We start from the raw sequence: 57,671 nt of genomic DNA on the forward strand, positions 1-57,671 counted from the left end.
GAACTTAGTAAGTTCAGCGCCTTTTTTAATGTCACTTTCTCACATCGTCAAAACTATCGAGACATGTATAAACAGTCAGGCTTGAAATAGTGTTATCTCAAAGGACCAAGCCCTACTTCATTTCACCATAGCGTTCTAGATACAGAACCGTGGCAGCGGTACGGGAAGGCACTTGCAGCTTTTTCAGTAGACTCTTCATATGTACCTTAACTGTCGATTCAGAAATGAACAGGTGATCAGCGATCTGCTTATTGCGGTAACCTTTCGCGACTTCTTGAAGGATCTGCATTTCGCGTTCAGTCAGTTGTTCGAAGATATCATTGCGGCTTCCAGCATCATTTAGGTAACGAGCAACCACACTGCTGTAAGCCTTGTCACCGCTGTGTGCTTGCTTAAGCAGTTCAATTAACTCATCGGGTTCAGTGTCTTTCAACAAGTAGCCATCAGCGCCTGCTTTTACAATCGCTTCAATGTCTGCAGGGCTATCAGAAACCGTTAGAATAACAATGTTTGCGCTAGAACCGTCAGTGCGAAGTGCTTTCAAGGTATCTAAACCAGACATGCCCTTCATATTGAGATCCAAAAGGATCAAATCAGGTTCTTCTTCATGAGCAAGAGCAACCGCTTCAGTGCCGTTACTTGCTTCTGCAATCACTTCGAATTCGTCTTCAAAGCTCAGTAATTGGCTTATACCTCTGCGCATCAATGGATGATCATCAACCAGCATTACTTTACAAATCGTCAACTTTAACTTCCTTCAAACTTTTATATTTCAATATGACTGTACAGCCTTCACCTTGCGCCGCTTCAATCGTCAAGTCGCCATTCAGTCTTGCCGCACGCTCCTGCATAATGCTCATCCCGTAGTGGTTCACCTTGGAACTACTTGAGTCAAAGCCATCTCCATTATCTTTTATCACGACTAATACTTCACCGTCCTCATCGATACAGCATACATCTATCAAGTCGGCATTGGCGTGTTTTATTGCATTTATTGTTGCTTCACGAATCAATTGAAGCAAGTGAACCTGACTATGCGCATCAAGCTCGATCGATGAGAGATTATTAGTGAGGTTAATCTTCGCATCGGTTCTCTCGCTGAGCGCCTCAAGCATGGTACTTAAGGCGTCTCCAAAGTTGCCCTCTTTAATGGTCAACCTAAATGTGGTGAGTAGCTCTCTTAACTGGGTATAAGCGTCGGCTAAGCCGTTTCCGATCTCAGACGCGATTTGTTCAGATTGCTCTCGGTGCTGTTGCTCTGGCAGTTTGCCAATCACACGCTTTAATAGTGTAACTTGAATTTTCAAGTACGACAGTGATTGAGCCAATGAATCGTGGAGTTCACGTGCAATCGTGGCACGCTCTTCCATGATAATAAGCTGTTCAGCTTTCTTTTGAGCACGATTGTAGTAGATCGCTCTCGATAGCAGTTGAATGAAGCTTTCGATCAGAGCTTTAGTTGAGTGCCCGTGGTGATATGAACAGTATAAATAGCCGAGAATAAGTTCGTTATCGTCGAGTTTCATCTCAAACTTTTCGTAGTCTAAATTCGAATCGTAACCTTCATCCATAATCAATGAACGGCCTGAGTTATCGACAATCTCGAGCCTCAGTGATCCAATCCCTTCCAAGCTCACGAGATGCTGCAAGATAGCTCGGAAGTTTTCAGGAGCAATACGCGTCACCGTGAGCTCTTGTGACGAGTTATAAAGTGCCTGCAGCGACTGGTTCGCATTTTGCAGCTCAATCGTCTTTGCATCCACCACATCTTCAAGGTTTCGATAAAGCACGCCTAAATCTTTGGCCATCGAGTTGAAGGTTTTGGTCAAAATGCCCATTTCGTTGTTACTGGTCACCTTGAGTTCTACCTCGAAGTCGCTGTTTTTGATTCTTTGGCTCGCACCGACAAGAGCATGTAGCGGTTTAACAACCTGTTTACGTACAAAGTGAACAACAAAAAGAGATATGACCAGAATCCCACCAAGGCCGATACCACCAGCCCACGCTAACTTTATTAACTTGTCTTCAGAGAACTCTTGCAGCTTATAAACGAAGCCATCGATTTCAGCCACGAAGTTTTCAACCAACACGAGATAGTGATCGCGCTCTTCGCTATTCAAGACCTGTTTTAGCTCATGCCAACGGCCGATAATTAAATAGTAATCTTCTGTGATGTCTGTCGGAACATTCCAACTGACCAAATTAGTCATGGATGGCGAGTAAAGAGAACTTTCGAATTCACGAATATGAGATTCATAATCGACAGATTCTATTTGAATATCATGGGCTAAACGGTAGCTTTGCATTCGCATTGAACCGGCCACGTTAACCGCTTCCGCATCATTCAAACTTGAAGCCAAAGTAAAGATGGCAAAGCCAGTCGTAGCAACCGACAACAGCAGTATAGAGAGCAAAGATTTTGCTATCGTACTTGTTACAGATGAAACCGGTTTTATAAGCAAAAGTGCCTTCCTATTGATAAATGACTTGCCAGCGATATCGTATTGTCACACATCAAAAATCATAGCTCCATTCAATATGTGATCACTCGCTCCGTAATTTATTGATCTAAGACAATATATGCCCCCAATTAGCCCTTAGGGGGTATTTATACAATTGTTTCTAAAACTACACTACTTGTGAGGACTCATTACAAGATATTAATAGAATAATGACCTACAATTACAACATCTTAGTAACATCTATAGGTATCTAGTGGTAGATCTATCAAAACGCCGTCTTTTTTCAAGACGAAAAGTTGACTCAAGCCAGATTCGTTTGCCTTGGATTGACAGCCTAGAAAGCTTTACAGATGACTGTACTCGCTGCGGTAAATGCATCGAGAGTTGTGAGACTAAGATAATCATTGTAGGCGATGGTGGTTTTCCCACTGTAGATTTCTCTATTGATGAGTGTACGTTCTGCTATCAATGTGCAGATGTTTGTCCCGAACCCATTTTTAAGCCAAAGCAAGGAGAGCCTTGGCAAGCAAAAGCACAAATCTCTGATAAGTGTTTAGCGCAACAAAATGTTGAATGCCGAAGCTGTGGTGACATGTGTGAACCTATGGCCATTCAATTTCAACTTAGAGCAGGCAGTGTTGCTCTACCAAAAATCAAGTTAGATGAGTGTAGCGGTTGTGGCGCCTGCGTAGCAATTTGCCCTACTTCGGCTATTCTTGTGAGTAATGCATAAAACAAAAATAACGAGAGCAATTTATGGCACTAAATGAAGTGCATATATCAAGTTTAGTCGTGCATGTGAGCCCTGAGCATCTAAATGAGATCAAAGCGGAGATCGAGCAATTCGATAACGCTGAAATCTACGGAGATAGCCCTGAAGGCAAAATCATCGTGGTCCTAGAAACTGAAAACCAAGGTTTTGTAACGGACACCATCGAAGCAATAAACAACATTAAGAACGTTTTGGGGACAGCTTTGGTTTATCACCAAATCGAAACTGGACTCGACGAAACGGATTTAGAAACTGGAAGCAACAATTCTCAACTTGAGGGTGAAGTATGAAAATGACAAGACGTGCGTTTGTGAAAGCAAACGCAGCTGCATCAGCGGCAGCCGTTGCAGGTGTAACACTACCGGCAACAGCAACCAACCTGATCGCTAGCTCTGATCAAACAAAAATCACGTGGGATAAAGCGCCTTGTCGTTTTTGTGGTACGGGCTGTTCGGTACTAGTAGGTACTCAAAACGGCAAAGTGGTTGCGACTCAAGGCGACCCAGAAGCACCAGTAAACAAAGGCCTTAACTGTATCAAAGGCTACTTCCTTTCAAAAATCATGTACGGCAAAGACCGTCTAGAACAGCCTCTTCTTCGTATGAAAGATGGCGAGTTCCATAAAGATGGTGATTTCGCACCAGTATCTTGGGACAAAGCGTTCGACGTGATGGCTGAGAAATGGAAAGCATCTCTTAAGAAGAACGGTCCAACAGGTGTTGGTATGTTCGGTTCAGGCCAATGGACAGTAATGGAAGGCTACGCAGCCGTTAAGATGATGAAAGCGGGTTTCCGTTCAAACAACATAGATCCAAACGCTCGTCACTGTATGGCTTCTGCTGTAGTAGGCTTCATGCGCACTTTCGGTATTGATGAGCCAATGGGTTGTTACGATGACTTTGAACACGCAGACGCATTCGTACTGTGGGGTTCAAACATGGCAGAAATGCACCCAGTACTATGGACTCGTATTACAGACCGTCGTCTAAGCCACCCACACGTTAAAGTAAACGTACTGTCTACTTACTACCACCGTTCTTTCGAGCTTGCAGACACGGGTTACATCTTCAACCCTCAGTCTGACCTTGCGATCGCAAACTTCATCGCAAACTACATCATCCAAAACGATGCGGTTAACTGGGACTTCGTGAACAAGCACACGAACTTCAAGCAAGCAACGACAGACATCGGTTACGGTCTGCGTGACGATGATCCACTACAGAAAGCAGCCGCAAACCCTAACTCAGGCGAAATGACTGCTATCTCTTTCGAAGACTACAAAGCGTCTGTTGCTGAATACACAGTTGAGAAAGCGTCTGAAATGTCAGGTGTACCTCAAGAAGACCTTATCAAGCTGGCTAAGCAATATGCCGATCCAAACATCAAAGTAATGTCACTTTGGACTATGGGTATGAACCAACATACTCGTGGCGTATGGATGAACAGCCTTGTGTACAACATCCACCTTCTTACAGGTAAGATTTCTACTCCAGGTAACAGCCCATTCTCACTAACTGGCCAACCGTCAGCGTGTGGTACAGCGCGTGAAGTTGGTACATTCGCTCACCGTTTACCTGCCGATATGGTGGTTGCTAACCCTAAACACCGTAAAATTGCAGAAGATATCTGGAAACTTCCAGAAGGCACCATTCCACCGGTACCCGGCGCTCACGCTGTTCTTCAAGACCGTATGTTGAAAGACGGTAAAATCAACGCTTACTGGGTAATGTGTAACAACAACATGCAAGCGGGTCCAAACATCAACACTGAACGTCTGCCAGGTTACCGTAACCCAGATAACTTCATTGTATGTTCTGACCCGTACCCAACGGCAACAGCTCAAGCGGCTGACCTCATCCTTCCAACAGCAATGTGGATTGAGAAAGAAGGCGCTTACGGTAACGCAGAGCGTCGTACACAAGCATGGTACCAACAAGTGAAAACTGTAGGTGAAGCTAAGTCTGACCTATGGCAAATCATGGAATTCTCTAAGCGCTTCACTATTGAAGAAGTTTGGGGTGAAGAACTGGTTGCGAAAATGCCTGAGTACCGTGGCAAAACCATGTACGACGTGCTTTACAAAAACGGCAACGTTGATGCATTCCCACTGTCTGAAGCTCAAGAGCTTAACGACGATGCACAAGCTCAAGGTTTCTACGTTCAAAAAGGTCTATTCGAAGAATACGCAGCCTTTGGTCGCGGCCACGGTCACGATTTAGCACCATACGATCGCTACCACCAAGTTCGTGGTCTACGTTGGCCTGTTGTTGACGGTAAAGAGACACTATGGCGCTTTAAAGAAGGTTCAGATCCATATGCTAAGAAAGGTTCTGATTGGGACTTCTACGGCAAACCAGATGGTAAAGCACTGATCATCAATGCACCATACGAAGCGCCACCTGAAGTACCAAACGATGAATACGATATGTGGCTATGTACAGGTCGTGTTCTTGAGCACTGGCACACAGGTACTATGACTCGTCGTGTACCAGAACTTTACAAAGCAGTACCGGATGCACTTTGTTACATCCACCCTGCTGATGCTAAAGCTCGTGGTCTTCGCCGTGGTGATGAAGTTCTTATCGAAAACAAACGTGGTGAAGTACGCGTTCGTGTTGAAACTCGTGGTCGTAACCGTCCACCACAAGGCTTGGTATTCGTACCATTCTTTGATGCAAGAATTCTGATCAACAAGTTGATCTTGGATGCAACGGATCCTCTATCTAAACAGACGGATTACAAGAAGTGTCCAGTTAAGATCACTAAGGTCGCTTAAGGACAATATGTTCTTACCACTTAGCTCGTAGATCTGACGTTTTTAATATTGCGACTGCTTTTTTCGTTACTTTTTGAAAGAAGTAGTCCACTCAAAGAATTAGCCTTTAGGCGGAGAAATTAACCATGAAAAAACTGATTACTGCCCTACTATCAGCTGGTCTTTTGCTAGCTGGTGCAGTTCAAGCTGAAGCTGAACTGGATAACCCAGGCGGCATTGGTGGCGTAGAATCTCTACGTGGTGCAAGTGAACTTGAAGCAACTCGCGCAGCAGATGACTTCAAAAAGTTCCCTCGTGACCAAGTACTTGAGAGTGACTACGTATACCAACCACCTCTAGTGCCTCATACTATTCGTAGCTATGAAGTTTCTCTTAACGCTAACAAGTGTCTTTCTTGCCACAGCTGGAAAAACGCAAAAGAAATGGGTGCTACTAAAGTGAGTGTAACTCACTACATGAACCGTGAAGATGCGGTACTTGCAGACGTATCACCTCGTCGTTACTTCTGTCTACAGTGTCACGTACCTCAAGCTAATGCTAAGCCACTAGTTGAGAACGAGTTCAAACCTGTAGATTCACTGCGTTAATCGTAGCCGGACTGTAAGAGAGGCTATATATGATAAAATTACTTAAAGCGTTTTGGAAAAGACTTGCGACACCAAGCAAAGCAGCCGTAGGCGTTGTTTTGTTCTTGGGTTTCTCGGGTGGTCTTTTGTTCTGGGGTGCATTCAACACGGGTATGGAGGCAACCAACACGGAAGAATTCTGTTCTGGCTGTCACGCACCTATCGTTGCTGAAATCCAAGAGACAATTCACTACTCTAACCGTTCTGGTGTTCGTGCTATCTGTTCAGACTGTCACGTTCCTCATGAATGGACAGATAAAATTGTTCGTAAGGTTCAAGCATCTAAAGAGCTATACGCACACTTTATTGCGAAAACCATCAATACTGAAGAAAAGTTCAAAGCACGTCGTGCTCACCTAGCGGAACGCGAATGGGCTCGATTGAAGAAGAACGATTCACTTGAGTGTCGTAACTGTCACCAGTTCGATTACATGGACTTCTCAGAGCAGAGCCCCCGTAGTGCGAAACAACACTCGACTGCGCTAGCTTCTGGTGAAAAAACGTGTGTAGACTGTCACAAAGGTATTGCACACAAACTACCAGACATGCACGGCGTTGAAGGCTGGCAATAAGGAGCGATTGAATGAGTACTTTAGAAAGCGTAATTTGGCACATCCTAGGTTACAGCGCTATGCCAGTTATCATTCTTGGTGGCTTTGCAGGTGTTGCAGCCGTATCTCTTTGGATTTTATCTATGGGTAAAGACAAAGAAATCGATTAACAATCGAGATTCCATCAACTTCTACCAGATAATTCTGATATGAGTTGATACGAAAAAGCCACTGATTTCAGTGGCTTTTTTTATTGTCTGGTGCTTCGTATTTCGACTGTTAAGGTATTCCTACTGTTAAGTAAGAGGCAAAACGTTAAGCTTGGTTTTCCGAAGCTTCTGGATCGACGTTCTCTTTATCGACATCTTCCTTATCAAGAATCGGCAGCACCTGCTTACGGAATCCCGACAACAATACTCTCATACCATAAAAACTGTAGACCCATTGTTTAAACGGAATAGCCAGATACTGCTTATATCGGATTAAATATAATGAGGTGCCAATAAAGAAGCCCACTCTGCGATAAAGTAAGATTTCAAAAATTTTACTTATGAACGGTAACCCTAAAGAATATTAATACGTCCAACACTTAAAATGGGGCGATTTTTACTTCGTAAATATTTCATTTGTATTTACATCAAGATAAATTTTGTTTTCAAGGGACAACCCACCACAATAAATAAAATAGACATCTCGATTGCTGTACTTAACAGATTTCACCCATCCGCCTAATTCTTCAAAATCACTTGGGGCACACTCCCCCTCAGAGATCAGTTTAGCCACCGAATTACGGAATTTTTCTTGATGGATCTTGAGGTCATCAGACTTAACCAAATAGGAATCCAATATCTCTTTGCTTTCTTTTTCCGAAATAATGACTTCATCATTCGATAAGCCTGACATAGAGACCCATTCCGCCGTCTGTGGGCCGCCTTCTTTAAGGACTATATAGTCTGAGATACGTGCCCATTCGCCTTGTTTCTCGAGTACCACCACCTTTTCCCCTTTATAGAGGTAATCTGTTATCAAGCCATCAATTTCAGGTTGCTCGACCACTTCAAGCTTTCTCTCCAAAACGTAAAATTCCGTCTGCTCGGGTTCAGGCTGAAGATCCATGATGGGTACAAGCTCAGATTCAGATTGCTCGGTAGCTTCTAACGCCGGCTCTTCCGTTTTCTCTTGTGGGATTGGGTCTTTATTCATGACCAAGAAGTAGTATGCCGCTCCTCCCCCTCCGCCCAATATCAACAACACAAGTAAAGCGATCAGCGCTTTTTTCATCAAATCCACCAGCTCTTCCGTTATAGGTATGTCTCAAGTGTACATCAACTCATGCTGCTGCTCATCTATACTCTCAATAGAGCGCACGGTAAGTAGAGGAAAGTCATGAGTTTTTGGGGGAAGATTATCATTGTAAGCGCAACTTTTAGTGCCAATGTCGCTCTAGCGAATCATTGTGACCGTGAAAACTGGCAAACACTGTTGGATCGTCAGCTCTCTTTTGAAGGTCGCTATAATCAGTACACCAAAGAGTTCAACCAAGTTCTTTCAACCTATGAGTCACAGACATTGTTATCTAAACACTTTAATGAAAAGCAGATCATTGAGCTTTGGGCAAAGTATGAAGAAAGGTTTAATGTGCAGCTCAATAGTCATATGAATACCGCGTATGACGTCTCCGAGGTTTTGCTACAACAGGCGTATGTTGTGTCTAGTGAACTTGAAGGCGCTGACTCTCTAGCGTATTCATGGCAAGCCGTCGCCAAACACTGCACCAAAGCAAGACTCCCGCGCCAGGCAGAAAGCGCAAAGGTGCACGTACAAAGCTCACAATCACTCTCCCGAGATCTCCATACACTCAGTGAAAAATTCCGTCAGCTGTCTTCAAAATACCGCAGAGAAGCGACGATGATTGATGAAGCGCGCCACATAAACCAACCAGCAAACGATGCATCAAACTGAAATCACCATTAGATTCTCTCACTCGTTCGACCGGACTTTTCCGATAAATATGCTCAATCCCATTCATAATATTCTAAGAACTCGTTAATCAAAGCTTTATCAATAGGTTGTAAAAGTAATGTGCTATCTATCAACAATGAAGTTCAATTTCCGACCAATGCAAGCGAGTATGTGAGATATTCATCACAAAATAGATTTACAAACGCCAGAAAATTGTTATCATGAATCTTCATATAACTTAATAACAAGAAACATTTTGGCTAGGTAATATGCAAAAGACTATGGCTTTCAACTGCTTGAGTAACACGGAATGGACTGCAGAGATAAGAGGTAAACTTTTATCTGTAGCTAAACACATGGAAGAGTTCGGTTCAGTAAGTGAGCTAGAGCTATGTAAGATATTTGGAGAGACAATTTGGAATGACGGCGTGGATTATCATTCACATGCTTTTTCATTCAGAATTAATGCACAAACTGGGGATTGTTCAATCTCTAACTTTAAGTATCACTAAGTTTTGCACCTATCATATACGGAGTACCTTTCACGAGGTGCTCCGTTTTTTATTGCCTGAAGCCTGACACTTAATGGATGATTTTTGATATTGACCGCGCTTCTACTTCAGGAGTAAACCATTTCGTTTTCAGCTCATTCTGCCTTCGTGTTACTGCTCAGAGTTTGGCTTAATCGGTATAAATTGGCAGTGGTGCATTGCCTTTTACTTGTCTTATCGCAAGGTGGGTATGAATATCTTTCACGTTAGAGAGCCTTTGAAGTTTTCTTGTAAATGCCTCGTAGGCCATCAAGTTCGGGCTAACCACTTCTAGCAAATAGTCATAAGCCCCAGATACAACGTGGCAACTGATCACCTCTTCCATCTCTACAACAGCCGCCTCAAACTTATCTATCGACACTTCTTGGTGGTTGTTTAGGCTCACCTCAACAAACACACTCATTGCGATGCCGACTTGTTCTCGTGACAAGCTCACACGATAACCGTCAATAATGCCCTTTTCTTCTAGCCTTTTGACTCGTCTTGCACAAGGCGAAGGTGATAAACCCACTTCATCAGCAAGTTCAGCCGTGGTTAACCTGCCATCTTTTTGTAGCAGTTCGAGAAGATGCCTATCAATTCTATCCATAGTAAATGCCAAACATTAGTTAAATCCGTTAATTATTTGGTGAATATTAGCAGAAATCATCAACGATAGTTCAAGTTTAGCCAAAACTTGCCAACCTGTGGCACACCAACTGTTCCATAATGAGTCATCACCCACTCTCCTTCTATATTATGAATCTTGGCTACTTATCTATTACTGTCACCCTACTCATTTGGGCGAGCTTTTTTCTTTCTCTTAAAGGCGGCGCAAATTCAGATTTAACACCTGCCGATATCGCTCTCACAAGATTTCTCATACCGGCTTTGGTGTTATTGCCTTTGATGTGGAAAGCACGCAGCGCAATTGCCGTCGTCCCTAAACGGTATCTAACGGGTATGTTCGTAGGTAGCGGATTACCTTATCTGCTTGTTGCCGGAACGGCCATGCAGTTTGTTCCGGTATCTCATGGCAGTGCTCTTGTTCCGGGCACGCTTCCTCTGTTCGTTACAGGAATTGCGGTACTCTTTTTTAAGCAGCCACTCAGCCGACATCGTGTTGTTGGTTTAGGTTTGGTTTTGCTCGGCATACTGTTGTTTTTAGGGAGTAGCTTAAGCAGCTTCAACTTCGAATACACCAAAGGTCATTTGTTGTTTTTATGCGGAAGCTTAATGTGGGCGATGTTCACCATCTCAGCCCGTGTCGCTAATCTTAATGCGTTAGTCAGTGCCGGTTTTATTTCTCTCTGTTCTACTTTGCTTTTACTCGTCCTAATCCTGACTGGAACCCTCCCAAGCCACCTAATGGACACACCAATCGCTAATTGGCCCTTCACGGAGCTTGCCGTTCATTCAACAGTGCAAGGCGTTGGGGCGGGTTTAATCGCTGCGTTCACTTACCTTTATGCGGTTAATACCTTAGGGGCTGAACGCTCTGCCGCTTTTGGCAGTGCAACACCCGCAGTGGCGACCTTGTTGGCGATCCCACTATTCAACGAGATTCCTGATGCGATGACTTGGCTCGCCCTTGGTTCTATTTGCATCGGCAGTTTGGTCGCGAGCAACATATTCATGAGAAACGACCAGTCGATGCAGTACCAACCGCCAAGCCATAGCAAAGCCTGATACTGCGTTCAAACCTAAATACAGTTCCCCTAAGCATCGATTTTAGGGCTTGTAGTACACAGATAAGCCTGCCAACGCAGGCTTATCTAAAATCTGCTTTTTCTAAACTCGCTTCTCCATTAAACTGTCCGACCTTTTTGCAGATCCAAGAGAACACCATGCAACGCGACTACACCTTAAATTGCTTAATCACCATGCCTCGCCATGAACTAGAAGAATTTAGTTTAAGAATGATTCATCGCCTTGTACCTGAAGATGCAATGACGGAATTGTTTACGTTCGAGCAAGAAGAAGTCACCAGCGAAGAACGCATGCAATCAGCGAAATTTGACGCAATGCTTCGAATGACAGCTATCGCGCTTGGTGAAGTAAACCTAGCCTTCTCAGAGTCGGATAACTCGCAACAGAACATCGAGCGAATGACTCGCCTACTGCTTTGGCACTTCTACTCAATTTCTTTCAACCTTGAAGAAGCAATCGCAATCGAAGTGCACTGTGAGAAAGTAGAAAAGATCTTAAACAACGCACCTAAAGATGCGTTTGGCTGGGTTAAAGAATTAACTGAGCTACTTCACTTCTACGCGAAAGTGAACGAAGGCAACGAAGGCAACGAAGACAGAAAAGACGCTTAACGTTAGTTCTACGTAAGTATACATCGAGCTAAACGAAGGCAGACAGAGCTATACCGAAGGCAAATAAAAGCTTTGCTGAAAGGAGTTCTCTGCCTTTGTTGTTTCTAGCACGCTGTGATGTAACATCAGTATCGACTGCGCGATCTTGGTTCCTATTCCCAAAGAACCATTCGGCGCTTCCAGTTCAACCTCATTATGAATCACCACCTTCACCCGTTTGGAATCCGCTTCAAAACCAACATCTAACGACACCACAGTGCCACTTGGGCTATGCCTCAATGCATTATCTAACAGATTCAAAATCAACCTCTCAAGCAGATCACTGTCACCCACAGCCTTGATTCCAATAGGCATATTAATGTTCAACTCAACATTTTTATGGCGATATTTGCTTTGTATCGTTTCTAAGCATTCGCTCATCAGCCCATTGAAATCGATTGAAGCGTATTGATATGTGGGTACCGGGTTATCTTTCTTGGCGCTATCTAACAGCGAATGGAGCTGTTCAGATAACTTGTTGCCATTGCGATATGCCACATCTATGAGTGGATCCGAATGTGGGTTTTGAATCCTCCACGTTTCTAGATACCCCAATACACTCGACAATGGCGTTTTCAAATCATGACTGAGCTGTAATAAGCTTTGTCTGCGGTGTGACGACTGATATTCAAGTTGCAAAAATTGCTGTTGAATGTGCTTCGCCATCAACTGATACGAGCGTGCAATCGGCACCAATTCTGGTACTTGATGAATGAAGTTCGGGTCCAATCGAAAATCTTGCTCTGCTTGTTGTTGCAGCTTGTTTGTAACTTCTTCGATAGGGTTTAAGAGGCTGCGCTTCACGAGCAGGTAAGCCCCAATCGCAAAACCTAAGATAGAGATCAGCATAAGTCCTGCTAGCGCCATATAAGGTGTGTCGACTTGCGAATTAGCAATCACGGTATGGCGATTACTGCCAATCAACACATACAGATACCCAACTGTTGAACCCAACTCTTCAATCGCAGCAACGGAAAACACCTTACGAGAATCAGGATTGATAGGGTCTTCGCCAAGAATCGGATAAGGCTCGTCATTTAAAAATTGTCTAATGGGTGCTAAGTCTATCTGGTTGGCTAACACAGTGCCTTCCGGCGCAGCATGAGTCGTAATTTTGCCCTGACTGTCGAGGAAGTAGATATCGAAATCTGGCCCTATTAACATCAAGGTGTGAAATATGGATTTGAGCGCTTTAGGGTTGTAGTCGGTACCAATCATCAGAGGATTATCATCGCGCATGTGAACCGCGAGCTCTTTATGTAAGCTTTGTTTAGTTCTTTGTTCTATGGTCTCTTTTTGCCAATTATAGGTGTAAGCAATCACCACACTCACGAGCAGAAACCACAAACTGGTGAACAACACTAAACGCGATTTGAAACTCATGTTCTCTCCTCGATGGCTCTTAGGTGTTACTGGTCTTTTAGTAAACTTCGGACGCGACACATAGGCCTAAGCTTTCGACTCAAACTTATAACCAACACCCCAAACGGTTTTAATGAAATCATCATCACTATTCGGCATCGCAAGCTTGGTTCTTAGACGGTTGACTGTGCTACACACGGTATGGTGATAGCCAGAGTGATGAGTATTCCAAACATGATCGAGCAGCTCGTCTTTGCTATACACACGCCCCGGGCGGGTTGCTAAGAAATGAAGTAAGGTAAACTCGGTAGCTGTCAGCGGTACGTCTTGGTTATTGAGTGACACCTGATGGCGTTCAGGTTGAATAGTGAGCACACCAAAATTCATAATCGATTCTGCTGTCACAACCTCTTGAGTCGCTGATTCGACATGGCTTAAACGGCGAAGCACGTTCCTCACTCTTGCTTGAAACTCGAGAACGCTGAAAGGTTTCGTTATGTAGTCATCAACACCGGCTTCTAAGCCTGACACCTTATCTAACTCAGCGTCTCTTGCGGTTAGCATGAGTACTGGCGTCCAATCCTCTTGCTGACGCAACATTCGACAGAAATCGAGTCCGTCACCGTCTGGTAAGCCACGATCCAGTACGATCAAATCGAAATGACCCTCTTTATAGAGCGCCTGAGCCTTTTCAATCACATTAGCTCTGATTACGTTATGCCCTTGGAACTTAAGATGCATCTGCACCAGTTCAGCCAAGTCATCATCGTCTTCAACCAACAATATGTTTGCCATCAAATTTACCGCAGCACTATTCATGATCCCTGCTCTATTCTGAGTCCGCCCACCTTTCAATTGACCGGAACAGAGCAGGAATTCTTTCATCGTGCTTTCAACCTGTTACTGAGTTCGAGTAATGGTGATTCTTGCACCGGGGTTAAGGAAACGATGATTTGCACTTAAAGTAGAGGTCGTAAGGCCATCATCTTGGCTGATTACGCCAGAGTGAAAACTCACTATATCGGTGTCGTCTCGTGTGGTATTAAAACCTTCACCACCGCCTGCTGGTCCCGGAATGGTTGCAGCAAGCTCATCGTTCAGCTCAGTTCCCGAATCCCAAACATTCATGTTCATGGTAAAGGTATCACCCACCGCTAATGACTTGAGCGATAATCCGGATTCGCCGACAAACGCATCATTGGTGTTCACCAACATGGAAGCAACTGAGATATATCCTTCTTGATTTGGGTCGACACGAATCGACACCGTGTCTTGCTCACCTGAAAGAATCAGTCCATTGCCTGAGGTGCCTTGATAAACATTGGCGTCACTGTCACTGAGCGCAAGCAATTGTGCATTACTACCCCCTTCCGCCAAGTATTCCAGATCGACAGAGGCACTTTGCCCAACTTCAAACAGATCAAAATTCGTATTGTGAGTCAACACCGCGAGTGGTGACATTGGTTGATTGGGGGTGAGGTTAGTAACACTCACATCATAGCGATAGTAATCGTCGTCATCGTCCGGACAACCCGCTAACACAGCTACTGATGCAGCGATAAATAGAATTCTAGCTTTCATACATCCCCCTTACTTCACAACAATGGTGATAGTTGCAACAGGGTTTAACCATCGATGGCTACTGCTATCGAGGTCACTGATGCCGCCCGCCGCATCACCATCACCAATGTTACCTGGATGAATATGAACCTTAGCGTTTGATACTGCCGTTTCTACACCTGTGCCACCAGCGCCAAAGGTAATGAATGGAGGGTTCGGCATACTGCCCGCCAGCTCATCATTGGCTTCTGTGCCTGCGTCATAACCATTTAGAGTCGCTTTGTAGGTGCCCGCTTGAGTTGGGATCTTCCAGCTATCTAGACCAACAAAGCCGTCGTTTGTCGGCAGCAACATTGCACCCAATGATAGGTACTCTAAATCACCAGTACTGATATCAAACGTAGTTGCGACGCCTGGATTGAGGATGCCGGCCGCTGGGTTCTCAACCACCACGCCTCCCGCGTTGGCAATGACACCAGATAAACCTGAAATATCGCCACCTTCGGCCATGGACTCTAGTTCCGAAGAAGCCGTTTCACCCGTTCTAAACATGAACAAGCTTGAGTCATGAGCCGCCGCTAAGATAGGCGTAAAGTAGATCCCTTTCGTTGCATTAGTGACAGTGACTTCAAGCTCAGCAGCCTGAACTTGAGCCGCTCCGAAGGCCAACATAGCCGAGCTGATCACTAAGCTGATTTGAGTACGTTTATTCATTTTGATTCCATCCTTTATCGAGTCCTATCGTTGCCAACAAAACGAATAACAGCGATATACCGTTACCTTTGCCAGAACGAACTGTGGTGTTGTTGACTCTAAGAATAACGATCAAATCTATCAGCAACTTCATTGAATTCTCATAAAACTCTCACAAGTTTATCCAAACTTATTACTGCAAATAAAAATAGCGATAAAGTACTAATATTTAATCGAAAAATATCAATTTATCATTTACGTCAGAAGGGATAGAAAAGAAGATAAAGAATAGAAATGGAACGAATAAAACGCAAAAAGGCCGAATCGATTTAACGATTCGGCCTTTATTCTAGCGTACTGTTGTTACTCTTTCCTAAGCCGTATTTGGCCTTTCAATCGAGCTAACAACACAACATCAAATTAGAACGCGTAGTTTGCGTCAATCAGTTCGCTAACTTCCACTTTGCTTACTTCAGCACGAGCTTCAAGCCATTGAGCAACTTGCAGTTGTTCTGCTTCTGTTACTGAACGGTAGCGCTCAATTGAGCATAAGAAACCTTCAAACAGCTCAAGGCCGCCGCCACCAAAGCACAGACCGATGCTGTCGATGAAATCGATAAATTCATCGATGAACACATCGTATTGGTCAAAATCAGCAATCGAAGTCGTGCAGCTTACTTCAAAACCTAGAATAGCGAATTCACCTAGGTATAGCTTTTTGCGTAGGCGACGATTTTTGTTTTCGATTTTATCTAATTTCATAACTGCCTCTCTTTTCGTTTGATAAAGAATTTATACACAGTTCCACATCAATCCCCAAGAGTTTTGTATTACACAAGGGTGTTAATGGCAAAAATCGTGCTACAGAAACAAAACCTTAATCAAATCTATAAAAATCTGTCACTTAACTGCTTCACGATTAGTCACACATTGACCCAACTTATTAACCAATTAGTTAGTAGGTGGGTAAGTCATGAATAACGAATAATAAAATCAGCCAATAGGAAGCAGTAAAGATGAGCAAGGAAACATTTGATAGCACTCGTTTTAATAAGAGCAAAAACAAACCCTTCGAAGAAGTTTTAGATGCGAACCTTTCAAGAAGAAATGTTCTCAAAGGCGGTTTAGGCATCAGTGCAATGACGGCGTTTGGTGCTTTTGGTTTAGCAGGCCACAGCACAGCGCACGCGGCGACAGCATCATCTAGCGCACCGCAAAAAAGCACTGCTACACTTGCATTCGAATCGGTTAAAGGCTCACTGACAGACAGTGTCGTTGTGCCAAAAGGCTATACAGCACAAGTATTGGTTCCTTGGGGTACTCCACTTAACAAGCAAGGCAATGCTTGGTTAAAAGATGGAACCAACAACGCACAAGATCAAGCAAACTCACTGGGCATGCACCACGACGGCATGCACTTCTTCCCGCTTAATGGCAACAGCAACGACGGTTTGTTGGTGATTAATCACGAATACATCGACCAAAAAGCACTGCACGCTAATGGTCCTACATACGATGAAGGCAACCGCCCTAGCCTTGATGAAGTACGTAAAGAGATCAACGCACACGGCGTGAGTGTGGTTCGTGTAAAACTTGAAGGCAACCAATGGGTGATGGTCGATAACGATCCACTTAACCGCCGCTACACAGGCGCGACCGTAATGGATCTGTCTGGTCCTGTTGCTCACAGTGAATTTACCAAAACCAAGTTCTCACAAGACGGCAGCCAAGCTCGTGGCACGTTGAACAACTGTGGTAATGGCTACACACCATGGGGCACTTACCTAACGTGTGAAGAAAACTGGCCGGGTTATTTCGTTAACAAAGGCGAGACAACACCAGCGCAAGAACGTATTGGTATCGCTACTGACAAAACACGTTACGGTTGGGACACGCTTTCAGGTAACAAACAAGAACGCCTAGACGAATTTGCTCGCTTTGACGTAACACCAACAGGTGAGTCAGCAATGGACGATTACCGTAACGAAGCACACGGTCACGGCTACATTGTTGAAATAGACCCATACACAGCAAACTCTCGCGCTAAGAAACGTTCTGCACTGGGTTGTTTCCGTCACGAAGGCTGTACGTTTGGTAAGTTGACCGAAGGCGAGCCAATCGTATTCTACTCTGGTCACGATTCTCGCTTTGAATACCTATACAAATTTGTTTCTGAAGAGAAATGGGACCCGCGTGACGCAGAACCGAGTAATCGCCTAAGTGCGGGTGACAAGTACATGGATAAAGGCACGCTGTATGTGGCTAAGTTCAACGATGATGGTTCAGGTACTTGGCTACCACTAACGTTGGGCAGCAAGACTACAAACGGCGGTAAGCTAGGTGATTCATTTGACTCTCAAGCAGCGCTTATCATCAATACAGCAGGCGCTGCCGACCTTGTTGGTGCAACGCCAATGGATCGCCCTGAATGGTGCTCTGTTGACCCAATGACGGGTACGGCTTACCTAACGCTGACTAATAACAACAAGCGTAAAGAAGCGAACTCTGCGAACCCTCGCGTAGACAACAAGTTCGGTCATGTTATCCGTTGGGATGAAGGCAAAACGGCAGGCGAGTTCGATTGGGATATCTTCGTATTTGGTTCACCAGCAGTGGAAGACAAGTCTATTAACCGCTCTGGTCTAACAGACATGAACCAATTCGCGAGCCCTGACGGCTTAGCGTTTGATGCTCGTGGCATCTTGTGGATTCAGACAGATAACGGCGCAGACGAAGTAACTGGCTACACCAATGACCAAATGCTGGCAGTGGTTCCATCTCAGTTAACGGATGACAACGGCAACAGTGCGGTGATTGATGCAAACAACCAAGCACAGCTTAAACGCTTCTTTGTGGGTCCAAACGGTTGTGAAGTGACTGGCTTTACCATCAGCCCAGATTTCAAATCACTGTTTGTGAACATTCAACACCCTGCAAACTGGCCATCGTCTGAAGATGCAACAGCACAAACTCAAGGCAATGTTCGTCCAAGAGCATCTACGGTTGTGATTCGTCGTGAAGACGGCGGTGAAATCGCGGTTTAATACGCAAATCTAGCTAAGATCAGAAACATTTCTGTTATCTAGTTTCTGTTCGCTAGCTCAGTAAAATCAAAAAGAGCGATAAGGCCAAATGCCCTATTGCTCTTTTTATATTCTATGCATTCTTCGGTTTAAGTAAGGAACCAAGCCTTAAAAACTTATCATCATCCAAAGAGCTCGTCATACCAAGCTCTAGTCATCCTCGAGAAGGAGGGACGACTGAGTCGGAGATCTCTAACCGTTATCGCTTTTCAGAATTAACTCACGAACAGCCACACACCAACACCCATCATCAACGTACCAGCAATACGGTTCATCAACTTAACGTTATCCGCCTTGCCGAGCATATGTTTTAAGCTCTTACCGCCGGTCGCGTATAAAGTCATGCAAACAAACTCAGAAACCAGAATGATCGACACGAGAATGAGTAACTGCGGTGCTAAGTCTTTATTGCTGTTAATAAAAGGAGGCAGCAAAGAAATCATAAACGCCCAGCCTTTTGGGTTCGCAATTGCAGTGACAAAACCTTGAACCACCAAGTCCCAATCATTGCTGACTTTTGTTGTTTGGTTGTCAGTACTGATCGCCAGTTTGCCTCTCGAACGCCACATCTGAACGCCTAAATAAAACAGGTAACCCGCACCAACAAATTTAAAGCCCGTAAATAGCCATGGGTAATTCAACATGATCGAAGCGATACCCAATACCGCGGCAATAGAAACCACAGCGACACCAGCCAGTTCACCGATCATCATCCATAATGTACGCTTGTATCCAACACTCATTCCAAGTGTCAACGCCAAAGTCATACACATACCGGGCGTGATTGACACGAAGAAAAACGTGGGAATAAAAGCCCAAAGTAGTGCGCTATCCATATTATTACCTTATCGACTTGTTTTTATTTATTAGTTCTTGTTTCTTGATCGGGCTTGAAATGAAGCGAGGTTGAAACGAAGCAGTAATGACAATAAACAATATTGCGATCAATACAAACAAAAAGAGCCACATAACAGTGGCTCTTTTCAATCACCAACCGTAATTACTTACGACGGTTTTTAATTCGCTTCATCATAGTCAAACGACGTTCAGCGCTTGCTTGATCTTGTGGCTCTTCGTTCGCGTTGTTCTTACGACCCTGACGGTTTTTGTAAGCCGATTTAGTGTTCAGCTTCTCGATGTAAGCATCACGTTTCTTCGGTTCATAACCCGGTTGTTCAACACGACGAATGCGCTGTTGAATCAGTTTTTCAACTTGAACGACAGTCAGCTCTTCTTCGCGGTTAACGAAAGAGACAGCGTGACCTTGCTTACCTGCACGACCTGTACGGCCAATACGGTGAACATAGTCTTCTGCTAGGAAAGGCATGTCGTAGTTAATTACGTGTGGTAAGCCTTCGATATCAAGACCACGAGCCGCAACGTCGGTTGCTACCATTACACGCGCTTTACCTTCTTTAAAATCGTCTAGAGCACGACGACGAGCACTTTGCGCTTTATCACCGTGACACAGTACTGCTTTAATGCCGTCTAGCTTAAGCTCTTTAACTACATCGTTCGCTGTTTCTTTGTAGTTAACAAAAACAAGCACTTGGCGCCAGTTTTTACGACCAATCAGCTCAGAAAGCAGTTCTGTTTTACGCTCTTGATCCACTGGGTAAACCACGTGGCCGACAGTAGCAGCCGTTGAGTTTTCGCGCTCAACACTAATACGTTTTGGTTTACGCAGAATATCAACAGACAGTTGGTTTAACTGAGTAGAAGTCGTTGCAGAGAACATCATGATTTGCGGTGATGTTTCTACATCCAACATGATCTTACGAACGGCATTGATAAAGCCCATATCAAGGATACGGTCAGCTTCATCAAATACTAGAAATTCTAGGTTAGCAATAGACACGTTACCCGCTTCTAAGTGCTCTTCTAAACGGCCAGGTGTTGCAACCAAAATATCCACACCCAGTTCTAGTTGACGAACTTGTGAAGACATCTTGTTACCACCGTAAACCGCAGAAACACTTAGATCTGTGTATTTAACGTAGTCTTTAATGTTTTGAGCGATCTGCGCAGCAAGCTCACGAGTTGGAGCAAGAATAAGGCCGCGAGCCGTTCCTCTAGACGCCTTTTTACCGCTGTTCAAAAGGTGCTGAATAACAGGCAATGAAAATGCCGCTGTTTTACCCGTACCGGTTTGAGCAGTAGCAAAAATATCATGGCCTTTACGAGCCATTGGAATCGCTTTTTGTTGAATTGGAGTGAGTTTTTCATAACCACACTCAGTCAACGCTTTGACTAATTCAGGAGCAAAACCTTGAGAGGAAAATGACATTGTTACGGGTTCCTTAAGCAGACAGCCTACATTCTTATTTCAGCCGAGCACTATAAAGTAATTAGAGTGATTTATCTCACATTTATCGTGATATAACGCAAACTTTCTCATTTAATCTGGTGTTTATCCCGCCTTCAACGAGGTAAACACCAAGATCCTTGGTTCAAACAGCAAAAACAGGGCTATTTGATGCCACACAGCTTGAGTAGAATCTGCTCGAGATCGCCCCATGGCATGAGCTGCGAGTCGATCACTTCAAGACGAGACTCAAAGCCATCAAGGGAAATTTCATTCACTGACACCACTTGATTCGCCACGTTAAACGCATAGCAACCTTGGTCAGTATTCACCACGGCTTTTACACGCTCAGCCGTTAGCTCCGACAACATTGAGAATAGCGCATCGAAGTCGAACTTATGCTCTGCGCCAAACAACCAACCACAACTAAAATAACCCTGCCCTTTATTCTCTTTACGGATAAACGCTTCACCGGGAGGCAGTTGGAATTGAGGCTCTTGTTCAGCGTGGTCATGATGATGCGCTTCAAGATGAGAGGAAGCACTGCCGTATACTCTTTCAATGTCCAACACTTCCAGTGTCACTTCACCATCGTGAATTAGCTTATGGAAGACTTTTGCTGGCGTTTGATCCGTCACCCAATCATTGAACACATCGATGTCTTCAGAATGAACAAGGTCAACCTTAGTACCAAGAATCACATCTGCACTATTTAGTTGATCATTAAAATTCTGATTCGAGGTGTACTTTTCATTAGACAGATTTCGTGGGTCAACCAAACCAAGCGTCGCTTTTAAATCGACATATGGTGTGTACTGATCGGAAGTCAGTGTCGCTATAACCTGTTTAGGGTGACCAAGCCCTGTCGGCTCAATCAATAAACGGTCTGGCTTTTGGCGAAGTAAGGCATTAATACCCACTGACATAGGCACGCCCGCAGTACAGCACATGCATCCACCCGGCACTTCTTTAATCAAAGCGCCTTGATCTGTCATCAATGCACCGTCAATGCCGATTTCCCCGAATTCATTAACCAGAACAGCCCAGTTTTCATTCTCAGGTTTATTTTTTAGCAGGTTCAAGATGGCTGTCGTTTTACCAACACCCAAGAAACCCGTAATGATGTTTGTAGGAACTTTTTTAGTCATATCAGTTCTCCTTTTTAAGGGAGTATATACTCAATCACCAAAAAGTTGACCCCAATCGATTGTTTACACTGAGATTCGTTAATAGAGGTTGGCGCGAAAATAATCAGAAGAGATAAAGCAGTAGAAGCGGAATGAGGAAATGGGATGCTCCAGACGAACTAAAGGCGTACTTACTCAGTACGCCTCACCCTCGTTACTCAATCGTGAGTTCGCGAATCAGGAAGCCTTAAATATCGACCTGAACATTTAACGAGGAACTAAAACTTTGTTTCTGAATCCATCCAAATTGTGTGTAAAACCTCACTTCTCCTTGCGGTTCGTTATGTTGCTTTACAATTTAACTATGGTTCATTTTTGGGGATATTCAAGCCACCACCAGAGAATCGATCAAAATTGTGACGGCGATTCCACAATTGCCCATAGATTCCATTTATGTAACACGTACATTCCATAAATGAAATTCAACTTTTCATCTTTGCTGCTATAGGATATGCAGAGGACGCGTATAATTTATGACAACCCCGCCTTAACCCATTCAGGAGCCTTATCTCAATGACCAGAAGAGAGAAAATTAAGCAATCCTTATTAGCCAAAATGCCAAGGGATGCTATTAATCAATTTCTCTCAAGAGATAAGACACCCGCTTCCGTTCTCTTTCTTTCTTGTATTGTAGGTGTACTTGCTGGCGTAGTGGGTACCTATTTCGAAGTCGCGGTTCATTTCATCACAGAAACTCGTACCGATTGGCTTAAAGATGAAATCGGTAGCTATTTACCCCTTTGGTTGGCCGCTTTCCTTATTAGTGCTGCATTTGCCTTTATTGGTTACTTCCTCGTTCACCGCTTTGCTCCAGAGGCTGCAGGCTCAGGCATCCCCGAAATTGAAGGTGCGATGGACGGTATGCGCCCTGTTCGATGGTGGAGAGTATTGCCAGTAAAATTCTTTGGCGGCATGGGCGCGTTAGGCTCTGGTATGGTTTTAGGCCGTGAAGGGCCAACCGTTCAAATGGGCGGCAGTATCGGTCGTATGGTCACTGATATCTTTCGAGTCAAAGACGATGACACTCGCCACTCACTGTTGGCTTCAGGTGCCGCTGGTGGCTTAGCCGCCGCATTTAACGCACCACTGGCAGGAATCATGTTTGTGGTTGAGGAGATGAGACCACAGTTTCGCTACTCACTCATATCAATCAAAGCTGTCATCATCTCAGCAGTTTCAGCCAACATTGTATTTCGTTCTATCAATGGCCAATCTGCCGTTATCACAATGCCTCAGTACCAGCCGCCTGAACTCGACGCACTTTGGTTATTCTTATTATTAGGTGTGTTGTTCGGCCTGTTTGGTGTGATTTTCAATAAACTGATTACGCTTTCCCAAGACCTGTTTGTGGCGATCCACAAGAATGACCGTAAACGCTACTTGATGACAGGCACCCTACTTGGCGGTTGCTTTGGCTTGTTGCTCCTTTATATACCTGAATTAACTGGTGGTGGTATTGGTATCATCCCGAACATCACGAATGGCAGCTACAGCGCCAATGTGTTGTTGTTGATTTTCTTAGGCCGAGTCCTCACTACCCTGCTTTGTTTCGGCTCTGGTGCGCCAGGCGGTATCTTTGCACCAATGCTTGCGCTAGGAACACTCTTTGGTTATGCGTTCGGGCTTATCGCAGCGGCATTCTTTCCCGAACTGAATATTGAACCGGGTATGTTTGCAATTGCTGGCATGGGAGCATTATTTGCCGCCACCGTGCGAGCGCCTATCACTGGCATACTGTTGGTTATCGAAATGACCAATAACTACTACCTGATCCTGCCGTTGATCATCACCTGCTTAGGTGCGGTAATCATTGCTCAAATGTTAGGTGGGCAGCCAATTTACAGTCAACTGCTTAACCGTACGCTGAAAAACGAAAAACTAAGACAACAAGATCTCCCTCAACAAGAGGAAGTACGTTAATTACAAATGACTCATGAAACAAAAGCACAAATTCAACGTGCTTAATCTCCCGATTCCGTATCAAAATCAAAAAAGCAAACGTTAAACTTGGTATCATCCACTCAAAATTAGTTGAGTGCCCTCAAAATCTATTGATGGAAGACCTACACACTCTAACTAAGGCAAATAATCCAATATTCTGTAATTAACTAAGTCGGAGCAAGTCGTTGAACTGGAGAAGATTAACCCAAGTAAAAAATGTGCCGCCATCTCAGGCGTCTTTAGCACTTGGCGTTATTGGGTTAGGACAAGCTTGGGCGTTATATATCCCGGGCATTGGTGAGATAATTCGTCCCTACCTCGCTGCATTCGGCGCGCTATTATTGCTGCCTGTTTTACTGCGCTATTTAACGAGCTTTAATACCTTCCTTAATGACATTCGCCACCCGTTAAGCGGAAGCTTGATGGCACCAATGAGCATGGCTTTACTGATTCTGTGCGACTATTTAGCCGAGATATCGCCAGCTATCGCCTACCCAGTTTGGTTCTGCGCGCTATTGCTTCACTTTACCATGATGGTGTTGTTCTTCAGTTTTCAGATCATCAACTTCAAAATGTCGAACATTGTACCGAGTTGGTTTCTGTATCCGGTCGGTTTGATCAGCAGTTCCTTAGCTGGCACACAGTTCGGGCACACCGTATTTTCAGAAACACTTGCGGTCACTTGTATTGGTATCTATTTCCTTATGTTGCCAGTGGTGTTATACCGCTTGGTGTTCGAAGGCAATCTTCCTCGCCGAGCAAGACCAACACTCGCTATCATGGCAGCTCCGGTTAACTTGTCTTTAGCCGCTTACTTGGTTAACTTCGACAACCCAGACCCGATTCTAACAGGTGCATTGGCGGGCATTGCCATCACCATGACTTTGTTGATTTACTTGTGTTACATCCGCCTAATGCGTTTGAAGTTCCAACCTTCGATTGCTGCCGTCACCTTCCCATCTGTGATCAGCGCTATTGCCATGCATCGTCTAACTACATTTTTCGGCGCGGAATACCCACAATGGTATTGGCTACACAAGTTTGGTTTCTTTGAGCTAACCATCGCCACCATTCTAGTGATTTGGGTTGCCGGTGGTTACGTAAAAATGTACTGGCCTGAGTTTTTCGATTCCGACTACATGTCCAAGAAGATGAAACGTTCTTAGATAGAAGCGAAAAGATCTTAGCTGAACCATCGTGTTCTGCAGTAGTCGATGATGTCAGACAAAACCAACCAAACCCAAAAAGGCCTCACACTGTGAGGCCTTTGAATAGGCAAGGTATTAATAGTTCAGGCGAGTGTTACTAGAAATGCCGAGACCTATTAGAAGTTAGCGTGAGGGCCGAATACTTCGTAGTGAACGCGTGAACGGTCAACTTTCATTGCATCTAGCTGCTCTACGATGTTCTTCATGAAACCAACAGGACCACAGATGTAGAAATCGCTCTCTTCAAAGCCTTTAGTATCAGAGATAGACGCTAGATCCATTTGACCTTGATGCGTGTTTTCACATGCAGATTCATCTTTGTTCATGTACCACGTTTTCGCTTCCCAACCTTTGTCGGCAACAATATCTTTAACACGAGTCGTGAAAGAGTGTTGGCCTACGTTCTCACAAGCGTGAAGGTAAAGTACTGGCTCGTTTTTATCTTCCGTGTTTAGGAACTCAAGCATAGACTGCATTGGCGTTACACCAACACCTGCAGAGATAAGTGTTACTGGCTTGCTGCGCTCTTGATACATGAAGTCACCCGCTGGTGCGTATAGGCTAACCTCATCACCAACAGCAACCGTATCGTGTAGGTGGTTAGATACAACGCCTTGTGTCTCTTGGCCTTGTCCTTCACGTTTAACAGAAATACGGTATTGCTTGCCGTTTGGCTTATCAGACAGTGAGTATTGACGAATCTCGCTGTATTGAGAGCCTTCTGGTTTCACTTCGATACCGATGTATTGACCTGGTGTGTAATCCAGAACTTCACCGCCGTCTTTTGGCTGAAGGATAAAGCTTGTTACTAGCGCTGACTCTTCGATTTTGTCTGCAATCACAAACGCACGCGCTGCTTCCCAACCACCAACAGCTTGCTTACGCTGTAGGTAAAGTTCAGCTTCACGATCGATGAATACTTGCGCCAAGAATAGGTAAGCGGCTGTCCATGCTTCTTCCACTTCTGGAGTAAAGGTGTCAGCAGCTAGTTCACGTAATGTCTCAATCAGGTGCAAACCAACAATTTGGTAGTGCTCTGGTTGAATGTTAAAGCTTGTGTGTTTCTGAGCAATACGTTCAACGGCAGTTGTTAACGCTGCTAGATTTTCAATGTTCTTTGCATATGCCGCGATAGCTTCAAACAGTGCTACGCCTTGGCGACCTGTTCTTTGGTGAGTCATATTGAAGATATCTTTCAACTCAGGGTTATGCGTGAACATACGTTGATAAAAATGCTGAGTTAAAGCTGGGCCTGCGCTCTCAAGTAGAGGAATAGTAGATTTGATGATTTCGATATGTGCATTGTTAAGCATGAATTTACTCCGAACACTGAGCCTTATGACCTATATGTCATTTTGACTACTAAAAATTAAGAATGACTTATCGATTTTCTGAAACCTTAGTTATTTTTAGAAACTGAGTTATTTTGACTCGTTTTCATTTCAAAAAATCGCGAAACCTGATTAATGCAACCTGATTGATTGAGATCAAGAATAGTCTGTTTAATCAGCGCTATAATTGGGCTTCTCTGTATCTTCTGCACAATCAGTGCCAACTTTATCAATCCCCGTCATTACTGGTTTTCTTCTCAAAACTCATCTTATAAAAATGTCAAAAAGACCTTTTTTTTAAGTCAATAAGACTCTATTATGTAGATAAACACACACAGTTAGAGTTTTTTATGCAAGATATCTCCGCATCTACCCTCATGGAAATGACCATTGGCCTCGCAAGTGGTGTCAACGATCAAGATCGTTTCAATCGCCTGATCGATGCCATTCGCAAAACCATAACGTGTGATTGTGTCGCGCTTTTAAGCCTTCAAGGCGACACGCTAGTACCTATCGCAATGCAAGGGCTCAGCCGAGATACATTCGGTCGTCGCTTTATCATTTCAGAACACCCACGATTTGAAGAGATCTGCGCGTCTCGCTCTCCTGTTCGTTTCGATGCTGACAGCTCCCTACCTGATCCTTTCGATGGTTTGCTTATTGACCATGATGGCGATTTACCAATGCATGCTTGTATGGGCTTGCCTTTGCTATTTGGCGACAAGTTATTGGGCATTCTGACTCTAGATAGCTTGAAACCTGATGTCTTCGCGAATATTCCGGCGCGGAACCTTGAAGTACTGGCAGCTATTGCAGCCTCAACCATGCAGATGGCACTGACCTTCTCGCAACTTGAGCATCAAGCAAAACAGTCAAAGCAATTACTCGAAGAATTGAACGTAGAAGCGTGGGAACGTGACGGCGGTGAGTTGATTGGTAACAGTGACACCATGGTCGCGCTTAAGAACGACATCGCTGTTGTAGCTCCATCTGAGTTTAATATCTTGATTCATGGTGACACCGGGGTTGGTAAAGAGCTTGTGGCTCGCACCCTGCACCACCAATCTCAACGTAAACGTAACCCACTCGTCTACGTAAACTGTGCTGCAATTTCTGAAAACTTAGTAGAGAGTGAACTGTTTGGTCACGTTCGTGGCGCGTTCACTGGCGCAGACAAAAACCGCTTAGGTAAATTTGCTTTAGCCGATGGTGGCACACTGTTCCTTGATGAGATTGGTGAATTGCCTTTGGCCGCTCAAAGTAAGCTCCTACGTGCGCTGCAAAACAACGAAATCCAACCGGTTGGCCAAGACAACATTCAAACCATTGATGTGCGAGTATTGGCAGCGACAAACCGAGATCTAAAACAAGAAGTTGAAGACGGTCGATTCAGAGCCGATTTGTACCACCGATTGAGTGTGTATCCTATCGCGGTGCCAGCACTGAAAGATCGTGGTGACGACATCAGCCTATTAGCGGGTTTCTTCTTAGAACAAGCGCGTCGTAAGCTTGGTATCAACCAAGTTAAGTTCCGCTCCGACGTTCTTTCTTTCCTAAACCGTTATGGTTGGCCGGGTAACGTGCGTGAACTTGAGCATGTGATCAGTCGTTCCGCATTGAAAGCGTTAGCGCGCAGCACCAATAAAAACCTGGTGACAATCACCAAGGAAGATTGTGGTCCTCTAGACCAAGATCAGCCAATTGCGACGACTCAGGTGAAAAACACACCATTATCGACACCAACGATCGACCTTTCTGCAGGGCTACGTGGTGCAACGGACGATTTTCAACGCAGTATCATTACTGAGGTGTTGGAAGATGCCAACTTTAACTGGGCACAAGCAGGGCGAGTTCTGAAAACAGACCGAGCAAATCTGACTCGACTGTCTAAGCGTTTAGGGCTAAATGTGGCTAAGTCTCATACGATCGAACGGACAAAATAGATATTAGCGGTTTGTTGCGAGCATCTGACAAAACTTGTGTATATAATGCTGCAAATTGTAACGCTAATTTTAAATATGTAGAGAGAGTTATGAAGTTTATCCGTTGGTTCTTAGGTCGTGTCATCTTGTTATTGAATTTTGTTTTCAGCCCACGTGGTGTGAAGCGTTCTCAAGAAGAACAAAGCAAAGTAAATGAGCAAGCAAAAACGCACACGTTATACCAATTCGAAGCGTGCCCATTTTGTGTGAAAGTGCGCCGCGCGATGAAACGTCAGTCGGTTCAATTTGAACTTCGTGATGCAAAAAACAACGAGCAACACCGTGCTGAGCTTGAAGCTGGCGGCGGTCGTGTGAAAGTGCCTTGTCTACGTATCGAAAAAGACGGCAAAACTGAGTGGATGTACGAATCTTCAGATATCGTGACTTACTTAGAAAAGCAGTTTGCATAAGCAATAAAGCAACAAAAGTCAGATACAAAAAATCCCTCGAATGTGAGGGATTTTTTATGTCTGTTATTTGGCGTTAATCGCTTCAAATTGGGCGCGAAAGTTCAAACGACTACTTCGTGACAATCAGCATCAATTCAACACGGCGGTTACACGCCTTGCCTTGCGCAGAAGCGTTCGTACAAGCTGGAACATACTCACCGAAGCCACGAGTATAGATGGAACGACTTGATACGTAGTTACTCTCTAATCGAGCCTTCACTTCTTTTGCTCGCTGCTCTGAAAGCGGATCATTGATTCGATCTGTGCCCGTGTTATCGGTGTGCCCTTCAATCACCACATCAATATCTTGGCGTTGAGCAAGGTAGCTGCCTAGCGTATCTAGCCATTGATTATACGCTGGCTCAGGGAATGCTGAACCTGTTTTAAAGTTCACGTGCTGCTCAAGCTTTACCATCACATGGTTACCCGGCAACACTTCAAAATCGATGCGGTTTTGTCTTAAAAAGACTTCCAGTGGGTCGTTAGTCGAAACGCCACGTCCGTAGTTGGTCGTGATGGTTCTGTGTTGATGAGTGCTACTCTGGATAGAGTACCCACGATTGCTTGCTACATGAGTCGTTTGAACCACACCCCATTCAGGATGCATCAAGTCGTAATCGGTTTGTGGTGCAGTCTCTAGCATGTCACCGCCAAGTAAGTCAGTTGGTGACGTGGCTTCACACCCAGCCAAAGCTATGCTTAACATTATCGCTAAATATCTCATTACTTCACCAACCACTCATGCAGATAAACCATTCACTAATGTCTATATCGGCACCGAGGGAAAAACTTTAGACGAAAAGAAAGCAGAACCCAAAAAAGTGCTGTTGATCACAGTTAACCGTCTACTAGCTTGTCTTCAGCCGCTAGTTCGAACTGTTTGCATTTATTTACCTTATAATTGTTTTCCAATTCGTACTAAATAGTTAGAATCTCACGACTTCTCAACGCTAGAGCAAACATTATGTTTAAACCATTTACTAAATTCATCACAGCACTCGCTGCCGTACTCATTATCGCGGGTTGTAGTGAAACAGACGAGCCACAAAAAGGCGTTCAATACGAAGCGCTTCCTACTGCTCTAACAGAATTTAACTTGTCTCCGATCACTGAAATCTTCTCTCTTAACTGTGGTCACTGCCGTCAAATGGAAAGTGCCATTCCAGAGATTGAATCTCTAACAGACCAAACTATTGGCAAGATGCACGTGACGTTCAACGAAAGCGCTCAAATCAGCGCAATGATCTACTACACAGCAGTGATGCAGCTTGATGCGACGCCTGACCACGCATTCATGGACGACCTATTTGGTGCCGTTCAAATGGGTGCAGATGCAACACCTGAGCAGCGTCAACAAGCACTAGAGACAGCGTTTACTTCTCGTGGTTTGGTTAGCCCATACCAGCTGAATAAAGAACAGCAAGTCGCTCTTTTCGACTACGTTAAGCAAGCAGAAGAGATCTCAGTAAAAGGTCAGATCAACTCAGTACCAACCTTTATCATCAACGGTAAATACCAAGTACTAACAGCAGGTCACCAAGACGTTGCTGGCATTGCAAAAACGATCAACTACCTTTTGACTCAACCATAATCACGGCTTTAGTCAACTGATTAACACATTTTGTATTAACTACGAAATTCAGCACTCAATATAAATAGGTTTTACTATGTCTAAATTTGTCATCCCGGTCATTGTCTTTCTTTTGGCGGGTTTCATGATTTACCGTACTTGGACGAATCATAAGTCTGGCGGAGAAAACTTCGAACAAGGCCAACAATTTCTAATTGAAAACGGCACTAAAGAAGGCGTGATTACGACTGAAAGCGGTCTTCAATACCTTGTTCTTGAAGAAGGTACAGGCACAGAGCACCCAACTAAGAACAGCAAAGTAACGGTTCACTACCACGGTACGCTAATCGACGGCACTGTTTTCGACAGCTCTGTTGAGCGCGGCGAGCCAATCTCATTTGCTCTTAAGCAAGTAATTAAAGGCTGGCAAGAAGGTTTGACTTACATGGTTGAAGGCCAAAAAGTTCGTCTATTTATTCCAAGCACTCTAGCTTACGGTAAAGGCGGTTCAGGCCCTATCCCACCATCATCGACTCTGATTTTTGATGTAGAACTCATCTCTATCAAATAATCGAAGTGATTGATTTAAGCCCCAACATACGCGCTATGTCGGGGCTTTTTTATATCTGAACATTTGAAGCCTCTTTAGATATTGAGCTATTTAGCTATTTAGCTATTTAGCTACTGTAACAACGACCAAATATACCCTCGAAAACCGACCACTAGACGACTGGTCTAATTTAACTTATAGTACCGCCCATGAACGAAAAAACGAATGACACACGCCTGCATGTTTTAGATGTTGGCTACCAATTAATAGTGAACAACGGCTTTAACGGCGTTGGCTTATCGCAATTGCTTAAAGAAGCGGACGTGCCGAAAGGGTCGTTTTACCACTACTTTAAATCGAAAGAGCAATTTGGCGAAGCTCTGATCCAGCACTATTTTGAGACCTACATCAGCAGAGTTGAAACTATTTTGGTTCATGGTGAAGGCAACCATTACCAGAGAATTGTCAGTTATTTCACTCGATGGTCACAGATTGAAAACGGCACCTGCAATGCTCATAAATGCTTGGTCGTTAAACTCAGCGCGGAAGTTTCTGATCTTTCTGATCCTATGCGCCAAGCGCTATTAAAGGGTGCAGAAAAAGTGACGAATACCATCGAACAGTGCATTGTCGGCGGTATTGAAGATGGCTCCATAAAGGTTGAAGAGAGCCAAGAAGCAGCTCAGAACCTATACTCAATGTGGTTAGGCGCCAGCTTATTGAGCAAGCTGAGCCAAAGCTCACATAGCTTACAGTCAGCTTTGAGCCTTACCGAACGAATTTTAAAAGGTGAAAGCTAATAACGCGCAGCGCGCTTTATTGGCTTTAACTTAAAAAAATCACCCGCCCTCTTATCAATTTGATGACGGCGGGATTTTTAGACAACAAGACTAGACGACTGGTCTAATTCTAAATGTATAAAATACACAATTAAGGACATCCAATGACTCAACAAGACAATCGCCGAATCGTATTGGCTTCTCGCCCAGTTGGCGCACCGACTCAAGACAACTTCCGTTTAGAGACAATAGCTGCGCCAAGCATCAAAGACGGCGAGATGTTACTTCGCTCAGTTTACCTTTCTCTAGACCCATACATGCGTGGTCGTATGAGCGATGCTAAATCCTACGCAGATCCCGTTGCGATTGATGAAGTGATGGTAGGCGCAACCGTATGTCAGGTTGAAGAATCAAACCACGCTGATTACGAAATTGGCGAGTGGGTACTGGCTTACACAGGTTGGCAAGATCTTGGTGTGTCTAACGGTGAAGGCCTTATCAAACTAGGTAAAGAACCAACGCACCCTTCTTACGCGCTTGGCATCATGGGTATGCCTGGTTTTACTGCTTACATGGGCTTGCTTGATATCGGCCAACCTAAAGAAGGCGACACGCTAGTCGTTGCAGCAGCAACAGGTGCTGTAGGCGCAACCGTTGGACAAATCGGCAAACTAAAAGGCTGTCGTGTTATCGGCGTTGCAGGCGGTCAAGAGAAGTGTCAGTACGCGAAAGAGATTCTTGGCTTTGATGAATGCATCGACCACAAAGCTGACGACTTCGCGGAGCAATTGGCTAAAGCGTGTGACAACGGCATCGACGTTTACTTTGAAAACGTTGGCGGCAAGGTATTCGATGCAGTAATGCCTCTGCTTAACACAGGTGCTCGTATTCCTGTGTGTGGCCTTATCTCTCAATACAATGCGACTTCACTGCCTGAAGGACCAGATCGTATGTCTAGCCTGATGGGTATGCTGCTTGTTAAAAGAATTAAGATGCAAGGTTTCATCATCTTTGATGACTACGCACACCGTTACAACGAATTTGCTGTTCAAATGACAGAATGGTTGTCTCAAGGCAAGATGCACTATCGTGAGCACCTGGTTGAAGGTCTAGAAAATGCGCCACAAGCATTCATGGGCCTATTGGAAGGTCAGAACTTCGGTAAGCTTGTTATCAAAACGAACGAAGCTAAATAAATTCAATAAACTGAACCCGTTAACTAGGTAGAATCATGATTACTTTGCATCACCTGAATAAGTCGCGCTCAAAGCGCATCATCTGGCTATTGGAAGAGCTTGGGGTAGATTACCAAATCAAACCCTACCAACGAGACAGTGTCACTTTTCTTGCACCACCAGAACTCAAATCCATTCACCCATTGGGTAAATCTCCTGTCATTGAAGACGATGGCGTCGTGATCACTGAATCTGGTGCTATCACGGAATACCTAATCGACAAATACGGTCAGGGTAAGTTCGCACCTACACGCGGCACCGCAAACTACGTTGAGTATTCGCAATGGCTTCACTTCGCTGAGAGTTCAGGTATTTTGCCAATGCTGCTTAAGATCTTTGTAATGAAGGACGGCTGTGAAACTAACTTCCTAGGCGGTTATGCAGACGATGAAAACCAAAAGATCCTCACTTACGTGAATAATGCACTTGAAGGTAAAACCTACTTGGTTGCAGACACACTAACAGGTGCAGATTTTATGATGTCGTTCATCGTAGAAATCGTGGGTAACTTTGGTGCAACTGCGCTTTACCCTAACATCGCTAAATACGGTGAACTTTTAAAGAGCCACCCTGCTTACCAAAAAGCTGAGCAAGTAGAGCTAGAACACTCGAACTGATCGAGTTTCACTCAAACACGTGCTTGCTAGAGTAAACACAAGAAACTAAATGAAGCCAAAGCCGATTTATCTTCTGCTTTGGCTTCTCATTTGTCTTCATTTCGACAACAATACCGAACTCTAACTGAACAGCCATAGAGTTTGATCTTAATGCCAACAAACCTCGCTCAATACACACCTCTGCACCTAGCAAACACGAATGTCGATTTAGCGCTACCGACTCGTTTTACGTTTCCGTATTACTATACCCCGCACCCTGTGTGTGAATTCGCTATGCTGCAGCTTCAGCAATCACTTGTCGACTGTGGTGTGAATGAAACCTCGCAAGGTAATCTCTACGCTGTGCTTCTTGTTCAGAATCCAACCACACAAGGGTTAGGTTACCTTTCTGCGTTTTCAGGCTTGCAGTTAGATCCGGCTTTGGTCTCTCAGTTAAACAACATTCACTTTGTTCCACCAGCCTTCGATTCAAAACAGTTTCAATCTCAAAACAGTGCGAACCTTGCTCGACAATTGCAGCTCTCGGACGACATTGAAAAGCTGCAACAGTCGCACAATCTAGACACATTATTGGCCGAGCTTGAAGGGTTAAAAATCGAATCAGCAAAAGCTATCGAAGCCTTTCAGTTAGCAATGGCCGCAAACAAAGCTCAGCGTAACGAACTCAGAGAACAAGCCAATCAAGAAAAAGCATTAGGGAATCTAGAGTCAGCGGCGAATTTGCTCAAACAACTGGGCAATCAAAGTAGCCAAGAGAAACGTGACCTAAAAGCACTTCGTATTGAGTGGAAACAGAAGATCGCAGAGCGCCAATCACAAATTGATTTGATTGAAAGCGAACTGAAAAACCGTAAGCAAGATCACCAAGCAGTTTCACAACAGTTGGAAACTCAACGCCTCTCTCACTATCGCTTTATCAATCAAGCCAAGCAATCTAAGAATTTACTCGAGTTGCTCGATGGTAAAGACGCGCTTGAAGGCTCTGGTGACTGCTGCCTACCAAAGCTGCTTAACTTCGCCTTTGAACACGGGTTCAAGCCGTTAGCTTTGTCTGAGTTTTGGTGGGGATTACCGCCTACAGACATCATTCGACAACACGCAAACCTCTACCCTGTTTGTCAGAGTAAAAGCTTTGAGATCCTCGAACACCAGTTAAGTGGCATAGAGCTAGAAGATAACCCGCTTATCGTGAACCCTGCGGTTGGTAAGTCTTTTAATATTGTTTATGAAGACGATGAAATCGTAGTCGTCAATAAGCCTGAAGAGTTCTTGTCGGTTCCCGGTAAGTTCATCGAAGATTCAGTTTATACCCGCATAAAAGCGCGTTACCCGGATGCGACTGGTCCTTTGATTATCCATAGGTTGGATATGTCGACGTCAGGTTTGTTGATCTTGGCGCTCACGGCGGAATCAAACAAGCATATTCAGAAGCAGTTCATTAATAGAACCGTAGAGAAACGCTACACCGCTTTGTTAGATGGCGAGATAACGGGCGAATCTGGCAATATCAGCCTTCCTTTGCGCGGCGACATCACGGACAGACCAAGACAACTGGTTTGTCACCAACACGGCCGAAATGCAGAGACCCATTGGCAAGTGGTTAGCACTCACAATGGCAAAACCAAGGTTCACTTGTACCCTAAAACAGGGCGAACCCACCAGCTGCGAGTGCACTGTGCTCATCCATTAGGGCTTGCTGTACCTATTCGTGGTGACGACTTATACGGATACAAACGCGAGCGCTTACACCTGCACGCTGGCTACTTAAAGTTGATTCACCCGACAACCGGTGAATGGATGGAGTTTGAAGTGCCTTCCGAGTTCTAAACTCTAACTTATCGAGCTAAGACTCTTATCTCACTCAATATTTGATCTCATAAAACGCATCAAGGTTCTACAACTGCTTAAGGTATAGAACCCTGATATTTAATTTTAATGTGATTATCACAGTTCATTAGCGTACTTTAGTTACTGAGTTCAATACTGCAGACGCCTAGCCCATCACATCTTTGCGCTGGTCAACACATTCGAAAGAGCCCATTTCGAACTCGCGACAGATCCATGGTCGGTTTTCGTAGATAGTACACATCAGTGTTTCTCTATCTACCGCAGAACACCAGCCGTCGTCTAAGCGCTTCATGGTTTCACCGCCCCATTCATCATAAGCGATGTGCTCTTCAGGTACGCCCGTATCTGTGATGATCATAACCTCTAAACGACAACAGCATGCCTGACAATTTGCACAGGTTACTTCGGGTTCGGTTACGTTCTTTATATCTATCGTCATAAGTGACTACACTGCTAAATTTTGCGTATAGTAATCGAAACCGCCCGCTACGGCTAATAAAGATAGTGCGGCGCGGCGTTTTCATTGATGTAGAAATAACAAAGGGCGCTGTGATTCACTCACAACACCCATAATATTTCGACTTTTCAGCGCGGCTTATCGCCACAGGCTCTATTTAGAACAGGCTCGCGAAGAACAGCTTAACGTAGTCTATTAAACGTTTGAACAAACCGCCCTGTTCAACCGCTTCAAGCGCGATCAAAGGCTGAGTTTGAACATCTTCGCCATCAACGGTGTAATGAACCACACCTAGAGTTTGACCTTCTGCAATTGGCGCTTTCAGTTCAGAGTTAAGCTCGATAGATGCAGTCAGCTTTTTACTGTCTGACTTAGGCAACGTAATGAACGTGTCTTCTGCCACACCTAATTTCAATGTGTCTTGCTCACCAAACCATACCTTCTCTTCAGCCACTTGATCGCCGCCTTTATGCGGGTTTAGTGTATCGAAGAAACGGAAACCGTAGCTCAACAGCTGTTTGCTGTCTGATTCACGGCTCTTAACGCTTGATGCGCCCATCACAACCGCGATAAGTCTCATCTCACCTTGTGTCGCTGAACTCGCCAAACTGTAGCCAGCACCAGAGGTGTAGCCCGTTTTCATGCCATCAACGGTTAAGCTTCTATCACGCAACAAGCCATTACGGTTATGTTGAGTGATGCCGTTGTAACTGAAAGAGCGTTCGCTGTATAAGCCATACACATCCGGTAAATCACGAATAATGGCACGACCGAGTAACGCGATATCGTAAGGAGTCGAATAGAGGTCGTCTGCATCCAAACCATGTGCATTGGCAAAATGGGTGTTTTCTAGCTTCAGAGAGGTAGCCCAAGAGTTCATCAGGTCAACGAATGCATCTTGTGAGCCTGCAACATGCTCTGCAATCGCAACGCTAGCATCATTACCGGATTGAATAATCAAGCCACGATAAAGATCCATCATTGCTACATCGGTGTTTACTTCGATGAACATTTTTGAAGAGTCTGGGAAGTTCTTCGCCCACGCGTTCTCACTGATTCGTACCTGATCATCAGCAGAGATGTTGCCTCGCTTCATCTCTTGACCTGCCACATAACTGGTCATCAGTTTGGTCAAGCTTGCTGGGTTTAACTTCGTATGTGCGTTTTTTTCTACCAGCACATCACCAGAATTAAAATCAATTAACACATACCCTTTTGCGCCTAGGCTAGGTGGGCTTGGTACTATAGAAGGTGCTGCGATAGCTGCATTACTTACCATCGCGGCGTTACTTACAATGAATATACTTAATAGAGGGAGAGAGTATTTGGAAAACAGTTTCATTGAATCAAACCTAAGTTAACGTTTTGAGCAGTATAGACAAATGCTAGCAAAAGAAGCGCGAACTTTACGTTGCTTTACGTATTTGTACCATTCGTTACAAATAAAAAAGTATAATCTGCGATCTGACCATATTTTCCACAACTAATATTTACTCCACGAATGCATTCAACGCCTAATGCTATCGCTCAGGCATGCGTCTAAATAACATTTCAACAAAGCCAGTAATACGCTGTTTGCTCTCGCTTGGCTCTAAATCAGGTTGGATGCCAGACTGTGCTAATGCTTGCCATTGTACGACCTCTGAGTTAGGTACGAAAAACGCAATGTACAACGACCCTTTCTCCGCGACTTTACCTTCACCATCGTAAAATGGCACACCAGTAAATAGCTTAATCGCATCGAAGATAGACTCATCGTTCAGTTCCGATTCTTCCGCTAATCCAAAGCCTACAACAACATCACCGACACCATCCTGCTTTAACTGATAACCTTTACTTGAGAGCTGTTCTTGAATCGAATCACGCACTAAATCGGTTACCACGGTTTCATCGTATTTTTGAGAAAGGTAAACCTTTTCTGACTCAGGGTGCCAGGAGTACGTCATCACGCCGTGTTTCATGAAACCAAAGTCACCGCTAGTGACCACACCATAATTGTGTGTGGGTGGTATTTCTTGCGTAGAGCATGCGGTCAGCCCAATAGCCATCAAAGCCAATAGTGCTGCTTTTTTTATGCTTTTTGTTGCACAAATGGATCGTTTTATCATTCGAGGCTTCCTTACCTATATAAGAATAACTATCAATTCAACCTCCAACATAAATAGTAATTATGTTAATAGAAAGGTCATTAAACGTTTGCGTAATCGCTAACCTTCACCTCTGTCTGTTTTGGGGGTTTAATCACAAAAACAGAGTTGGTATAGTTCTCCCCGTTAAACAAAACCAGACCATTCGAGGCACGGAGCTTCCTCAATCATCTCATGAAGAGAAGAATTGGTACCGACAAAGTATCGGCAAATTTAAGAGGGTCAAACAATGGAATTCAATATGGTTGAAATTTTAGGTTACGCTGCGTCTATTATGGTCGCAATTTCATTAACAATGAAAGATATCGTTCGTCTGCGTGTCCTTAACTTTATTGGCTGTGCACTCTTCACAGCATACGGCATCATGATTGACGCATGGCCAGTTGCAGCCACCAACGGCTTTATCGCTTGTGTAAACATCTACTTCCTTGCAAAAATGCAAAAGGAAAAAAAAACGGAAGCGATGAAAGCAGCGAAAGCTTAAATTAACGATTAGCCTTTCAAATAATTCTGAAAAAGCCCAAATAGAGCGATCTATTTGGGCTTTTTTGTGTTTGTCGTTCTCAAGAGCTCGATTTGTGTGAACAAAACTTTTCAATTCAATGAGGCTTTCAACCGATCACATGTAAGCAACGTGATATTCGTTCTCTCGATACGCTTGAGTGTTGTTACGTCCACTCTCTTTTGCTTGATAAAGCGCTTTGTCGGCTTTATCGATAGCGGTTTCAATGTCAGTCAGTGCTTGAGCATGGCAACAACCAGCGCTGATTGTTACTGGCGACACTAAGCCTTGAAGTTGCTCAACACATAACCGTAACGCCTCTGATAATTCGAATAACTCATGTTCATCACAATCAAACGTCACCAAAATAAACTCTTCACCGCCATAGCGTGCAATCAAACGACGACGGTTAACAAATCTCTTCAGTGATTTTGCGACCTCACAGATAACCCTATCGCCTTGAGCATGACCATATTGATCGTTCACCCGCTTGAAATGGTCAATATCCAGCAAAATGACACCGACATTTGTTAGCGGATAAGGCGACCTTTGAGTAATTTTCAGTTTTAGCTGCTCGATAAAACTCCGTCGGCTAGGAAGGCCTGTGAGGTAATCGAGGCTCGCAACATCCAATATTTTGAGATGACGATGCCGCAGGTAAAGCACCAGAACAACAATGATACTCAGTAGACTAACAACCAACGTCATCAAACTTGCCAACAATAAGCTGTGGTTCTTGTTGAGCTCTTGTTCTAAGACACCAGCAGAAATAACCCAATTAAGATACGGATAAAACTTGTAGAAGATGTTTTTACTCGTCGTGCCATCTGCCGTAGAGATAGAGTAACTAAAGTGACCTTCAGGTTCATCGACGACTTTATCGATAAGCAACTCTGAAGAGTCATCAATCAAGGTTTTTAAGTGCTCGTGTTCAAAGTTAGGTTGAAGGACTAACGTGCCTTGTAAATCAACGATATATACATAGCCACTATCGCCATACGAGTACTTTCTCAATTTGTCTTTAAGTGCTTCGAGATCAACCAGGTACATCAGTTCATCTTTATAGGTGGTCGCCACCAATGTATTGCCACTCGGTAGCCTCACTGAATATGCGACCTTCGCACGCTTGCCAACTTCATGTGGATTGGCGTGCGAGTATTGGGTCATTCCAGACTGTAAGCTCAGTTGTTGTTGAATATGGGTTAAATGCGCGCGATTTTTCCCTTGTAAAAACGGGTGATATAGATGAATACCTTGTGGTGACATCAGGTAGATATAACCAGACTCTCCAATCACCAATTCGTTGGCAATTCGAATGACTTCTTCAACTTCTTGTTCTGGAGAGACACGCAGTGCGTGAGAGGCGACGGTATCAGTCACACCTTTTAGATAGGTTTTGATCGCTTCGTTGACTGTGGTGTCTACGATGTCGTAACTCGCGTTCACAATAGTACGAAAGAAGAATTGGTTGGAATCTAATAATGATTCTTTCGTCCGGTTGAATTGAACAGCAGAGAGGATCAGAGAAACTACGGCCAGCACAATTGAGAAACTAAGAATGTATTTACGTCTGACTTTCAAGATTACCCCGTAGATTTATAATTTCAGGTAACGCTGTGACTTCTCTTATATACAGACTGTTTTATATCATGTTTTTATTTTTTACTGAACGAGTGTCGATATTTTTAAGGGTTTCTATACGTAATCTGTGACTTATAACAAAAACGCCGAACTGGATTCAGTTCGGCTTTTTGATTTTACGTCTAGATTGATTACTTAATTGATACTAATTCCTGATAAATAGACTTAAAAGCATTTGTGTTTATTACCTATTACTACACTCTATTGTCTATAAATAGTTTGCTTAGCATTAAATTAAGAACAAACTTGAGTCCAGCTACCATCGCTACCCGGTTCAGAACTTGTCCACCAGTTTGCTTGGTAAACACTACCGTTGTGAACCACTTGGTCTCCTGTGTTTGCATGGCTTGGGTTACCTGCCCAATCTTTCTGAGGTAAGTCTGGGTAAACCGCTAAACCTGCCGTATCACATGTACCTGGATTGGTGCCACCATCGCCAGGGTTACCGCCACCTGAACTGATATCACCTAATGGTAGATCTGGCTGCTCGAAGCTAAACGCGTAATCAACGCCACCGACATTCACCGCGTAGTTAGCAGGGCCAGAAATTGGCAAGTAATACACCATGTCTAACTCATACACACCGCCAGCAGGAAGCTCTTCCCATGTCGGCAACGTAAACGCCACTCGGTGCATGGTTCCATCTAGTCCACCGATGTTATCCGCGCGAGTATGACCTGAAGCAATCACGGTCAAACCACCACCCGATTGATCTTTCGCGTTATCAGGTGCAGATACTGGGATATCGAATTGGAACTCAGTTCCACCCGGAAGAGCTTGCCCTGTGTTGTTCGTGAACGTGATCTTAGGGTTGATTGGGTAGTTTTGGTCACCGACTTTGAAGCCACCAACCGATACCGCGATATCTAGCGCTTCTGTTGGAATAGCACCCGTCGCTACTTTGTTTCCATATGGTGTTGCAGACTTAAACTTATCGTAGATAGCTTTCGTCATGGTGTTACCCATGTGGAACTCACCGTTACCGCTGTTACACGCTTGCTCAGTCGTATCGATAGAGCTTCGGTTGCCATTCGCATCGAGAACATAACAGTTATAATCCCCTGCTAGTTCCCAGAACATAATGCCGCCGATCTCTTTGTCGATAACGTAGTCCGCTTTCACGTCGATAGACTGTTTATCTTCTGTTGAAAGGAATACGCCCTTCTCTGCGTTCCACAACCAAGGGGCAACCGCCACACTGTCGTAGTTTCTCGTGTAAGTGCCCGTTAGAACATCTGAAGGATCATTCACAGGATCAAGCTTGTAAGCTTCAGCGTAAGAGCCCCAAATACCCTTCTCTAGGTTCTTCGCGTGCCACATAGGGTTAGAACCCGCGCCCATTTCGTTACCTTTTGGATCGGTATCGTGCCACATGTTGTCGATACCAATAGCGCCATGGCCACAGTTGTTTTTCTCGCCTTCACCCGTACCCGCTGAACATTCATATTGGTTTGGCAGTGCTGCTCGGCCCCAAAGACCATTCTCACCACCCGTTACGCCTTGCCAACCACGAGTGTAGTAAGGCACACCGATGTTAATACGGCCTGCTGGCATAGAACCACGGAAGTAATGGTAAGCCCAATCCGTGTTCAGATAACCAATACCACCGTAAGCCGCCGTGTCGTATACGTTCCACTGCGCTAGCTCTGAATCTTTACCCGTATCAAACAAGGCTGCGTTATGACCTACGTGATCGTTCCACGCACCGTGAAGGTCGTAAGACATGATGTTTACGTAATCGAGGTACTTGGTTACATCGAATGTTTCCATACCGCGTAATAGGTAACCAGAAGAAGGCGCTGCGATCGTTAACATGTAGTGATTGCCATCTTGCGCAGACGCCGCATCGAGCTTCTCACGTAGCACTTTCATCAACACTTGGTACGACGCCCACAGGTATTGACGACGCGGCTCCATGAAGTCTTTGTCGTATGGGTTACCTGCGCCAGCCATAGAAGTTGGGTATTCGTAATCGATATCTAGACCATCGAACTGGTACTTACGCAGCATTTCGACCGCTGAAGTCGCGAATGTTTCGATACCTTGATGGTTGATAGAACCATCAGCATTGGTCGTCATGGTGTAGAAACCACCATCAGCCACGCGGCTGCCATCAGTCGCGAAGTGACCACCTGTTTCAGCCCAACCACCGATTGAGATTAACGTTTTCACGCCGTGTTTTTTCTTCGCTGTCGCTAATGCACCGAAGTGACCTTTGAAGCCTAATGCCGGATCAACTTCCACACCCGGCCACTCTTTACCAACCGCTGCGTTATTTGGATCGTTTACATCACCGACGTTTACTTTGCCATCTGAACCGATGCTCACGAAAGCGTAGTTAATGTGTGTGAGTTGTTCCCAAGGAATATCATTTACTAGGTAAGCAGCTTGTGGGTCATCCCCTGCACGCCAACTTGTGAAGTAACCAATGACACGACGGGGATGGTCTGCGCCCATTTTCTCACGGCCTTCATCATCGTAAATTGTACAGTAAGGAACATCGACACCTTGAGTTTGATATAAGCCATCAGGGCGACATGTGCTCACTGTTGGAGCGCCGTTCACGGTCAAAGATGCCAACGCAGAATCTGCAGTCGCACCTTGGTCGTCTGTTGCTTTCGCGTAAACCGCTAAAGAACCCGCTTGAGTTGTTGTGTAATCTAACGTGTAAGGGCTCGTTGCAGCAGTGCCCACAAGAGCACCCGCTACGTAGAAATCAACCTTATCAACCGTGCCATCGCTATCTGCTGCCGTTGCTGTCAGTGTGACTACACCACCAACATCAACAGATGTCACTGAAAGTGCAACTGAAACTGTCGGTGCTTCATTCCCTGGTTGTGCTGAATCAACAGAAACAGAAACCGCACTTGCAACACTTGCTGCGCCTTCATTATCCGTTGCAACAACAGAAACCTGATGATTACCCGACGTTGCAGCCCAAGTCGCTTCGAAAGGTGCCGCTGTGACTACCGCAACAGATGCGCCATCAACAAAGAACTCAACCGAAGCCACACTGCCATCAGAATCTAGTGCTGTTGCACTCAATACAACATTATCGCCTTCAGTAATCACGTCAGAAGCAGAGGGTGCCGTTAATGAAGCCGTTGGTACTTCATTTGGCGTACCGCCACCTCCGCCACCACTACACACATCAATCTTTTTCCATTGTGCATAGTCACCCTCAAATTGGCTCGGGTTGTTATTTTGATTCCAGTAATTCGCTGAGTACGCGCTGCCGTCATGTGAAACCTGATCACCACCGGTGTACACCGTGGCGGAATCCCACGCTTCTAACGTTGAACAATCCACAGCCGCGTAGCTGTTGAACGCCATTAAGCATGACGCGGTGAGAGTACTGAGTGTAAAAACTTTCTTGGCCACTCTTCCTTGGTTTAGGTGCATGTTAGCTGTCCCTTAAGTTATTGTTTCAAGATGCTTAATTTAAGTGTCATATTTCTCATCACTTAAATCTCTTCGCAAAACAACTGTAGGTAACAGTGCCAATTTAACACCTAAAATATTCGATATTTATAAAATGACTCGCATTAATTTGTTTATAGCATGCAATGAGTCGACACTTATTTTGCACGAACAACTAATATTAAATTTATTTCGGTACGCTAAAAAATATCGCCTAATTCGTATCCTTAATTACAAAACTCTATTCATATCTGCTTTATTTGTTCGTTCTGAAATTTCGTTTTAAAACTAACCAAAAGGGATTGATTTCGCCGTAGAACTGATTTCTTTTCTAAATTTGCCCACTTTTTCTTAACAATTGTGGTAGTATCGCGGATTTTTTTGACGAACCTCACATTTCCAATGCAAGTGTGGGAGAAATACATAGGCTCGAAAGAGCCAAATATAGCGAAGAAATAATGTCCAACTTGACGCAAGTCGCCAACGAAAACATCAACGCAGAATCTACTTCTATCGATTTCAATAAAGCTCAATCTTTGGGTGAAAAACTGGAACTCGGAAACCCAGTCTTTTGGCTTAGTGGCAGTTTTTTAACCCTCTTTGTCATCCTAGCCTTCACCAACACCTCCGTGTTGTCCGAACTTGTAAACATCGGCTTTAGTTATTCAACTAAGTGGTTCGGTGCTTTCTGGCAAGTCCTACTACTTCTCAACTTCATTATCGGTTTAGTGCTTGCACTAGGTCGCACCGGCCACGTTCGCTTAGGAACGCTTGCCCTACCTGAAATGACCACCTTTAAATGGATGTCTATCGTCCTATGTACGCTGCTAGCCGGCGGTGGTGTGTTCTGGGCAGCCGCAGAGCCTATCGCTCACTTTGTTTCAGCTCCGCCACTGTATGGCAACGCAGATCCTCAAGCGATGGCGTTCAATGCTCTATCACAATCTTTCATGCACTGGGGTTTCCTTGCATGGGCAATCTTAGGTGGTTTGTCTTCCATCGTGTTAATGCACTTGCATTACGACAAAGGTCTTCCTCTTAAGCCTCGCACTCTGCTTTACCCAGTACTTGGCGACAAAGCGATTAACAGTTGGGTTGGTAACGTTGTCGACGCATGCAGCATCGTGGCTGTAGCCGCAGGTACTATCGGCCCTATCGGCTTCCTTGGCCTACAAATCAGCTACGCACTGAGCGAACTGTTTGGCATTTCAGACAGCTTTGCAACTCAAAGTGTTGTTATTATCTTTGCTATCGCAATGTACACGCTTTCTGCTTTGAGCGGCGTGAACAAAGGTATCCAACTGGTAAGCCGTTACAACATCATCTTGTCTGTGTGTCTAATCGGCTACATCCTTCTTGTTGGCCCAACGAGCTTCATCGTTGATGGCTACCTGCAAGGTATGGGCGAAATGGTTGATAACTTCATCCCAATGGCGCTATACCGCCAAGATACAGCATGGCTAGGTGGCTGGACTGTGTTCTTCTGGGGTTGGTTCTTAGGTTATGGCCCAATGATGGCGATCTTCATTGCTCGTATCTCACGTGGCCGTACTATTCGCCAAATGATCGTTTCTATTAGCATCGTTGCACCGCTTGTAACGTGTTTCTGGTTCAGCATCGTTGGTGGTAGTGGTCTAGCGTTTGAATTAGAGAACCCAGGTGTGATTTCTAGTGCGTTCGAAGGCTTCAACCTTCCGGCGGTTCTTCTAGCAATTACCGCGCAACTGCCGTTCCCAACTCTGATTGCAATTCTGTTCCTGATCCTGACGACCACGTTCATCGTGACAACAGGTGACTCAATGACTTACACCATCAGTGTGGTAATGACGGGTACGACAGAGCCAAACGCAGCGGTACGTACTTTCTGGGGTATCATCATGGGTGCGGTAGCGATCGCACTTATCTCAATGGGTTCAGGCGGCATCTCCGCTCTACAGTCGTTCATTGTAATCACAGCGGTTCCGGTATCGTTTATCTTGCTCCCGTGTCTATGGCACGCGCCGAAGATCGCGAAGCAGATGGCAAGAGATCAAGGTATCGCTTAATACCTGACCCGATTTAGTTTCGGGTAGCGTAGAACACTAAAAAGCCACTCAAGTGATTCACCTGAGTGGCTTTGTTTTATCTGTTCGTTACTTCTATCTACGAAGCTTATTTCAATCGATAGTTCGGCTTATTGAAACTTTTCACCCGCAGCAACCATAAACGACATCTCAACCAGTAGCTCAGGATTAGCAAGTTCTGCTTTCACGCATGCACGGCTTGGCGCGCAGCCTTCAGGGAACCACGCTTCCCAAACTTCATTGAGTGCATCAAAGTTAGCGAAATCCGTGAGATAAATAGTCACTGACAATACGCGAGATTTGTCGCTGTCTACCAAACTCATCATTTCTTCGGCTTGTTCGAAGATTTGCTGAACCTGACTCTTAATTCCTGCTGTTGTATCCGTCTCTGCGACTTCCACAAAGCTTGCAATACCGTTAAAAACAGTTACATCAGACCAACGTTTGGTCGGGTTAATTCTATGAATTTTCACTGGTTATACTCTTCTTATAATTAGGGTGAACATCAGCGTAATCTAATCCAAATCATGAATATTGAAAACAAAAATTAGAAAGCTCGCGTTACCTTTTGAACAGCACTATCGCCTACCCATTGCTTTGGTTCTCAACATCACTAGCCTTTGAGTTCCTATCGAGACAATAAGTCGCTACCTATTAAGTTTTTAGATAAATATATTAATTATTATTCTCAATGCGAAATTTAATCTGAGCTATTGCGGTCATATTCAGGGAGTTTATTAAATTGAGTACTTTTATGCATGTTCAAACCTATGATTTAAAACAGAGTAATGTGGGATATAACCTAGGCGTGATTGGCGTAGCGTTGGTGTTAGCTTGGATCGGTATTTACAAGTTTACGCCAACCGAAGCAATGCTTATCGAGCCTTTAATCGCAAACCATCCTGCAATGAACTGGCTTTACAATCTGTTCTCAGTCCAAGCTGTGTCTAACATGGTGGGTGGCGCGGAGATCATTGTCGCGATTGGACTGATCGTTGGATTTAAGAAACCGACAGTTGCCTTCTACTCAGGCATTGCTGCAGCGGCTATCTTTGTTGTGACACTCAGCTTCCTGATTACAACGCCAAACGCTTGGAAAGTATCGGATGGCATCTTAGTCACTAACTTCTTCCTAGTGAAAGACATCCTGTTTTTGGCAATCGCAATTAGCGTAATCGAACGCAATAAACCTCAGAAGTAACTGTATAACTAGAAGTGGCCATAACCCTAGAAGTAACCTTAAACCTTGAAAATAAAGGCTCGAAGCTGGCTAGAAGGACGCTGCCAGCTTCTAATGTATAAGGCACTGATAGTCACCTAGTCAGCTAAAACCTTACGATAATAATGAGCATCTTGATGTTCTCCTTTAAACACCGCGTAGCTCTCAACATACTCGACCAATTCAAAACCGGTATTGGATAAGATTTTGTTGGAACCGATATTGTCCACTAACGCATAGGCATCAACATATTTAAGGTTGGTCTGTTCCTCCAAATAGAGTAGAAACTGCTTTACTGCGTTAGACGCAATGCCTTTTGAAGCAAAGGAACGACCTACTCGATACCCTAGCTCTCCACTATGGGCGATCTGGTCGATATCGCGGATGTTGATTCTTCCACAGACAGTGCCATTGGCGTCTTTGATCAACATAGGAATCATCTCACCATTCTCGTATTCAGTTAGAAAGCTGGTGATTTGCTCGGTCACACCTGCATTTGAATAGAAGCTATCACCCCTAACTGGAATAAATTGCTCAAACCACTCTCGATTTTCGACCTCAAAATCCAAAAGCGCACTCGCGTCATTCGGTTGAAGTAAGTGTAAAAATACATCCATGACAAATACTCTAATGTTTCCCTAAAAAGCCGCACCTTATGATTCATGAACCACGGCTTATTAATACGGTTACGGTAAACCTCTCAATTTCTTGGCTGGGTTACCTGCGTAGATACCTTTATCGGTGATGTCTTTCGTTACCACACTGCCCGCGCCGATTACTGCACCTTCGCAAATGCTGACAGACAGAACCGTAGCGTTAGAACCGATCGTGACGTTGTCAGCTATCAAGGTACGCCCCCAACTTTCAGGATTAGGATCTGGCTTGCCCTCTTTGAATAAGTCGTTGGCAAACATGACTCCGTGACCAACAAAGCAGTCACTTCCAATGGTCACATACTCACAGATAAAGGTGTGAGATTGAATCTTGCTTCTCGCACCTATCACGGTGTTCTTTTGAATCTCAACAAAGGGGCCAACGAACACATCATCTTTAAGCTCACAGCCATAAACGTTACTTGGCTCGATGATAGTGACATTCTCGCCACAGGTAATATCAGTAATCTGTGACTTTAATACTCTTGGACTTGCCATACTTCACTTCCTCTCGACATTAGCGTCACAATTCAACCTAAGAGATTGTGCCGTAAGCATTAAAGTGCAGCAAATAGATATGTTGAGAGTTGGCAATGGATCAGAAATTCTGCATAAATTAAAACAGTCCCACCAGCACAACTGACAACAGCACCCCACCGATAAAACTTGGGGCGTGGAATGGCTGAGCTTTAGATCTAACGTACTCTTTTTGAAGGTCTTCTTGGTAAGTTTTAACGGCGAGTTCTTTTACGTAGTTATTTTGCATAATAAGCTCCTTCTTAATCAGTAAGAGAAGCTTAAGACTTCAAGTTAGGTTGAGGTAAAGCAAAAAATCAGATTAATTGAACACTTTATTTTTGTTACTCGAGGATTACCCTGAACACATCGTTATTCACGCCGCCAACATCTACTAACTCTCCCGGTTTCATTAGAAGCGAGGTGTTAAGCTGTCGTGTTGAACGTGGCTCTTTTGTTTCTCGAATCACTAACATATCGACAAAATAGCCAGAGTCTTTCTTTGATATTGAGCCCGAAAACGTAACGCTTTCAACCCTATCGGTAAGGACTGAATTGAATGTTTTATCCTCTAAAACACCTGCGGCGATGGATGTATCACCATAAAATAGCGTGATGGTTGTTGGGTCGGGTACCAACTCTTGATTGGACGAACACCCTATTAGGGTAAGGCATAGCAGTAAAATGGCTCGAAATTGCATAAACTGGTTTTCTTTATTACGTTAAGCGTCCGTTTTTCATATTAAAACACTTCAACCTTATAAATACCATGTTTACGGGATAAGCTTAGGTGTGTCGCTTCGATGGACTTGAGTAATGAAGTGAACGGATCAGATCTCGGCCTGTTGAGTTTGCTCCCTATTTGGAAGCTAAACCGAGATCTGATCGATATTATCGAGAAGGGTTCAATTGATTTATGCAACAACGTCTTGTGGAGGTGTCCCTTCACAGTTAGAAACGACAGCATCAATTTGTACTAAAGCATTCATTGGGATTTCTGAAACCCCTACTACCGTTCTTGCAGGCAGCTCAGCATTAAAGAATGTGGTGTAGACTTCGTTTACCACATCAATATCTGAAATATCCTTAAGTTGAATATTAATTTTCACCGTATCGTCCATGCTATGGTCAACGCTTTCAATTATCGCCTTAATATTGTTTAAACATTGTTCCGCTTGTTCTTTTACCCCGCCAGCAACGATTTCATTTGTTTTCGGATCTAAAGGTAATTGGGCTGAAATATGATTGTAGTGAGAGAAAGCAACAGTATGCGAATAGGGCATGAATGGTGCAGCAACAGTATTATTAGCTTCAATAACCAGTAAGCGAGTGTCTTCTGGTAATTGCGGCGGTGTACCGTCACCATGTGAAACGGATGTATCAATTTGAATTAAAGCGCCCATTGGTAGTTCAGCGGCGTTAACAACGGTACGAGCAGGAACGTAGCTTGGGAAGAATTTAGCACATACTTCATTTACCACTTCCGCATCTGCGATATTTTTCACGTAGATAGTCGTTTTAACCACATCATTCATGACATGACCGATACTCTCTAGAACCGCTTTAATGTTTGATAGACATTGTGCTGTTTGCGCTTCGATACCACCATCAACCAACTCACCTGTATTTACATCGATAGGCAATTGAGCCGAAAGGTTGTTGTAGTGAGAAAAAGCCGCAGTCTGCGTCGATACAGTACTTTGAGGCGCGTTATCTGTATTTCTTGATACCTTAACTAGCGCGCAAGGTGCTTGTGGTTTAGTGCCTTCGCCGTTTGAAATAAGCGCATCCATTTGAACTAAAGCGTCACTGTTCGGTAGCGCAGCTACGCCCACGACTGTGCGTGTAGGGAGGCTGTTTTCGAAGAAGCTTTTGTAAACTTCATCAATAGCATCGATATCAGAAATATTCTTAACGAAAACATTAATCTTCACAACATCATCCATAACATGGTCGATGCTTTCAACAATGGCCTTAATATTATTTAAGCATTGTGCTGCTTGGTCTTTAATATCACCAATCACTACTTCACCTGTTTTAGGGTCAACAGGTAATTGAGCTGAAAAGTTATTATAATGAGAAAAAGCGACCGTTTGTGTAGATACAGAATTAATTGGTGCGTTTTCAGTATTTCTTGAAATTTTAATGATATCGCTACTCATCGGAATTATCCTTTTAATAATATAGTCATACGTATTTATATTTAACAATCGTATTGGAAAGAATGATTAAAGTAGCGCCATATTAAGTGAATTATTTTAAGGTAAACGTGATATCAATCAGACTCTCAGTTGACTACAAATCAGCAAGTTACAGAATAATTAGTCATCAAACGACTAATTATCCGTCGTACTAGGCTTTATCAACTGCTAAATTATCTTTAATTTTAAGTCTATTCAATAATCCTGAATACTCTCTCTGATAGTACGGTGAGTAATTCCAGAATTTTAGATAATATTTGATAGGTTGTTCACACTAAAACTTCGTTAATAGCTAAGTTAGTGAGTTTCTCCCCTATACCTGTGCATAAACTCTTAGGCTATTTAATTAATTATTTTCGAGAGCTTATTTTATATAAGTACGTTAATAATATATTCGAGAATCAAATACCTACAATCTGACAATGCCTATGATTAGATACATTTACTCATATAATTCAACAAATATGAGCAATCGTCACCATAGCTTTTGGCATTATAGCTCTCAACACATAGTTTCGTTGAAAGAAGAACTAAACCGCTCTTGGAGTAGTATTGAAGTGGCGCTTAAATTCGCGGCTAAATTGAGATGGGCTGGAGTAACCGACTCGACGTGCAGCATCACTAATACGAAGGCCTTCTAGTTGAATCAGCTCTTTGGCTTTATTAAGTCTAACCTTTTTCAAGTATTGAAGAGGTGATTCAAAGGTGACATTACGGAATGCATTGTGGAAGGCAGACACGCTCATGTTGGCTTCGTCAGCAAGCGATTGAACGGTGATGGTTTGGTCGTACTCTTCATGCACTTTAGACAGCGCTTTGGCAACACGTGCGTAATGGCCATCATGATGAGCTAAATCAAACAGCACACGCCCTTCTGAACCGGTTAATGCGCGGTAGACAATCTCCGTTACCATGGCATCGCCCAATATGTTGGCTTCAATGTCGCAATGCAGCGTTTTCACCAATCGGGTAAAGCTCTCTAGCATTTGCTCTTCCATTGGCGTCGATTCTAAGCCACTCGAGTTCTGTTTGTGCTTGTTGCAGTAGCTCTCTAAGAAGCCTTGATCTTCGAGCTTTTTGACTAAGCTATGCAAGCGTTGAGAATCAATGCTAATCGACAAGCCAAGCAATGGTTCACCATTAACAGGCAAGGCTTCGCACTCTAACGGCATTGGCACACCCACCACAAGATAATCACCTGCAGCGTAAGTCACTGGCCTTTCGCCAATGTAGATGTTCTTTTTACCCTGTCCGAGCATGATAATGCCAGACTGGTAAGTAAATGGCTGACGCTGATTCCCTCCACTGCTTCTATACAACCACACGCCGCTAATTTCAGTTTCTCTGATCCCTTCGAGATCATCCCAACCTTTGTGTTCTACATATGACTGTAACAACTGAGCGAGTGTTTTCATAAGTGGCGACTTTCCATTCCAAGTGCTAAGAGTAAGTAAGCTAAAGCAGAGGAAGAATATCAAGTTTGTAGAAATAGGCAATTTATTTGGAGGAACAGCTCTTCATTGACCTAGATTACTGTACTAATATGCAAATATAGAAATTGAGCAATAAACCAAAATAACAAATTTCGCTTTACACAAGGAATCTCTGATGCAATTTACTTACGTTAACCCTACTGTTATCCATTTCGGCCAAGGCCAAATCAACGCTATCAGCCAAGCGGTTGATACTTCGAAGAAAGTACTGGTCATCTATGGTGGCGGTTCAATCAAGAGCAACGGTGTTTACGACCAAGTTGTAGAAGCTTTAAAAGATCACTCTTGGATTGAGTTCTCTGGCGTTGAAGCAAACCCTACCAAAGAGACGCTAGACAAAGCAGTCGCTCTTGTTAAAGAAGAAAACGCAGAGTTCATTATCGCTGTTGGCGGTGGTTCGGTAATCGACGGTTCTAAATACGTTGCTGCAGCGGCTAAATACGACGGCGACGGTTGGGACATTCTAGCGGGCAAACACCAAGTAACTGAAGCGACGCCAATCGGTGCGGTGCTGACTCTTCCTGCGACAGGTTCTGAATCTAACATGGGCGCGGTAATCACGCGCAAAGCGACTCAAGAGAAGCTTGCTTTCCTTAACCCTGCAGTACAGCCTAAGTTTGCGGTTATGGACCCAGATGTAATGAAGTCTCTACCTGAGCGCCAGCTGATCAACGGATTAGTTGATGCGTGGGTTCACGTATGTGAGCAATACATCACGATGCCAACAGACGCAATGGTTCAAGACGGTTACGCAGAAACACTGCTTAAGAACCTAGTTGTACTGGGTAAGCAATACGACGAGCGTGACAACGATGCATGGCGTGCAAACCTAATGTGGACAGCAAACCAAGCGCTTAACGGCCTGATTGGTACAGGTGTTCCTCAAGATTGGGCAACTCACATGATTGGCCACGAATTCACTGCACTATGGCATGTAGATCACGCACGTTCGCTTGCGATTGTTCAACCTTCACTACTTCGTAACCAAATCGAAGCGAAGCGCGGCAAGCTAGAGCAAATGGGTCGTAACGTATTTGGCCTAGAAGCGGGTGCTGATTTAGCAGAACGCACAATCGCTGCAATCGAAGCGTTCTACCACAGCCTAGACGTAGCAACCATGTTCGACGGCTACGAAACAAACAAAGCAACGGCGATTGACAATGTTGTCGCTCAACTTGAATCACACGGTTACCTGCAACTTGGCGAAAACCAAGCAATCACGCCAGAGAAAACGCGTGAGATTTTAGAGTCTGCGATTCACTAAGAATTGCTAAAGTAGAGAGAAAGCAAAGACAATGGTCACACAAAGATGATTTTTTACATCTGACTGAACCCATTACTTATTTCTTTCGTACAAACAAAGCAGCGTTCATTTTGGGCGCTGCTTTTTAATTTGCCCTACAAGATGCTATTAAATTCTCATAAGTCCTTAATTTTATGTGCATTCAGATTTCTATATTGGTAAGGTAAACCTGTCTCTTTACTAGGTATGAACAACGATTTGAACAATCTCAAGGAAATGGTTAAGTTTAAGTCACTTAACAAGTGGTATGGTGATTTTCATGCCCTAAAGGATATCGATTTAAATATTGAACAAGGAGAGATAGTGGTGATTTGCGGGCCGTCTGGTTCGGGTAAATCAACATTGATCCGTTGTATCAATCAGCTAGAACCTTTCGAAAGTGGCGAACTTTCCGTGCTAGAACAAGTACTCCCGAGTAAGTTCAACACACCGGGCCAAGTCGGAATGGTGTTTCAGCACTTTCATTTATTCCCCCATCTTACCGTGCTTGAGAACCTAACTCTGTCGCCAATTCGTACGCTTAAAAAAAGCAAACAAGAAGCCGAGAAGATAGCAATGCACTATCTAGAGCGTGTGCACATTGCAGAACAAGCCAACAAATACCCAGTGCAACTTTCTGGCGGCCAGCAACAACGCGTGGCTATCGCCCGTTCCCTGTGTATGAAGCCGGAATTACTCTTGTTTGACGAACCCACTTCAGCGCTTGATCCGGAGATGATCAACGAAGTGCTCGATGTGATGGTTGAACTGGCGAGCGAAGGCATCACTATGGTGTGTGTGACCCACGAAATGGGCTTTGCAAAACAAGTGGCCGACCGCGTTATCTTCATGGATGAAGGACAAATTGTGGAATCGAATACTCCACAATCGCTTTTTGAAACCCCTCAACATGAACGTACTCAAGCGTTCCTAAATCAGATCCTGACTTATTGATGTTGATTCGAATTATTAAACCCGCCCTATCTGCTTTGGTACAGATTGTTGTACTGGTGGCTGCTGTTGTTTGGATTCTCGACTCTGGTGCACAAACCATGGGATACAGCTGGCAATGGGAGCGTGTGCCGGACTATATTGCTTTCTATGAAGATGGTGAATGGTGGCCTGCAGAATTAGTTGAAGGGCTACTAGTTACCATCAATATCTCTTTGATTTCTTTGGTTGCAACGCTGGTGATTGGCTTAACCACAGCCCTATTGCGAAACTCCAATTCGGTGGTTGGACGCACCTTAGCCACCAGCTATGTTGAGTTGATTCGTAACACGCCGTTATTAGTACAAATTTATTTGCTCTATTTTGTATTTGGCCCCGTATTAGGGCTCGATCGCTTTAGTACTGCCGTTTTAGCCTTGGCACTTTTCCAAGGCGCTTACACCGCCGAGATATTTCGTGCTGGTTTAAATGGTATTGCGAGAGGACAATTTGAAGCAGCTCAATCCTTGGGCTTATCAAAGACCTATACTTACTGGGATGTGATTCTTCCTCAGGTGGTGCAACGCACCTTGCCACCTTTGACCAATGAAGTGATCTCTCTTATTAAAAACTCTTCAATTGTGAGTGTCATGGCTATTTTTGACCTGACGACTGAAGCCAGAAACATTGTTTCTGAAACCGCGATGCCATTCGAGATTTGGTTCTCTGTGGCGATCATTTATCTTGCTCTTACACTTTCACTTTCTGCCGTTGCTGCTTGGCTTGAGCATAAGCTCGGAGCTAACTGGCGAACACAATAAGGATTTATCAGCATGAAGCTATTTAAAACCGCAATTACAGCCCTACTTGCGCTTGCCGTCAGTTTGCCTGCTCTTGCTTCTGAAACGCCTAACCTAGACAAAATCAACGAACGTGGCTCTCTACGCGTTGGTATGTCGACGTTTGTTCCTTGGGCGATGCGTAACAAACAAGGCGATCTTGTTGGCTTTGAAATCGACGTGGCGAAACGCCTTGCCGAAGATTCGGGTTGGAAAGTCGAGTTCGTTCCTACGGCATGGGACGGCATCATCCCTTCTCTACTTTCGAACAAGTTTGATGTAATCATTGGCGGTATGTCTATCACTGAAGCTCGCGCTAAAAGCGTATTGTTCACTGAACCTTACTCGCACTCCGGCGTCCAACTGGCGGCGAATAAAGAGCTAGCAGAAGGTTATACACAAATCTCTGATTTTGATTCTCGCCGTGTAAAAATCGCTGCGCGTCGTGGTGCGTTCACAGTTCAAGTGGCTCGTGAAACCTTCCCTAAAGCGAAAGTTCTACAGTTCGATGACGATGCTCAAGCATTCCAAGAAGTGTTAAACGGCAACGCGCACGCAGTTATCGCGTCTAGCCCGAAACCAGAACATGAAGCGATTAAAAACGCAGACACGCTATTTATTCCATTCGAAGAACGCCTATCAAAAGGTAATGAAGCATTTGCAGTTCGCCTAGGTGAAACTGACAAGACAGAATTCTTCAACGAGTGGATCAAAGCACGTACTGAAGACGGTTGGTTGAAAGAGCGTTACGAGTACTGGTTCTCTACTCTAGATTGGCAAGACCAGATTGCTCAAGGTCAGTAATCAACTGCCAATTAGACGCTAAAGAACCAATCAAGGCAGTACCTTGCTGGTACTGTCTTTTAAGAAACACCCGAGATAGCTATAAACTCATAGCCACTCTCACAGCATATTAATTATCATTGTTTAAACAGGAATGACGTGAGTAGTACTAGCGCATTATCAACGCCCAAGCCCAACCTTCACACGAAGCCTTGGTATCAACGCCTCAATCTATTAGATGGAGTGTTGTTTGCGATCATTTTCGCGTTCGCAGGTTGGCTTTATTATCGTTCCGCTGTTGGTATTAACTACCATTGGCGCTGGGAAGATGCGTTTACCCTGATTTTCATTCCGCCTTCTCAAGGCAATATTCCTTACTTTTTCCAAGGCTTGATCGCGACACTGCGCTTGAGTGTTTGGAGCATGGTTTTAGCACTCTCTTTTGGCACATTACTTGGCGTTGCTAGGCACTCTAAAATTGCTTTCTTTCGTACGCCTGCACTGATTTTTATCCAACTGGTTCGAAATATTCCACCACTGGTTTTTGTCTTCATATTCTATTTCTTCGTTTCTAACCAACTGATTCCATTACTTGGTTTAGAAAGTATCTTACGTGAACACAACGGCGAGATTAACGCTGTTCAAGCCTTTCTGTTTGGTCCTGCTAACCTTTGGGAAAACTTGGCGTCTGGTGTTATCTGTATTGGTTTGCTCTCTTCGGCTTACATCGCAGAAGTGATTCGAGCTGGCTTAGAAAGTATTCCTAAAGGGCAATGGGAAGCGGCCGATTCACTCGGCTTATCGGCGTTGTCTAAGTATCGATTTGTGGTTGGCCCGCAAGTATTAACGGCCATCACACCGCCTTTAGCAGGTCAGGCAATTTCTCTAGTAAAAGATACCTCGATTGTATCCCTGATTTCGATTCAAGAGATGACATTTGTTGGCACTGAAATGGCGAACTCTTCCGGTTTGATCTTCGAGATCTGGCTGATTGTAGGCTTCGTATATTTTGCTTTATGCTTTGTGCTTTCGCGTCTGTTCAAAGTGATTGAGCAACGTTCTAGTGCTTACCTTAACCATCAGTAACGTCATTAATAAGAAGTACCGACTCGCCCAGCTATTCATCACCCTTACCCATTTCACCTGATTGATTTAAGTTATTGATCAGTCAGAATTTATTCCTTCATATTTCTTCTTAGAAACACAGCAAAATGCTCGGCTAATCACTATACTTAACGTATCGAACTACGTTGATTCATCTCAAGGACATCGCTCAACATGGACAATCATAAAGAAAGAGCTTTTTACGCCGTTGTCGGCGCATTAGTTGGAGACGCTGCTTCAATGGGGCTGCACTGGCTATATGACCAAGAGAGGATCTTACACGTAGCAGGTTTTGAGCCAGAATTTCGCTCACCGAATCAGTTCGATTATCAAGACAAGGGCTACTTTGCTCACCAAGGAAAAACCGCAGGTGAACAATCACAGTATGGTGCTCAGCTATTGGCGATGGTCGACAGTTTAGTCGACAACCAACAGTACGATGAAGCGAGCTACATCAAGCACTTCCGATTCTGGTTTGATTTTGGTGGTAGTTGGAAAGGCTACATTGATAAAGCGACTCGTATGAGCTTGTTGAACATCCATCAATTAGAATTGGCAAACGCTCCGATTACAGCGTGTGGTGCGGATGATACACAGCTCCCCACAGTCTCAAAGATCATTCCATTAATCGCATGTACTTATACTTCTCACACCTTACCAGCAATGGTAGAGAGTGCGGTAC

Annotated in this window: 57 protein-coding genes (1 of these 57 running past the window's edge); 30 read left to right on the top strand and 27 right to left on the bottom strand. The window is 44.2% G+C overall.

Annotated features, from left to right (window positions below):
- Positions 1–112: 112 nt before the first annotated feature.
- Positions 113–745: a response regulator gene (locus AB4623_RS11365; protein WP_017062609.1), complete on the bottom strand. Its 633-nt coding sequence runs from the start codon at positions 743–745 to the stop codon at positions 113–115.
- Entirely contained in the window at positions 732–2,462 is a 1,731-nt protein-coding gene (gene narQ / locus AB4623_RS11370; protein WP_017062610.1) for a nitrate/nitrite two-component system sensor histidine kinase NarQ, read from the bottom strand. The genes AB4623_RS11365 and narQ overlap by 14 nt, the downstream gene beginning before the upstream one ends.
- 253 nt (positions 2,463–2,715) lie before the next feature.
- Here narQ and napF point away from each other — a divergent pair, with 253 nt between their 5' ends.
- The 6 genes from napF to AB4623_RS11400 all read left to right on the top strand — a co-directional run bounded on the left by napF (position 2,716) and on the right by AB4623_RS11400 (position 7,357).
- Positions 2,716–3,195, top strand: a complete 480-nt coding sequence (napF, locus tag AB4623_RS11375; RefSeq protein WP_017067052.1) for a ferredoxin-type protein NapF — start codon at positions 2,716–2,718, stop codon at positions 3,193–3,195.
- Positions 3,196–3,218: 23 nt separating this feature from the next.
- Positions 3,219–3,524 (top strand): chaperone NapD, encoded by a 306-nt coding sequence (locus tag AB4623_RS11380; protein ID WP_008219286.1) that lies wholly within the window; start codon positions 3,219–3,221, stop codon positions 3,522–3,524.
- Complete coding sequence (gene napA / locus AB4623_RS11385; protein WP_372102959.1) at positions 3,521–6,010, top strand: periplasmic nitrate reductase subunit alpha; 2,490 nt, start codon at positions 3,521–3,523, stop codon at positions 6,008–6,010. The genes AB4623_RS11380 and napA overlap by 4 nt, the downstream gene beginning before the upstream one ends.
- Positions 6,011–6,135: 125 nt before the next feature.
- Entirely contained in the window at positions 6,136–6,597 is a 462-nt protein-coding gene (locus AB4623_RS11390; protein WP_017062614.1) for a nitrate reductase cytochrome c-type subunit, read from the top strand.
- A 29-nt stretch (positions 6,598–6,626) separates the two neighbouring features.
- Positions 6,627–7,208 (top strand): NapC/NirT family cytochrome c, encoded by a 582-nt coding sequence (locus AB4623_RS11395; RefSeq protein WP_009845456.1) that lies wholly within the window; start codon positions 6,627–6,629, stop codon positions 7,206–7,208.
- Between the two features lie 11 nt (positions 7,209–7,219).
- Positions 7,220–7,357, top strand: coding sequence for a TIGR02808 family protein (locus tag AB4623_RS11400; RefSeq protein WP_010430103.1), 138 nt, complete (start codon positions 7,220–7,222; stop codon positions 7,355–7,357).
- Positions 7,358–7,793: 436 nt separating this feature from the next.
- Here AB4623_RS11400 and AB4623_RS11405 read toward each other — a convergent pair whose 3' ends face one another.
- Positions 7,794–8,477, bottom strand: coding sequence for an SH3 domain-containing protein (locus AB4623_RS11405; protein WP_017064492.1), 684 nt, complete (start codon positions 8,475–8,477; stop codon positions 7,794–7,796).
- Between the two features lie 96 nt (positions 8,478–8,573).
- Between AB4623_RS11405 and AB4623_RS11410 the strand changes: the two genes are divergently transcribed.
- Complete coding sequence (locus AB4623_RS11410; protein ID WP_372146417.1) at positions 8,574–9,149, top strand: hypothetical protein; 576 nt, start codon at positions 8,574–8,576, stop codon at positions 9,147–9,149.
- Positions 9,150–9,418: 269 nt separating this feature from the next.
- A complete protein-coding gene (locus tag AB4623_RS11415; RefSeq protein ID WP_017062621.1) occupies positions 9,419–9,661 on the top strand; it encodes a hypothetical protein in 243 nt (80 codons plus the stop codon).
- A gap of 169 nt (positions 9,662–9,830) precedes the next feature.
- Here the strand turns inward: AB4623_RS11415 and AB4623_RS11420 are convergent, their stop codons facing one another.
- Positions 9,831–10,289, bottom strand: coding sequence for an Lrp/AsnC family transcriptional regulator (locus AB4623_RS11420; protein ID WP_017062622.1), 459 nt, complete (start codon positions 10,287–10,289; stop codon positions 9,831–9,833).
- A gap of 149 nt (positions 10,290–10,438) precedes the next feature.
- Between AB4623_RS11420 and AB4623_RS11425 the strand changes: the two genes are divergently transcribed.
- Positions 10,439–11,368 carry a DMT family transporter gene (locus AB4623_RS11425; protein WP_017064490.1) on the top strand — a complete coding sequence of 310 codons (930 nt, stop codon included), beginning with the start codon at positions 10,439–10,441 and terminating at the stop codon, positions 11,366–11,368.
- A gap of 158 nt (positions 11,369–11,526) precedes the next feature.
- Positions 11,527–12,000 (top strand): exoribonuclease R, encoded by a 474-nt coding sequence (locus tag AB4623_RS11430; RefSeq protein ID WP_102333499.1) that lies wholly within the window; start codon positions 11,527–11,529, stop codon positions 11,998–12,000.
- A gap of 48 nt (positions 12,001–12,048) precedes the next feature.
- Here the strand turns inward: AB4623_RS11430 and AB4623_RS11435 are convergent, their stop codons facing one another.
- The 6 genes from AB4623_RS11435 to AB4623_RS11460 all read right to left on the bottom strand — a co-directional run bounded on the left by AB4623_RS11435 (position 12,049) and on the right by AB4623_RS11460 (position 16,416).
- A complete protein-coding gene (locus tag AB4623_RS11435; protein WP_372146419.1) occupies positions 12,049–13,422 on the bottom strand; it encodes a sensor histidine kinase in 1,374 nt (457 codons plus the stop codon).
- A 66-nt stretch (positions 13,423–13,488) separates the two neighbouring features.
- Positions 13,489–14,220 (bottom strand): response regulator transcription factor, encoded by a 732-nt coding sequence (locus tag AB4623_RS11440; protein ID WP_017067448.1) that lies wholly within the window; start codon positions 14,218–14,220, stop codon positions 13,489–13,491.
- Between the two features lie 81 nt (positions 14,221–14,301).
- Positions 14,302–14,982 carry a spondin domain-containing protein gene (locus AB4623_RS11445; RefSeq protein ID WP_102333497.1) on the bottom strand — a complete coding sequence of 227 codons (681 nt, stop codon included), beginning with the start codon at positions 14,980–14,982 and terminating at the stop codon, positions 14,302–14,304.
- 9 nt (positions 14,983–14,991) lie between these two features.
- Positions 14,992–15,675 (bottom strand): spondin domain-containing protein, encoded by a 684-nt coding sequence (locus tag AB4623_RS11450; protein ID WP_065583911.1) that lies wholly within the window; start codon positions 15,673–15,675, stop codon positions 14,992–14,994.
- Positions 15,668–15,808 (bottom strand): hypothetical protein, encoded by a 141-nt coding sequence (locus tag AB4623_RS11455; protein WP_017067451.1) that lies wholly within the window; start codon positions 15,806–15,808, stop codon positions 15,668–15,670. The genes AB4623_RS11450 and AB4623_RS11455 overlap by 8 nt, the downstream gene beginning before the upstream one ends.
- Positions 15,809–16,074: 266 nt before the next feature.
- Positions 16,075–16,416, bottom strand: coding sequence for a YggL family protein (locus AB4623_RS11460; RefSeq protein WP_102333496.1), 342 nt, complete (start codon positions 16,414–16,416; stop codon positions 16,075–16,077).
- A gap of 254 nt (positions 16,417–16,670) precedes the next feature.
- Here AB4623_RS11460 and AB4623_RS11465 point away from each other — a divergent pair, with 254 nt between their 5' ends.
- On the top strand, positions 16,671–18,698 hold the full coding sequence (locus AB4623_RS11465) for a PhoX family phosphatase (RefSeq protein ID WP_017067452.1): 2,028 nt from the start codon (positions 16,671–16,673) through the stop codon (positions 18,696–18,698).
- A 254-nt stretch (positions 18,699–18,952) separates the two neighbouring features.
- Here the strand turns inward: AB4623_RS11465 and AB4623_RS11470 are convergent, their stop codons facing one another.
- From AB4623_RS11470 to AB4623_RS11480, 3 genes are all read right to left on the bottom strand, one after another.
- Positions 18,953–19,573, bottom strand: coding sequence for a LysE family translocator (locus AB4623_RS11470; protein WP_017062631.1), 621 nt, complete (start codon positions 19,571–19,573; stop codon positions 18,953–18,955).
- A 164-nt stretch (positions 19,574–19,737) separates the two neighbouring features.
- Complete coding sequence (locus AB4623_RS11475; RefSeq protein ID WP_372135341.1) at positions 19,738–21,024, bottom strand: DEAD/DEAH box helicase; 1,287 nt, start codon at positions 21,022–21,024, stop codon at positions 19,738–19,740.
- Positions 21,025–21,206: 182 nt separating this feature from the next.
- On the bottom strand, positions 21,207–22,190 hold the full coding sequence (locus AB4623_RS11480) for a GTP-binding protein (RefSeq protein WP_372146421.1): 984 nt from the start codon (positions 22,188–22,190) through the stop codon (positions 21,207–21,209).
- Between the two features lie 552 nt (positions 22,191–22,742).
- Between AB4623_RS11480 and clcA the strand changes: the two genes are divergently transcribed.
- Positions 22,743–24,149, top strand: coding sequence for a H(+)/Cl(-) exchange transporter ClcA (clcA, locus tag AB4623_RS11485; RefSeq protein ID WP_102397989.1), 1,407 nt, complete (start codon positions 22,743–22,745; stop codon positions 24,147–24,149).
- Between the two features lie 206 nt (positions 24,150–24,355).
- On the top strand, positions 24,356–25,336 hold the full coding sequence (locus AB4623_RS11490) for a TDT family transporter (RefSeq protein WP_104216296.1): 981 nt from the start codon (positions 24,356–24,358) through the stop codon (positions 25,334–25,336).
- Positions 25,337–25,494: 158 nt separating this feature from the next.
- Here AB4623_RS11490 and hmpA read toward each other — a convergent pair whose 3' ends face one another.
- Complete coding sequence (gene hmpA / locus AB4623_RS11495; RefSeq protein WP_372146422.1) at positions 25,495–26,691, bottom strand: NO-inducible flavohemoprotein; 1,197 nt, start codon at positions 26,689–26,691, stop codon at positions 25,495–25,497.
- 368 nt (positions 26,692–27,059) lie between these two features.
- Here hmpA and norR point away from each other — a divergent pair, with 368 nt between their 5' ends.
- Together norR and AB4623_RS11505 are read left to right on the top strand one after the other, a co-directional pair.
- On the top strand, positions 27,060–28,652 hold the full coding sequence (gene norR / locus AB4623_RS11500; protein ID WP_017062637.1) for a nitric oxide reductase transcriptional regulator NorR: 1,593 nt from the start codon (positions 27,060–27,062) through the stop codon (positions 28,650–28,652).
- 89 nt (positions 28,653–28,741) lie between these two features.
- Positions 28,742–29,101 carry a glutaredoxin gene (locus AB4623_RS11505; RefSeq protein ID WP_017062638.1) on the top strand — a complete coding sequence of 120 codons (360 nt, stop codon included), beginning with the start codon at positions 28,742–28,744 and terminating at the stop codon, positions 29,099–29,101.
- Between the two features lie 109 nt (positions 29,102–29,210).
- Here the strand turns inward: AB4623_RS11505 and AB4623_RS11510 are convergent, their stop codons facing one another.
- A complete protein-coding gene (locus AB4623_RS11510; protein ID WP_029235219.1) occupies positions 29,211–29,846 on the bottom strand; it encodes an OmpA family protein in 636 nt (211 codons plus the stop codon).
- A 258-nt stretch (positions 29,847–30,104) separates the two neighbouring features.
- Here AB4623_RS11510 and AB4623_RS11515 point away from each other — a divergent pair, with 258 nt between their 5' ends.
- The 6 genes from AB4623_RS11515 (at position 30,105) to AB4623_RS11540 (ending at position 35,718) form a co-directional block, all read left to right on the top strand.
- Positions 30,105–30,731: a thioredoxin domain-containing protein gene (locus tag AB4623_RS11515; protein WP_017062641.1), complete on the top strand. Its 627-nt coding sequence runs from the start codon at positions 30,105–30,107 to the stop codon at positions 30,729–30,731.
- Positions 30,732–30,807: 76 nt separating this feature from the next.
- Positions 30,808–31,281 carry an FKBP-type peptidyl-prolyl cis-trans isomerase gene (locus AB4623_RS11520; protein ID WP_017062642.1) on the top strand — a complete coding sequence of 158 codons (474 nt, stop codon included), beginning with the start codon at positions 30,808–30,810 and terminating at the stop codon, positions 31,279–31,281.
- Between the two features lie 188 nt (positions 31,282–31,469).
- Positions 31,470–32,060 carry a TetR/AcrR family transcriptional regulator gene (locus AB4623_RS11525; RefSeq protein ID WP_017062643.1) on the top strand — a complete coding sequence of 197 codons (591 nt, stop codon included), beginning with the start codon at positions 31,470–31,472 and terminating at the stop codon, positions 32,058–32,060.
- A gap of 143 nt (positions 32,061–32,203) precedes the next feature.
- The gene (locus tag AB4623_RS11530; RefSeq protein ID WP_017062644.1) at positions 32,204–33,235 is read left to right on the top strand and encodes an NADP-dependent oxidoreductase; all 1,032 of its coding nucleotides are present in this window, start codon (positions 32,204–32,206) and stop codon (positions 33,233–33,235) included.
- A gap of 35 nt (positions 33,236–33,270) precedes the next feature.
- Positions 33,271–33,891 carry a glutathione S-transferase family protein gene (locus tag AB4623_RS11535; protein ID WP_017064479.1) on the top strand — a complete coding sequence of 207 codons (621 nt, stop codon included), beginning with the start codon at positions 33,271–33,273 and terminating at the stop codon, positions 33,889–33,891.
- A gap of 150 nt (positions 33,892–34,041) precedes the next feature.
- The gene (locus tag AB4623_RS11540; RefSeq protein ID WP_372058977.1) at positions 34,042–35,718 is read left to right on the top strand and encodes a pseudouridine synthase; all 1,677 of its coding nucleotides are present in this window, start codon (positions 34,042–34,044) and stop codon (positions 35,716–35,718) included.
- Between the two features lie 166 nt (positions 35,719–35,884).
- On the opposite strand, the gene AB4623_RS11545 is transcribed toward AB4623_RS11540, so the two are convergent.
- The 3 genes from AB4623_RS11545 to AB4623_RS11555 all read right to left on the bottom strand — a co-directional run bounded on the left by AB4623_RS11545 (position 35,885) and on the right by AB4623_RS11555 (position 38,304).
- Positions 35,885–36,178: a YkgJ family cysteine cluster protein gene (locus tag AB4623_RS11545; protein WP_080582263.1), complete on the bottom strand. Its 294-nt coding sequence runs from the start codon at positions 36,176–36,178 to the stop codon at positions 35,885–35,887.
- Between the two features lie 175 nt (positions 36,179–36,353).
- Complete coding sequence (locus AB4623_RS11550) at positions 36,354–37,538, bottom strand: D-alanyl-D-alanine carboxypeptidase family protein (RefSeq protein WP_017064476.1); 1,185 nt, start codon at positions 37,536–37,538, stop codon at positions 36,354–36,356.
- Between the two features lie 178 nt (positions 37,539–37,716).
- Entirely contained in the window at positions 37,717–38,304 is a 588-nt protein-coding gene (locus AB4623_RS11555; RefSeq protein ID WP_102333490.1) for a DUF4136 domain-containing protein, read from the bottom strand.
- A 268-nt stretch (positions 38,305–38,572) separates the two neighbouring features.
- Between AB4623_RS11555 and AB4623_RS11560 the strand changes: the two genes are divergently transcribed.
- On the top strand, positions 38,573–38,827 hold the full coding sequence (locus AB4623_RS11560) for a YgjV family protein (protein WP_017068159.1): 255 nt from the start codon (positions 38,573–38,575) through the stop codon (positions 38,825–38,827).
- A 135-nt stretch (positions 38,828–38,962) separates the two neighbouring features.
- Here AB4623_RS11560 and AB4623_RS11565 read toward each other — a convergent pair whose 3' ends face one another.
- On the bottom strand, positions 38,963–40,426 hold the full coding sequence (locus AB4623_RS11565) for a sensor domain-containing diguanylate cyclase (RefSeq protein WP_102333489.1): 1,464 nt from the start codon (positions 40,424–40,426) through the stop codon (positions 38,963–38,965).
- Positions 40,427–40,720: 294 nt separating this feature from the next.
- Positions 40,721–43,888 carry a chitinase C-terminal domain-containing protein gene (locus tag AB4623_RS11570; protein WP_136978166.1) on the bottom strand — a complete coding sequence of 1,056 codons (3,168 nt, stop codon included), beginning with the start codon at positions 43,886–43,888 and terminating at the stop codon, positions 40,721–40,723.
- A 476-nt stretch (positions 43,889–44,364) separates the two neighbouring features.
- Between AB4623_RS11570 and AB4623_RS11575 the strand changes: the two genes are divergently transcribed.
- Complete coding sequence (locus AB4623_RS11575) at positions 44,365–45,951, top strand: BCCT family transporter (RefSeq protein WP_017072212.1); 1,587 nt, start codon at positions 44,365–44,367, stop codon at positions 45,949–45,951.
- A gap of 128 nt (positions 45,952–46,079) precedes the next feature.
- Here AB4623_RS11575 and AB4623_RS11580 read toward each other — a convergent pair whose 3' ends face one another.
- Positions 46,080–46,442, bottom strand: a complete 363-nt coding sequence (locus tag AB4623_RS11580) for a RidA family protein (protein ID WP_017062654.1) — start codon at positions 46,440–46,442, stop codon at positions 46,080–46,082.
- Between the two features lie 281 nt (positions 46,443–46,723).
- Here AB4623_RS11580 and AB4623_RS11585 point away from each other — a divergent pair, with 281 nt between their 5' ends.
- A complete protein-coding gene (locus tag AB4623_RS11585) occupies positions 46,724–47,170 on the top strand; it encodes a DUF417 family protein (protein ID WP_017108085.1) in 447 nt (148 codons plus the stop codon).
- A gap of 116 nt (positions 47,171–47,286) precedes the next feature.
- On the opposite strand, the gene AB4623_RS11590 is transcribed toward AB4623_RS11585, so the two are convergent.
- The 6 genes from AB4623_RS11590 to AB4623_RS11615 all read right to left on the bottom strand — a co-directional run bounded on the left by AB4623_RS11590 (position 47,287) and on the right by AB4623_RS11615 (position 51,973).
- On the bottom strand, positions 47,287–47,805 hold the full coding sequence (locus AB4623_RS11590) for a GNAT family N-acetyltransferase (protein ID WP_102428561.1): 519 nt from the start codon (positions 47,803–47,805) through the stop codon (positions 47,287–47,289).
- A 69-nt stretch (positions 47,806–47,874) separates the two neighbouring features.
- On the bottom strand, positions 47,875–48,339 hold the full coding sequence (locus tag AB4623_RS11595) for an acyltransferase (protein ID WP_372146424.1): 465 nt from the start codon (positions 48,337–48,339) through the stop codon (positions 47,875–47,877).
- 118 nt (positions 48,340–48,457) lie between these two features.
- On the bottom strand, positions 48,458–48,607 hold the full coding sequence (locus AB4623_RS11600; protein ID WP_017062658.1) for a hypothetical protein: 150 nt from the start codon (positions 48,605–48,607) through the stop codon (positions 48,458–48,460).
- A 94-nt stretch (positions 48,608–48,701) separates the two neighbouring features.
- Positions 48,702–49,058, bottom strand: a complete 357-nt coding sequence (locus tag AB4623_RS11605; protein ID WP_371725287.1) for a hypothetical protein — start codon at positions 49,056–49,058, stop codon at positions 48,702–48,704.
- Positions 49,059–49,271: 213 nt separating this feature from the next.
- Positions 49,272–50,519, bottom strand: a complete 1,248-nt coding sequence (locus AB4623_RS11610; protein WP_372146426.1) for a RidA family protein — start codon at positions 50,517–50,519, stop codon at positions 49,272–49,274.
- A gap of 569 nt (positions 50,520–51,088) precedes the next feature.
- Complete coding sequence (locus AB4623_RS11615; RefSeq protein ID WP_017067592.1) at positions 51,089–51,973, bottom strand: AraC family transcriptional regulator; 885 nt, start codon at positions 51,971–51,973, stop codon at positions 51,089–51,091.
- A gap of 193 nt (positions 51,974–52,166) precedes the next feature.
- Here AB4623_RS11615 and AB4623_RS11620 point away from each other — a divergent pair, with 193 nt between their 5' ends.
- From AB4623_RS11620 to AB4623_RS11645, 6 genes are all read left to right on the top strand, one after another.
- The gene (locus AB4623_RS11620) at positions 52,167–53,315 is read left to right on the top strand and encodes an iron-containing alcohol dehydrogenase (protein WP_372146428.1); all 1,149 of its coding nucleotides are present in this window, start codon (positions 52,167–52,169) and stop codon (positions 53,313–53,315) included.
- Between the two features lie 225 nt (positions 53,316–53,540).
- Entirely contained in the window at positions 53,541–54,287 is a 747-nt protein-coding gene (locus AB4623_RS11625) for an amino acid ABC transporter ATP-binding protein (protein WP_102333483.1), read from the top strand.
- Positions 54,287–55,084, top strand: coding sequence for an amino acid ABC transporter permease (locus AB4623_RS11630; RefSeq protein WP_017072207.1), 798 nt, complete (start codon positions 54,287–54,289; stop codon positions 55,082–55,084). Before AB4623_RS11625 ends, AB4623_RS11630 begins: the two co-directional genes overlap by 1 nt.
- Before the next feature lie 12 nt (positions 55,085–55,096).
- Positions 55,097–55,906 carry a transporter substrate-binding domain-containing protein gene (locus AB4623_RS11635; RefSeq protein WP_017062665.1) on the top strand — a complete coding sequence of 270 codons (810 nt, stop codon included), beginning with the start codon at positions 55,097–55,099 and terminating at the stop codon, positions 55,904–55,906.
- Between the two features lie 138 nt (positions 55,907–56,044).
- Positions 56,045–56,971 (top strand): amino acid ABC transporter permease, encoded by a 927-nt coding sequence (locus AB4623_RS11640; RefSeq protein ID WP_102428564.1) that lies wholly within the window; start codon positions 56,045–56,047, stop codon positions 56,969–56,971.
- A gap of 192 nt (positions 56,972–57,163) precedes the next feature.
- Positions 57,164–57,671, top strand: partial view of an ADP-ribosylglycohydrolase family protein gene (locus tag AB4623_RS11645; RefSeq protein WP_102428565.1) — the 5' portion only. The gene runs 437 nt beyond the window's last position; 508 of the gene's 945 nt are visible here — the first part of the coding sequence; the start codon lies at positions 57,164–57,166; its stop codon lies beyond the right edge, outside the window.

Origin of the sequence: Vibrio sp. 10N.222.52.C12 (assembly GCF_041474215.1) — a bacterium.
In the GTDB taxonomy this organism is placed as follows: domain Bacteria; phylum Pseudomonadota; class Gammaproteobacteria; order Enterobacterales; family Vibrionaceae; genus Vibrio; species Vibrio crassostreae_C.

What these genes read in the sequence shown, in the direction of transcription:
- AB4623_RS11380 (WP_008219286.1), top strand. Translation starts at nt 3,219, where the DNA reads ATGGCACTAAATGAAGTGCATATATCAAGTTTAGTCGTGCATGTGAGC.
- napA (WP_372102959.1), top strand. Translation starts at nt 3,521, where the DNA reads ATGAAAATGACAAGACGTGCGTTTGTGAAAGCAAACGCAGCTGCATCA.
- AB4623_RS11390 (WP_017062614.1), top strand. Translation starts at nt 6,136, where the DNA reads ATGAAAAAACTGATTACTGCCCTACTATCAGCTGGTCTTTTGCTAGCT.
- AB4623_RS11395 (WP_009845456.1), top strand. Translation starts at nt 6,627, where the DNA reads ATGATAAAATTACTTAAAGCGTTTTGGAAAAGACTTGCGACACCAAGC.
- AB4623_RS11400 (WP_010430103.1), top strand. Translation starts at nt 7,220, where the DNA reads ATGAGTACTTTAGAAAGCGTAATTTGGCACATCCTAGGTTACAGCGCT.
- AB4623_RS11410 (WP_372146417.1), top strand. Translation starts at nt 8,574, where the DNA reads ATGAGTTTTTGGGGGAAGATTATCATTGTAAGCGCAACTTTTAGTGCC.
- AB4623_RS11415 (WP_017062621.1), top strand. Translation starts at nt 9,419, where the DNA reads ATGCAAAAGACTATGGCTTTCAACTGCTTGAGTAACACGGAATGGACT.
- AB4623_RS11420 (WP_017062622.1), bottom strand. Translation starts at nt 10,289, where the DNA reads ATGGATAGAATTGATAGGCATCTTCTCGAACTGCTACAAAAAGATGGC.
- AB4623_RS11425 (WP_017064490.1), top strand. Translation starts at nt 10,439, where the DNA reads ATGAATCTTGGCTACTTATCTATTACTGTCACCCTACTCATTTGGGCG.
- AB4623_RS11430 (WP_102333499.1), top strand. Translation starts at nt 11,527, where the DNA reads ATGCAACGCGACTACACCTTAAATTGCTTAATCACCATGCCTCGCCAT.
- AB4623_RS11435 (WP_372146419.1), bottom strand. Translation starts at nt 13,422, where the DNA reads ATGAGTTTCAAATCGCGTTTAGTGTTGTTCACCAGTTTGTGGTTTCTG.
- AB4623_RS11440 (WP_017067448.1), bottom strand. Translation starts at nt 14,220, where the DNA reads ATGAATAGTGCTGCGGTAAATTTGATGGCAAACATATTGTTGGTTGAA.
- AB4623_RS11445 (WP_102333497.1), bottom strand. Translation starts at nt 14,982, where the DNA reads ATGAAAGCTAGAATTCTATTTATCGCTGCATCAGTAGCTGTGTTAGCG.
- AB4623_RS11450 (WP_065583911.1), bottom strand. Translation starts at nt 15,675, where the DNA reads ATGAATAAACGTACTCAAATCAGCTTAGTGATCAGCTCGGCTATGTTG.
- AB4623_RS11455 (WP_017067451.1), bottom strand. Translation starts at nt 15,808, where the DNA reads ATGAAGTTGCTGATAGATTTGATCGTTATTCTTAGAGTCAACAACACC.
- AB4623_RS11460 (WP_102333496.1), bottom strand. Translation starts at nt 16,416, where the DNA reads ATGAAATTAGATAAAATCGAAAACAAAAATCGTCGCCTACGCAAAAAG.
- AB4623_RS11465 (WP_017067452.1), top strand. Translation starts at nt 16,671, where the DNA reads ATGAGCAAGGAAACATTTGATAGCACTCGTTTTAATAAGAGCAAAAAC.
- AB4623_RS11470 (WP_017062631.1), bottom strand. Translation starts at nt 19,573, where the DNA reads ATGGATAGCGCACTACTTTGGGCTTTTATTCCCACGTTTTTCTTCGTG.
- AB4623_RS11475 (WP_372135341.1), bottom strand. Translation starts at nt 21,024, where the DNA reads ATGTCATTTTCCTCTCAAGGTTTTGCTCCTGAATTAGTCAAAGCGTTG.
- AB4623_RS11480 (WP_372146421.1), bottom strand. Translation starts at nt 22,190, where the DNA reads ATGACTAAAAAAGTTCCTACAAACATCATTACGGGTTTCTTGGGTGTT.
- clcA (WP_102397989.1), top strand. Translation starts at nt 22,743, where the DNA reads ATGACCAGAAGAGAGAAAATTAAGCAATCCTTATTAGCCAAAATGCCA.
- hmpA (WP_372146422.1), bottom strand. Translation starts at nt 26,691, where the DNA reads ATGCTTAACAATGCACATATCGAAATCATCAAATCTACTATTCCTCTA.
- norR (WP_017062637.1), top strand. Translation starts at nt 27,060, where the DNA reads ATGCAAGATATCTCCGCATCTACCCTCATGGAAATGACCATTGGCCTC.
- AB4623_RS11505 (WP_017062638.1), top strand. Translation starts at nt 28,742, where the DNA reads ATGAAGTTTATCCGTTGGTTCTTAGGTCGTGTCATCTTGTTATTGAAT.
- AB4623_RS11510 (WP_029235219.1), bottom strand. Translation starts at nt 29,846, where the DNA reads ATGTTAAGCATAGCTTTGGCTGGGTGTGAAGCCACGTCACCAACTGAC.
- AB4623_RS11515 (WP_017062641.1), top strand. Translation starts at nt 30,105, where the DNA reads ATGTTTAAACCATTTACTAAATTCATCACAGCACTCGCTGCCGTACTC.
- AB4623_RS11520 (WP_017062642.1), top strand. Translation starts at nt 30,808, where the DNA reads ATGTCTAAATTTGTCATCCCGGTCATTGTCTTTCTTTTGGCGGGTTTC.
- AB4623_RS11525 (WP_017062643.1), top strand. Translation starts at nt 31,470, where the DNA reads ATGAACGAAAAAACGAATGACACACGCCTGCATGTTTTAGATGTTGGC.
- AB4623_RS11530 (WP_017062644.1), top strand. Translation starts at nt 32,204, where the DNA reads ATGACTCAACAAGACAATCGCCGAATCGTATTGGCTTCTCGCCCAGTT.
- AB4623_RS11535 (WP_017064479.1), top strand. Translation starts at nt 33,271, where the DNA reads ATGATTACTTTGCATCACCTGAATAAGTCGCGCTCAAAGCGCATCATC.
- AB4623_RS11540 (WP_372058977.1), top strand. Translation starts at nt 34,042, where the DNA reads ATGCCAACAAACCTCGCTCAATACACACCTCTGCACCTAGCAAACACG.
- AB4623_RS11545 (WP_080582263.1), bottom strand. Translation starts at nt 36,178, where the DNA reads ATGACGATAGATATAAAGAACGTAACCGAACCCGAAGTAACCTGTGCA.
- AB4623_RS11550 (WP_017064476.1), bottom strand. Translation starts at nt 37,538, where the DNA reads ATGAAACTGTTTTCCAAATACTCTCTCCCTCTATTAAGTATATTCATT.
- AB4623_RS11555 (WP_102333490.1), bottom strand. Translation starts at nt 38,304, where the DNA reads ATGATAAAACGATCCATTTGTGCAACAAAAAGCATAAAAAAAGCAGCA.
- AB4623_RS11560 (WP_017068159.1), top strand. Translation starts at nt 38,573, where the DNA reads ATGGAATTCAATATGGTTGAAATTTTAGGTTACGCTGCGTCTATTATG.
- AB4623_RS11570 (WP_136978166.1), bottom strand. Translation starts at nt 43,888, where the DNA reads ATGCACCTAAACCAAGGAAGAGTGGCCAAGAAAGTTTTTACACTCAGT.
- AB4623_RS11575 (WP_017072212.1), top strand. Translation starts at nt 44,365, where the DNA reads ATGTCCAACTTGACGCAAGTCGCCAACGAAAACATCAACGCAGAATCT.
- AB4623_RS11585 (WP_017108085.1), top strand. Translation starts at nt 46,724, where the DNA reads ATGCATGTTCAAACCTATGATTTAAAACAGAGTAATGTGGGATATAAC.
- AB4623_RS11590 (WP_102428561.1), bottom strand. Translation starts at nt 47,805, where the DNA reads ATGGATGTATTTTTACACTTACTTCAACCGAATGACGCGAGTGCGCTT.
- AB4623_RS11595 (WP_372146424.1), bottom strand. Translation starts at nt 48,339, where the DNA reads ATGGCAAGTCCAAGAGTATTAAAGTCACAGATTACTGATATTACCTGT.
- AB4623_RS11600 (WP_017062658.1), bottom strand. Translation starts at nt 48,607, where the DNA reads ATGCAAAATAACTACGTAAAAGAACTCGCCGTTAAAACTTACCAAGAA.
- AB4623_RS11605 (WP_371725287.1), bottom strand. Translation starts at nt 49,058, where the DNA reads ATGCAATTTCGAGCCATTTTACTGCTATGCCTTACCCTAATAGGGTGT.
- AB4623_RS11610 (WP_372146426.1), bottom strand. Translation starts at nt 50,519, where the DNA reads ATGAGTAGCGATATCATTAAAATTTCAAGAAATACTGAAAACGCACCA.
- AB4623_RS11615 (WP_017067592.1), bottom strand. Translation starts at nt 51,973, where the DNA reads ATGAAAACACTCGCTCAGTTGTTACAGTCATATGTAGAACACAAAGGT.
- AB4623_RS11620 (WP_372146428.1), top strand. Translation starts at nt 52,167, where the DNA reads ATGCAATTTACTTACGTTAACCCTACTGTTATCCATTTCGGCCAAGGC.
- AB4623_RS11625 (WP_102333483.1), top strand. Translation starts at nt 53,541, where the DNA reads ATGAACAACGATTTGAACAATCTCAAGGAAATGGTTAAGTTTAAGTCA.
- AB4623_RS11630 (WP_017072207.1), top strand. Translation starts at nt 54,287, where the DNA reads ATGTTGATTCGAATTATTAAACCCGCCCTATCTGCTTTGGTACAGATT.
- AB4623_RS11635 (WP_017062665.1), top strand. Translation starts at nt 55,097, where the DNA reads ATGAAGCTATTTAAAACCGCAATTACAGCCCTACTTGCGCTTGCCGTC.